The organism is Pseudomonas sp. FG43 (assembly GCF_057809175.1).
Window position 1 is genome coordinate 171,814 of record NZ_JBMDJL010000002.1, and the last position, 57,266, is coordinate 229,079.

53 protein-coding genes and 1 pseudogene (2 of these 54 only partly in view) are annotated in these 57,266 nt (G+C 58.8%); 25 read left to right on the forward strand and 29 right to left on the reverse strand.

What is annotated here, in order from left to right; genetic code table 11:
- The 15 genes from ACODS3_RS03585 to sctW form a co-directional block, all read right to left on the reverse strand.
- Window positions 1–19, reverse strand: partial view of a DegT/DnrJ/EryC1/StrS family aminotransferase gene (locus ACODS3_RS03585; protein WP_489033295.1) — the beginning only. Its footprint begins 1,070 nt before the window's first position; 19 of the gene's 1,089 nt are visible here — the first part of the coding sequence; the start codon lies at window positions 17–19; its stop codon lies off the left edge, out of view.
- Complete coding sequence (locus ACODS3_RS03590; protein ID WP_201003191.1) at window positions 16–528, reverse strand: NUDIX hydrolase; 513 nt, start codon at window positions 526–528, stop codon at window positions 16–18. The genes ACODS3_RS03585 and ACODS3_RS03590 overlap by 4 nt, the downstream gene beginning before the upstream one ends.
- A complete protein-coding gene (locus tag ACODS3_RS03595) occupies window positions 529–1,644 on the reverse strand; it encodes a DegT/DnrJ/EryC1/StrS family aminotransferase (protein ID WP_201017755.1) in 1,116 nt (371 codons plus the stop codon).
- 33 nt (window positions 1,645–1,677) lie between these two features.
- A complete protein-coding gene (locus ACODS3_RS03600; RefSeq protein ID WP_201017754.1) occupies window positions 1,678–2,688 on the reverse strand; it encodes a Gfo/Idh/MocA family protein in 1,011 nt (336 codons plus the stop codon).
- 641 nt (window positions 2,689–3,329) lie between these two features.
- Entirely contained in the window at window positions 3,330–4,415 is a 1,086-nt protein-coding gene (sctU, locus tag ACODS3_RS03605; RefSeq protein WP_201017753.1) for a type III secretion system export apparatus subunit SctU, read from the reverse strand.
- 24 nt (window positions 4,416–4,439) lie between these two features.
- On the reverse strand, window positions 4,440–5,237 hold the full coding sequence (gene sctT, locus ACODS3_RS03610) for a type III secretion system export apparatus subunit SctT (protein WP_201003183.1): 798 nt from the start codon (window positions 5,235–5,237) through the stop codon (window positions 4,440–4,442).
- 1 nt (window position 5,238) lies between these two features.
- A complete protein-coding gene (gene sctS / locus ACODS3_RS03615; RefSeq protein ID WP_025259563.1) occupies window positions 5,239–5,499 on the reverse strand; it encodes a type III secretion system export apparatus subunit SctS in 261 nt (86 codons plus the stop codon).
- A gap of 14 nt (window positions 5,500–5,513) precedes the next feature.
- Complete coding sequence (gene sctR, locus ACODS3_RS03620; protein ID WP_117165055.1) at window positions 5,514–6,167, reverse strand: type III secretion system export apparatus subunit SctR; 654 nt, start codon at window positions 6,165–6,167, stop codon at window positions 5,514–5,516.
- On the reverse strand, window positions 6,164–7,228 hold the full coding sequence (gene sctQ, locus ACODS3_RS03625; RefSeq protein ID WP_201017752.1) for a type III secretion system cytoplasmic ring protein SctQ: 1,065 nt from the start codon (window positions 7,226–7,228) through the stop codon (window positions 6,164–6,166). The genes sctR and sctQ overlap by 4 nt, the downstream gene beginning before the upstream one ends.
- Window position 7,229: 1 nt before the next feature.
- On the reverse strand, window positions 7,230–7,790 hold the full coding sequence (locus ACODS3_RS03630; RefSeq protein ID WP_201017751.1) for a type III secretion system HrpP C-terminal domain-containing protein: 561 nt from the start codon (window positions 7,788–7,790) through the stop codon (window positions 7,230–7,232).
- Entirely contained in the window at window positions 7,787–8,251 is a 465-nt protein-coding gene (locus ACODS3_RS03635; RefSeq protein ID WP_201017750.1) for a type III secretion protein, read from the reverse strand. The genes ACODS3_RS03630 and ACODS3_RS03635 overlap by 4 nt, the downstream gene beginning before the upstream one ends.
- The gene (locus ACODS3_RS03640; protein WP_304573863.1) at window positions 8,238–9,596 is read right to left on the reverse strand and encodes a FliI/YscN family ATPase; all 1,359 of its coding nucleotides are present in this window, start codon (window positions 9,594–9,596) and stop codon (window positions 8,238–8,240) included. The genes ACODS3_RS03635 and ACODS3_RS03640 overlap by 14 nt, the downstream gene beginning before the upstream one ends.
- Window positions 9,593–10,576, reverse strand: coding sequence for an FHA domain-containing protein (locus ACODS3_RS03645; RefSeq protein ID WP_201017749.1), 984 nt, complete (start codon window positions 10,574–10,576; stop codon window positions 9,593–9,595). The genes ACODS3_RS03640 and ACODS3_RS03645 overlap by 4 nt, the downstream gene beginning before the upstream one ends.
- A gap of 10 nt (window positions 10,577–10,586) precedes the next feature.
- A complete protein-coding gene (sctV, locus tag ACODS3_RS03650) occupies window positions 10,587–12,692 on the reverse strand; it encodes a type III secretion system export apparatus subunit SctV (RefSeq protein WP_201003173.1) in 2,106 nt (701 codons plus the stop codon).
- Entirely contained in the window at window positions 12,689–13,735 is a 1,047-nt protein-coding gene (gene sctW / locus ACODS3_RS03655; protein WP_489033296.1) for a type III secretion system gatekeeper subunit SctW, read from the reverse strand. Before sctW ends, sctV begins: the two co-directional genes overlap by 4 nt.
- A 336-nt stretch (window positions 13,736–14,071) precedes the next feature.
- Here sctW and ACODS3_RS03660 point away from each other — a divergent pair, with 336 nt between their 5' ends.
- Together ACODS3_RS03660 and ACODS3_RS03665 are read left to right on the forward strand one after the other, a co-directional pair.
- A complete protein-coding gene (locus ACODS3_RS03660) occupies window positions 14,072–14,626 on the forward strand; it encodes an RNA polymerase sigma factor (RefSeq protein ID WP_201017746.1) in 555 nt (184 codons plus the stop codon).
- Window positions 14,626–15,207, forward strand: coding sequence for a GNAT family N-acetyltransferase (locus tag ACODS3_RS03665; RefSeq protein ID WP_201003167.1), 582 nt, complete (start codon window positions 14,626–14,628; stop codon window positions 15,205–15,207). The genes ACODS3_RS03660 and ACODS3_RS03665 overlap by 1 nt, the downstream gene beginning before the upstream one ends.
- A 207-nt stretch (window positions 15,208–15,414) precedes the next feature.
- Here the strand turns inward: ACODS3_RS03665 and ACODS3_RS03670 are convergent, their stop codons facing one another.
- Together ACODS3_RS03670 and ACODS3_RS03675 are read right to left on the reverse strand one after the other, a co-directional pair.
- The gene (locus tag ACODS3_RS03670) at window positions 15,415–16,998 is read right to left on the reverse strand and encodes an aldehyde dehydrogenase (NADP(+)) (RefSeq protein ID WP_201017745.1); all 1,584 of its coding nucleotides are present in this window, start codon (window positions 16,996–16,998) and stop codon (window positions 15,415–15,417) included.
- Between the two features lie 157 nt (window positions 16,999–17,155).
- The gene (locus tag ACODS3_RS03675; protein ID WP_201017744.1) at window positions 17,156–18,034 is read right to left on the reverse strand and encodes a LysR family transcriptional regulator; all 879 of its coding nucleotides are present in this window, start codon (window positions 18,032–18,034) and stop codon (window positions 17,156–17,158) included.
- Between the two features lie 106 nt (window positions 18,035–18,140).
- On the opposite strand from ACODS3_RS03675, the gene ACODS3_RS03680 reads away from it, so the two are divergent.
- From ACODS3_RS03680 to ACODS3_RS03705, 6 genes and pseudogenes are all read left to right on the forward strand, one after another.
- Complete coding sequence (locus ACODS3_RS03680; protein ID WP_201017743.1) at window positions 18,141–18,680, forward strand: GNAT family N-acetyltransferase; 540 nt, start codon at window positions 18,141–18,143, stop codon at window positions 18,678–18,680.
- 6 nt (window positions 18,681–18,686) lie between these two features.
- Complete coding sequence (locus tag ACODS3_RS03685; protein WP_304573867.1) at window positions 18,687–19,853, forward strand: MFS transporter; 1,167 nt, start codon at window positions 18,687–18,689, stop codon at window positions 19,851–19,853.
- Between the two features lie 153 nt (window positions 19,854–20,006).
- Window positions 20,007–21,067, forward strand: a pseudogene (locus ACODS3_RS03690) (ABC transporter substrate-binding protein).
- On the forward strand, window positions 21,054–22,052 hold the full coding sequence (locus ACODS3_RS03695) for an ABC transporter permease (RefSeq protein ID WP_201017741.1): 999 nt from the start codon (window positions 21,054–21,056) through the stop codon (window positions 22,050–22,052). The pseudogene ACODS3_RS03690 and the gene ACODS3_RS03695 overlap by 14 nt, the downstream one beginning before the upstream one ends.
- On the forward strand, window positions 22,046–22,840 hold the full coding sequence (locus tag ACODS3_RS03700) for an ABC transporter ATP-binding protein (protein ID WP_201017740.1): 795 nt from the start codon (window positions 22,046–22,048) through the stop codon (window positions 22,838–22,840). Before ACODS3_RS03695 ends, ACODS3_RS03700 begins: the two co-directional genes overlap by 7 nt.
- Before the next feature lie 80 nt (window positions 22,841–22,920).
- Window positions 22,921–23,565 carry a TetR/AcrR family transcriptional regulator gene (locus ACODS3_RS03705; RefSeq protein WP_201017739.1) on the forward strand — a complete coding sequence of 215 codons (645 nt, stop codon included), beginning with the start codon at window positions 22,921–22,923 and terminating at the stop codon, window positions 23,563–23,565.
- Window positions 23,566–23,654: 89 nt separating this feature from the next.
- Here the strand turns inward: ACODS3_RS03705 and ACODS3_RS03710 are convergent, their stop codons facing one another.
- Window positions 23,655–26,396, reverse strand: a complete 2,742-nt coding sequence (locus ACODS3_RS03710; protein ID WP_489033300.1) for a beta-glucosidase — start codon at window positions 26,394–26,396, stop codon at window positions 23,655–23,657.
- A gap of 482 nt (window positions 26,397–26,878) precedes the next feature.
- On the opposite strand from ACODS3_RS03710, the gene ACODS3_RS03715 reads away from it, so the two are divergent.
- The 13 genes from ACODS3_RS03715 (at window position 26,879) to ACODS3_RS03775 (ending at window position 37,988) form a co-directional block, all read left to right on the forward strand.
- Window positions 26,879–27,097 (forward strand): hypothetical protein, encoded by a 219-nt coding sequence (locus ACODS3_RS03715; protein WP_489033302.1) that lies wholly within the window; start codon window positions 26,879–26,881, stop codon window positions 27,095–27,097.
- Window positions 27,098–27,184: 87 nt separating this feature from the next.
- Window positions 27,185–28,909: a type II secretion system ATPase GspE gene (gene gspE / locus ACODS3_RS03720; RefSeq protein WP_201003145.1), complete on the forward strand. Its 1,725-nt coding sequence runs from the start codon at window positions 27,185–27,187 to the stop codon at window positions 28,907–28,909.
- Window positions 28,906–30,108 carry a type II secretion system inner membrane protein GspF gene (gspF, locus tag ACODS3_RS03725; protein ID WP_201017736.1) on the forward strand — a complete coding sequence of 401 codons (1,203 nt, stop codon included), beginning with the start codon at window positions 28,906–28,908 and terminating at the stop codon, window positions 30,106–30,108. Before gspE ends, gspF begins: the two co-directional genes overlap by 4 nt.
- Before the next feature lie 24 nt (window positions 30,109–30,132).
- Window positions 30,133–30,564 (forward strand): type II secretion system major pseudopilin GspG, encoded by a 432-nt coding sequence (gspG, locus tag ACODS3_RS03730; protein ID WP_201003141.1) that lies wholly within the window; start codon window positions 30,133–30,135, stop codon window positions 30,562–30,564.
- Between the two features lie 9 nt (window positions 30,565–30,573).
- Window positions 30,574–31,008: a GspH/FimT family pseudopilin gene (locus ACODS3_RS03735; RefSeq protein WP_201003139.1), complete on the forward strand. Its 435-nt coding sequence runs from the start codon at window positions 30,574–30,576 to the stop codon at window positions 31,006–31,008.
- The gene (locus ACODS3_RS03740; RefSeq protein WP_201017735.1) at window positions 31,008–31,379 is read left to right on the forward strand and encodes a type II secretion system protein; all 372 of its coding nucleotides are present in this window, start codon (window positions 31,008–31,010) and stop codon (window positions 31,377–31,379) included. The genes ACODS3_RS03735 and ACODS3_RS03740 overlap by 1 nt, the downstream gene beginning before the upstream one ends.
- On the forward strand, window positions 31,376–32,008 hold the full coding sequence (locus ACODS3_RS03745) for a type II secretion system protein GspJ (protein ID WP_489033306.1): 633 nt from the start codon (window positions 31,376–31,378) through the stop codon (window positions 32,006–32,008). Before ACODS3_RS03740 ends, ACODS3_RS03745 begins: the two co-directional genes overlap by 4 nt.
- Window positions 32,005–32,739 (forward strand): type II secretion system minor pseudopilin GspK, encoded by a 735-nt coding sequence (locus ACODS3_RS03750; protein WP_489033308.1) that lies wholly within the window; start codon window positions 32,005–32,007, stop codon window positions 32,737–32,739. The genes ACODS3_RS03745 and ACODS3_RS03750 overlap by 4 nt, the downstream gene beginning before the upstream one ends.
- The gene (locus tag ACODS3_RS03755) at window positions 32,736–33,791 is read left to right on the forward strand and encodes a type II secretion system protein GspL (RefSeq protein ID WP_489033310.1); all 1,056 of its coding nucleotides are present in this window, start codon (window positions 32,736–32,738) and stop codon (window positions 33,789–33,791) included. Before ACODS3_RS03750 ends, ACODS3_RS03755 begins: the two co-directional genes overlap by 4 nt.
- Entirely contained in the window at window positions 33,766–34,377 is a 612-nt protein-coding gene (gene gspM, locus ACODS3_RS03760) for a type II secretion system protein GspM (protein WP_201003130.1), read from the forward strand. The genes ACODS3_RS03755 and gspM overlap by 26 nt, the downstream gene beginning before the upstream one ends.
- On the forward strand, window positions 34,374–34,904 hold the full coding sequence (locus tag ACODS3_RS03765) for a hypothetical protein (protein WP_489033312.1): 531 nt from the start codon (window positions 34,374–34,376) through the stop codon (window positions 34,902–34,904). The genes gspM and ACODS3_RS03765 overlap by 4 nt, the downstream gene beginning before the upstream one ends.
- A complete protein-coding gene (gene gspD, locus ACODS3_RS03770; RefSeq protein WP_304573876.1) occupies window positions 34,904–37,195 on the forward strand; it encodes a type II secretion system secretin GspD in 2,292 nt (763 codons plus the stop codon). The genes ACODS3_RS03765 and gspD overlap by 1 nt, the downstream gene beginning before the upstream one ends.
- Before the next feature lie 76 nt (window positions 37,196–37,271).
- Entirely contained in the window at window positions 37,272–37,988 is a 717-nt protein-coding gene (locus ACODS3_RS03775; protein WP_201003125.1) for an alpha/beta hydrolase, read from the forward strand.
- 160 nt (window positions 37,989–38,148) lie between these two features.
- Here the strand turns inward: ACODS3_RS03775 and ACODS3_RS03780 are convergent, their stop codons facing one another.
- Window positions 38,149–39,297: an MFS transporter gene (locus tag ACODS3_RS03780; protein WP_489033541.1), complete on the reverse strand. Its 1,149-nt coding sequence runs from the start codon at window positions 39,295–39,297 to the stop codon at window positions 38,149–38,151.
- A gap of 487 nt (window positions 39,298–39,784) precedes the next feature.
- Between ACODS3_RS03780 and ACODS3_RS03785 the strand changes: the two genes are divergently transcribed.
- Genes ACODS3_RS03785 through ACODS3_RS03795 form a run of 3 tightly spaced genes read left to right on the forward strand, consistent with a single transcriptional unit; the run spans window position 39,785 to window position 42,751 of the window.
- Entirely contained in the window at window positions 39,785–40,516 is a 732-nt protein-coding gene (locus ACODS3_RS03785) for a GntR family transcriptional regulator (RefSeq protein ID WP_201003123.1), read from the forward strand.
- Between the two features lie 7 nt (window positions 40,517–40,523).
- A complete protein-coding gene (locus tag ACODS3_RS03790; RefSeq protein WP_268939621.1) occupies window positions 40,524–41,849 on the forward strand; it encodes an MFS transporter in 1,326 nt (441 codons plus the stop codon).
- A gap of 56 nt (window positions 41,850–41,905) precedes the next feature.
- Window positions 41,906–42,751, forward strand: coding sequence for an amidohydrolase family protein (locus ACODS3_RS03795; RefSeq protein ID WP_489033315.1), 846 nt, complete (start codon window positions 41,906–41,908; stop codon window positions 42,749–42,751).
- 16 nt (window positions 42,752–42,767) lie between these two features.
- Here the strand turns inward: ACODS3_RS03795 and ACODS3_RS03800 are convergent, their stop codons facing one another.
- The 8 genes from ACODS3_RS03800 to pncA all read right to left on the reverse strand — a co-directional run bounded on the left by ACODS3_RS03800 (window position 42,768) and on the right by pncA (window position 53,359).
- Window positions 42,768–45,809 carry an efflux RND transporter permease subunit gene (locus ACODS3_RS03800; RefSeq protein WP_304573881.1) on the reverse strand — a complete coding sequence of 1,014 codons (3,042 nt, stop codon included), beginning with the start codon at window positions 45,807–45,809 and terminating at the stop codon, window positions 42,768–42,770.
- Window positions 45,806–46,897: an efflux RND transporter periplasmic adaptor subunit gene (locus ACODS3_RS03805; RefSeq protein WP_304573882.1), complete on the reverse strand. Its 1,092-nt coding sequence runs from the start codon at window positions 46,895–46,897 to the stop codon at window positions 45,806–45,808. The genes ACODS3_RS03800 and ACODS3_RS03805 overlap by 4 nt, the downstream gene beginning before the upstream one ends.
- Window positions 46,894–48,093 (reverse strand): efflux RND transporter periplasmic adaptor subunit, encoded by a 1,200-nt coding sequence (locus ACODS3_RS03810; RefSeq protein WP_201017720.1) that lies wholly within the window; start codon window positions 48,091–48,093, stop codon window positions 46,894–46,896. The genes ACODS3_RS03805 and ACODS3_RS03810 overlap by 4 nt, the downstream gene beginning before the upstream one ends.
- 64 nt (window positions 48,094–48,157) lie before the next feature.
- Complete coding sequence (locus ACODS3_RS03815; protein WP_201003112.1) at window positions 48,158–49,027, reverse strand: alpha/beta fold hydrolase; 870 nt, start codon at window positions 49,025–49,027, stop codon at window positions 48,158–48,160.
- 494 nt (window positions 49,028–49,521) lie between these two features.
- Window positions 49,522–50,919 carry a sensor histidine kinase gene (locus ACODS3_RS03820; protein WP_201017719.1) on the reverse strand — a complete coding sequence of 466 codons (1,398 nt, stop codon included), beginning with the start codon at window positions 50,917–50,919 and terminating at the stop codon, window positions 49,522–49,524.
- Window positions 50,897–51,580, reverse strand: a complete 684-nt coding sequence (locus ACODS3_RS03825) for a response regulator transcription factor (RefSeq protein ID WP_201017718.1) — start codon at window positions 51,578–51,580, stop codon at window positions 50,897–50,899. The genes ACODS3_RS03820 and ACODS3_RS03825 overlap by 23 nt, the downstream gene beginning before the upstream one ends.
- A 111-nt stretch (window positions 51,581–51,691) precedes the next feature.
- Window positions 51,692–52,606, reverse strand: a complete 915-nt coding sequence (locus tag ACODS3_RS03830) for a formate/nitrite transporter family protein (RefSeq protein WP_201017717.1) — start codon at window positions 52,604–52,606, stop codon at window positions 51,692–51,694.
- An 87-nt stretch (window positions 52,607–52,693) separates the two neighbouring features.
- Window positions 52,694–53,359: a bifunctional nicotinamidase/pyrazinamidase gene (gene pncA / locus ACODS3_RS03835; protein ID WP_201017716.1), complete on the reverse strand. Its 666-nt coding sequence runs from the start codon at window positions 53,357–53,359 to the stop codon at window positions 52,694–52,696.
- Window positions 53,360–53,554: 195 nt separating this feature from the next.
- Here pncA and ACODS3_RS03840 point away from each other — a divergent pair, with 195 nt between their 5' ends.
- On the forward strand, window positions 53,555–55,681 hold the full coding sequence (locus ACODS3_RS03840; protein WP_489033320.1) for a TonB-dependent siderophore receptor: 2,127 nt from the start codon (window positions 53,555–53,557) through the stop codon (window positions 55,679–55,681).
- A 45-nt stretch (window positions 55,682–55,726) separates the two neighbouring features.
- On the opposite strand, the gene ACODS3_RS03845 is transcribed toward ACODS3_RS03840, so the two are convergent.
- Together ACODS3_RS03845 and ACODS3_RS03850 are read right to left on the reverse strand one after the other, a co-directional pair.
- Window positions 55,727–56,683 carry a D-2-hydroxyacid dehydrogenase family protein gene (locus tag ACODS3_RS03845; protein ID WP_489033322.1) on the reverse strand — a complete coding sequence of 319 codons (957 nt, stop codon included), beginning with the start codon at window positions 56,681–56,683 and terminating at the stop codon, window positions 55,727–55,729.
- Window positions 56,684–56,716: 33 nt separating this feature from the next.
- Window positions 56,717–57,266, reverse strand: partial view of a DUF1345 domain-containing protein gene (locus tag ACODS3_RS03850; protein ID WP_201003097.1) — the 3' portion only. The gene runs 104 nt beyond the window's last position; 550 of the gene's 654 nt are visible here — the last part of the coding sequence; its start codon lies off the right edge, out of view; its stop codon occupies window positions 56,717–56,719.

Below are 57,266 nucleotides of genomic sequence, written 5' to 3' on the forward strand. Positions count from 1 at the left end.
TAATGGTTCGCAGGCTCATGACGACACCTTTATCCCCACCAGATCCCACAGCGCATCGTCTGCGAAGACTCGGTCTACCATTCGCCGGAAGTTGGGAAACATCTTCAACTCAGCCGTTTCCTTATGGCTGAAGAAGCGCGCGTGTTCGACCTCTCTGTCGTCCGGGCAGGCGAGCAGAGGAGTTGCCGTGACATAGATCAGGTCAAGGTGATAGTGCGGCCCGCGCTTGTCGTCGATGTATTCGCACAGTACCCGATACGGTTGATGCAGCACGGTAACATCGGTTTCGACATCGGCGAGTTCTTCGTCGCGCTCGCCGAGCAGTTGGGCGTGTATCCCCGTCTCCTCGAAAATTTCCCTCAGTACTGCGACGTCGGGGGTTTCTCCCTGTTCGATATGGCCACCGGGATACAGCCAGACACCGAGCTTGCGGTGATGCAACAGCAGCATCTTCCGGTCCGGGTTCAAGACGAACCCGGACGCGGTGAAATGCCGATCCAGTTGTGAGCGATCGAGTGGGGCCGTCATTTACGCGGCACCGTACTGATTGATGCGATCTGCCATGTAGTCCAGTTCCGTCTGGGTAATGTCCGGATGAACCGGAATTGTCGTCATGCCCGCCAGCAAGGCCTCAGCGTTTGGACATTCGTTACGGTATTGGGCGAGTGCCGGGAATTCATAGAGCGCCTTGCAACCATAGCGCTTGATGTCGGAAGGGATACCCGCGTCATCGAGATAATCGATAAAAGCACGGTTGTCGGCAAAGTGCAGTTCAAGATTGAGGAAGTAATAGTTCGGCAGACCGCCATCGATGATCTTCTTCTCGCGGACCTTGCTGTGATCCAGCTTGCTGAGGAAGTAGGCCGTGTTCGCACGGCGTTTCTCGATTTGACCGGCCAATGACGCCAGACGGCTACCGCCCAGGGCGGCCGGCAGTGCAGCAAGCTTGTAGTTGAGGCCGAAGTCCTTGCCATTGAGGTTGCCGAAGCGGCTGTAGTCACGGCAGCGCTGGGCCAGTGCATCGTCATCGGTGAGGATGAAACCGCCTTCTCCGGTGGCCAGTGGTTTGCGCTCATGGGTGCTGAAACAGGACAGGTCACCGAACTGCGACAACGGGCGCCCTTGCAGGGTCGTGCCGTGGGAGTGAGCCAGGTCCAGAATCAGCTTGATGCCCAGTTCATGGGTCAGCAGGCGCAGTTCGTCGACTTCAGTCGGATAACCCCACATCGGGATGTCGATGATGGCCTTGGTGTTCGGTGTGATGCGGGCCTTGATCGAGGCTGGATCTGCACCGAAGCCGTGGGCGCGGGTATCGACGAAGATGGGGTTGGCCCCGGCGGCAATGATCGGGTAGATGGTGCACAGCGGGCAGCTCGGTGTCAGCAGGACGTCATCGCCAGGGCCTACGCCGGATGCGTAAATGGCCACGCTGAGCGCCGCGCCGCCTGACGAAACGGCAATGGCGTGCTGCGCCTCGAACCACTCGGCGAGCTTGCTTTCGTATTCGCCGACCACATCGCTGGTGCCCGACAGCGGGCGCTCCAGGGTCAACTTCATGGTCAGCAGGTCGTCGGCATACACCGGGCGATATTTATCTGAAACAGGCTTGTGTGCAGTGGCGGTACTGGAAAGATTGGCTGACATGTTCATGGATTCCGTAACAGGCTATGGGTGGGCTCAAGCGCTAAGGGCAAGGTTTGGTTCGGCTGCGTAGCAGATGCTCTCGATTACCCTGTAAGTCGGGAGCAGGCTCTCGAAGCTCGCCTCATAGGCTGTGTTGGTACGTACGGCGTGGAAGAACTTTTCCAGCTCGCCGAAATAACCGCTGCGCTCATAGCCGGAATCCAGTGGCCCTGGCTGCCACGCCCCACGCCAGCGTTTGGCCGTACCGGTGGCACTGGTGCCGTGCTCCGGTTCGTGCATGGTGATGTTCCACAGGTTGTTGAGTTCCACCATCATCGAGTTCGAGCTGACAATCTTCATGTCGAATTCAAAGTAGGGGAACAGGGTGCCGCTGAGCAGGCTGACGCTGGCACCTGTGCTGAATTGCAGCTCAAGGCTGACCAGCAATGAGTCGCCGTGACGCTGCACCCGGGACTCGATATCACGCAGTTCGCCGCCACCGAAGGTCACGCCCAGGTCGATGGTGTGAATGGCCTGGGCCAGCAGGAAGGAACGCAGTGTCGAATCCAGGCCCCAAAGCGGCGACGTGGGTTTGCTTGCATAGTGGTTGAGCTGAACATGCACGATCTTGCCGAACTGTTCAGTGCTGGTCATCTGACGCAACTGCTGCATGGGCTTGGCGAACTTGAAGTTCATGCCGACGCCGGTAACCACTTTGGCATCGTGACTGGCAGCGATCAGTGCTTCCAGTTCGTCGAGGGTGAAGCAAGGTGGCTTCTCGACAAAGACATGCACGCCCCTGGCCATGGCCTTGAAGGCAAGATCACGATGCGCCTGAGGTGGGCAGGCCATGACGACTGCATCGAGCCCGGGGCAGGCAAGCATCTCGTCGAAGTTGTCAGTGATCATCACGTTGGATACGAAACGATTGATTTCTTCTGCACGTGTTCGGTCGCTGTCGCAGACCGCCACGATACGAATGTCCGGCATTTGTAAAAGTGTGGGCAACAGATTCTCTTTCATCTGTGCGCCGAGACCAACGATACCAACTTTGAGTCCAGTCATAATCATCTCCGTCTTGGAAGAGTTAATGTGTTCATTGGAATTGCGGACAAGCGCGTACACGAATTCCGTAACGGATTGTCTTGCGGACAAACCGAATGAGTTCAGTGTTCATTCAAGTCGTTAGTGCAGGGCGAATGCCCTGGAACATTGAAGTACTCTAAGAGTGAAAGTGACCATCGCTTATGTGCGGCCGCTGTTGCGCAGACTCGCTGGACGCTTGGTTTTTCAGGCCTTGAGAGCGGATCTTGAGGATGTTCAAGAGCCGGGGACGCAACGAAATCACGTTGTTCCGGCTGATATCGGGGAGGGTGAACATTCTTGCGAATTGTTCATGTGTTGCTTTGAACGAAGAACGGCAGTTGTTTTTATGATAAGTATTCATGATACGAATCTTCCGTGATTGCCTTATTCAAGCCTCAACATAATCCGTGTTGAAGCAACTGCGTCAGTGTGTCCTGCTGACTGAGTACGGGGCTGAATCTATATCAGCGCTTTGAGCATGGCAACACGGCATATAGATCGAAAAATCATAAAAAAGATTACGTGAGTTATGCCTTTCGTATTAAGCCTTTTTGGTGGTTTGGTAATGACGCTGATTTATAAGGAAATTTCCGGGCGCGTTTGAGTGTGTTTGCCAAAACTTAATAATGCGGCATTTCGATCACGTCCCCCTTTGCCTGTTCATCAATTTCACGCAACAGTCGATAAACCTGCGCCACAGCCTGCAAAGTGGCGCGTGGAATGAACTGGCCTACGTTTTCACGATACAGGGTTCGTGCCAGCCAGACGAAGCGCACCACCGGCACACCGGCCTTGCGGGCGCGCTCGATGAGTTCGCGGGCATCGGCGTCGCGGCCCTTGCAGATAATGCGCGGCAACGGGGTTTGTTCCGGGCGATAGAAGAGGGCCACGGCAAAGTGGGTCGGGTTGACCAGCAGCATGTCGGCGTCTTCGACCGGTGCCCTGGCAGGCGCGGCGGAGGCAGGCTGTTGAGAGATTTCGTGTGCCAGTGACTTGCGGTGCGACTTCATGTGCGGGTCGCCTTCGGACTCCTTGTACTCCTTGCGGATATCTTCATGGCTCATGCGCTGGCCCTTGATGAAGAAGTACTTCTGCAGGGCGAAGTCCACGATGGCCAGCACCAGCAGCAGACCCAGGCAGATGCGTGACAGGCGTCTGAACAGATCGACCAGTGCTTTCCAGTAGCTGTCCAGATCCGTCTGGGCAAGGCCGATCAGGTCGCCCAGTGACGGCGGCAGGAGCCAATACAGCACGAGGGTGATCATCACGGCCTTGCACAGGCTGTTGAACAGGTTGAACAACTGCCGTGAAGAGAACATCTGCTGGAACTGGTTGATGGGGTTCAGGCGCTCGAAGTCCAGCTTCAGGGCTTCGGTGGCGAACAGCGGGCCGAACTGGACCCAGCCGCCGGCCAGGCGCATGACTGCGGCAACACCCAGGACCGGGAGCATGAACAGCAGCAACTCCAGGCCTGCCTTGGTCATCACCTCTCCAAGGGCGGCGCCGAAGGGCCGATCCAGCTCCATCATGGGCAGCATGATCAGCTCTTTCAGGCGTTCCATGCCGGAATCCACCATGGCCAGGATCATCTCGATCAGGGCCGCGAAAATGAACAGTTTGGGAATATCCTGGCTTTGCCCGACCTGACCTTTCTTGCGTGCGTCGTCGAGCTTTTTCTGCGTGGGTTCTTCTGTTTTTTCGCTCATGGTCCGGCTTCCGGCAGAGGGCGGTCAGGGGATCTGCAACATCAGCGGTAGCAAGTGCGTCAAATCTTTCAGCTCATCCAGACGGCCTTCGCCCAGCCAGGTGAGCATGGGCATGTACAGCACCAGGAAGCCCAGGCCTACGAGGCTCTTGGCGGGCATCGCCAGGGTTGAAACCTGTAGTTGCGGGCTGTAAAGGCTGAGAATCGCCATGCCGAATTCGATCAGCAGCAACAGGCCTACCAGCGGTGCGGCGTACAGCACCATGAAGCGGAACGTGCTGGCGACCAGCTTGAGATAGACCTCGAATCCTTCGGGGCCGGTGACAGGTACCCATTGGGTGGCAGGCCATACCAGATAACTGTCCCACATGATCTGGGTCAGGCTGGCGTAACCGCCACCCAGGATCATCAGCAGGATCATGACCTGCTTGAGCATATGGCCCAGTTCCGAAGTGTTGTCGCCCAGTGCCGGGTTGATCTGGCCGCCCACCAGCGCACCACGCTGGTTGTCGAACAGGCAGCCGATGGACTCGAACAGCCAGAAGGGCATGGCCAGCAACAGGCCCAGCAGCAGGCCGATAATGCTTTCCTTGAGCAGCAGCGACGTCAGGTCCAGCCAATCGAGGCTCTGGCCCGCGAGGGATTCGCGAATGGCGGGCATGGGGAACAGCGCCAGGGCCAGGACGATGGTGTGGCGCAGCATGCCTTTGAGTTCGGTGAATGCGAACGCCGGAATCAGGAACAGGCACGGGTACAGCCGCGCCATGCCCACTGTGAGGGCAATGATCGATTCGCTGACTTCCTTGAACGGGAGCTCGAACATCTCAAGGCCTCGTCTGACCGATCATGTTGAAAGACAGGTAAGCCAGTTGCATGAGTTCGATACCGATCCAGCGTCCGGTCAGCGCCAGTGCCACGCCCACGGCAACCAGCTTGATGGCGAACGGCAGGGTCTGATCCTGCAACTGCATCACGGCCTGCAGCAGCGAGGTGATGACACCGACAATCACCGCCACGATCAGTGCCGGAGCGGAAAGCACTACCACCAGCAACATGGCCTGCTTGAAAAGCGTCAGGGTTTCCATAAAGCCTCGGCGGATCACATGTAGCTGTAGAAGAGCCCATCGAGCAGGCGGGTCCAGCCATCGACCAGCACGAACAGGAGGATTTTCAGCGGCAGCGAAATGGTCATCGGCGCAACCATCTGCATGCCCAGAGCCAGCAGAATGTTCGAGACAATCAGGTCGATGACGATGAACGGGATGTAGATCAGGAAGCCGATCTGAAAACCGGCCTGCAACTCGGACAATACGAAGGCCGGCACGACAAGCAGCAGGTCATCGCGGCTGGCCTGGGACGACATTTCCTTTGGCCACATGCGCTGGGTGTTTTCCAGCAGGTGGGTCTGAATATCCGGATCGATGTTGCGGGTCATGAACAGGCGCAACGGTTCGATCACATGTTTGCCGGCGCTTTCCATGGCGGCAAAGTTATCCAGGCGTTCGGGGAGTTTCTTGACCCGTTGCCCCATTTCATTGAACACCGGCGCCATGATGAACAGCGTGGCCGCCAGGGCAATGCCATACAACGCCATGTTTGGCGGGGCCTGCTGGACACCGATGGCGTTACGGGTAATCAAGAGCACCATGGCGATCTTCAGGAAGGCCGTGCAGATGATCATCAGCAATGGCACCAGTGACAGAGCCCCCAGAAACAGGGCAAGCGTCAGTGGGTTGGCATCCTGGAGATTCACCGCAAGGCTTCCATGCGGGTGATCTGCAGGCCCAGGCGTCCTTCGACATCCACCAGCTCGCCATGCGCCAGCGCACGCTCGCCATGGAACAGCATGGCATGGCCCGGCGCGCAACCGTTGAAGGTCAGCACGGAGCCGACCGACAGCGAACGCAACTGACCCAGGCTCAGTGAGAGATTGCCCGCACGCAGCGTCAGGGCCAGCGCCAGATCGTTGAAGCGCTCCATATCGTCGCTTCCGTCAGCCGTGTTTTCGGCGAAATCTTCGTGTTCCTGCATATGGATATCGTCGAGCAGAATCGGGTTATCGCTGTCGGAAGCCGCAAAGTGGTCGATAGTGGCATTCATGGTGTCTTGCTCCAGTTCGGTAAGGGTGAAGCACAATGCGTTGGCGGACTCCTGGACCAGGCTCAGGCGGCAGGAGCCCAGTTGCAGTATTCCGTGGCCATCGGGGGTAAACAGTGGATGGTCGGGCAGCAGCACATCGCCGGGGCGCAACCCCTTCAACTGCTTGTAGGTCAGGGCCAGATGGCCCAACAGCAGCGGGGTGTTGATGGGCCACGGCCAGGTCTGGCCGATATGAGTGTGCTGCCATTGGCCGCGATCCAGCAGATCGAGCAGGGTGGCGGGTGGCGCGCTCAGCCTGGAGCAGACCCGCAAACCGTTGATGCGCGCTTCCAGCAGGCAGTCCAGCCCTTGTTCATTGGGCTGATCCAGCGGCTGCAATGTGCCGAACAGGTGTTGCAGCTCGGGGCTCAGGTAATGGTTGTAAAGCTGCCAGTACCACTGATGGTCTTCGTTGTTGTCCGATTGCTGCAACAGGGCCGGGCAACTGGATAACAGGCCCAGCAGGGCTTCGGTATTGGTCAGCCGCAAAGGCCCGGACGCACATTCCAGATGACCTTCGTCGACGGTCTGGCCGGGTGTGGGCGCCAGGCGCAAGGCCAGTTGGCCTTTTTGCCGATTGAGCTGGAAAGGCAGGCTCAGACCGGTGCCTATCCGTTGTCGGATCGAAGCTTCGGTGGTGCTGACGGGTCTGAGGGCAAGTGCCTGTGCATTCATTTCAATGACCTGCCTGATCGAGAGTGAGCCTGACGCGACGTCCCAGCCGTTGGCTGAGCCATTCACGGCTGGCTTCGCGGTTTTCCTGACAACGCTGCAAGGCAGCATCACGGGCAAAGCGCAGGGCAATATCCAGCCCGTCGCTGCGCGGGATGACCTGTACCGTCACCTTGCCCAGTTCCGGCAGCTCGAAGATGGCTTCCATCGGTTCCATTTCGTTGCTGGCCAGGTGTTCTTCTATCGGGTTGAGCAGCGAGTCCCACAAGGCTTCAACCGGTGCCGGTGGCAGCGAGGCATTGCTGCCATGCTTTTCGCCATCGCGCCAGCCATCGCTCAGGCCTTGTGGCTGATCGTTGCCCAGCCAGAAGACGTTGTCGTTCGACGCGGTCATCATCTGCTCGAAGAGTTCGCCTTCTTCCAGAGTTTCGTGAGGCACATGTTCGCCGCGCTCGTGCTTGACCGGCGTGGCGGTGTTCTCGGTGTTGCTGGTGCTGTTGCGTGGCTTGGGCGGCTCCTGCGGGCGTGGAGGCGTGGGCTTGTGCGCCACAGGCTTGGTGTTCATGAGGCCTCCCGGGCGAGATCCATCAGGTAGTCGAGTTTTTCAACATCACGCTGGCGTTTGCGCAGTTCCTTGTGGCTGTCATCAGTCCACATTTGCTGCTGGCGGTGCTCGTGCTGAAGGTTGCTCAGATGCTTTTCGCTGCGCTCGATATGCCGGATGGCCTGACGTTCCTGGGCCAGCCAGTCATTCATTTCGCTCAAGGGCAACGGGCGGTTCGCATGCCGATCGCGTTGCTCGATGCGTGACTGGCGATAGGCCTGATGCAATGACTCGATGTCCCTGGTCATTTGATGCAGGCGGGTCTGCAAGTCGTTGAGCACCTGGTTTTGACGTCGCCATGCCTGTTCGGCCAGGGTCAGACGGTGCCGACGGATCGGCGCCAGGATATCGAGGGTCTGGCCAAGGCTGTTCATTTGCGGATCATTGGCCGAATCCAGCAGGTCAAGGTCATCGTGGGACATCAGCAGTTACCTGTATGAGGTGGTCCAGGGTGTCTTCCAGCGACACCGGGTCTCGTAGCGATTGCTGCAGAAAATCCATGATCTGATCGCGCGATTGCACAGCGAAGTCGGTCAGTGGATCGTTCCCCTGTTGGTACTCACCCAGCTTGATCAACATTTCAACTTGCTGATAAGCAGCCAACAGTCTGCGTATCTGTGTGGCACCCTTGACCTGTTCGGTTCCCACCACATTGCTCATCGTTCGACTCAGGCTCGTCAGAATGTCCACGGCCGGGTAATGGCCGCGCTCTGCCAGGCGCCGAGAGAGCACGATATGGCCGTCCAGCAGGGAGCGAACTTCGTCGGCCACCGGGTCGTTCATCGAGTCCTGTTCGATCAGTACCGAGTACAGGGCTGTGATTGCTCCGGTCCGGGTTCTTCCGGCGCGCTCCACCAGACGCGGCAGCAGGCTGTAGACCGAGGGCGGAAGCCCGCCGCGACCGGCCGGCTCGCCACTGGCCAGACCGATTTCCCGCTGGGCCCGTGCAAAACGGGTGAGGGAGTCGATGATCAGCAAGGTCGATTTGCCCTGCTGTCGAAAACCTTCGGCGATGGTCGTGGCAGTGAACGCTGCACGGGCACGCTCCATGCTGCTGCGGTCCGAAGTGGAGCAGACCAGCACGGTTCGCGAGCGCAGTTCTTCGTCCAGTTCGTGGTCGAGAAACTCACGCAATTCACGTCCGCGCTCACCGATCAGGCCAAACACGATTGCCTCGCAGGGCGTGTTGCGCGCCATTTCCGCGAGCAACGTCGTCTTGCCGCAACCGGCACCGGCGAACAGGCCGACCCGCTGGCCTTCGCCAAGGGTCAGGAGCCCGTCTATGGCGCGCAGGCCGGTGGACAACGGCGCTTCGATCCTGGGGCGCTCGGTGGCCGGTGGTGCATCGCGGATGACGGGCTGGGCTCCCGCCGCGCCGGAAAGCGCAAAGGCCGATGGCCCGTCACCGCTCAACGAGCGTCCGAAACCATCCAGGACCGAGCCCAGCAGATATTCACCCACCACCAGACTGTGGGGCTGGAACAGTGGCCGGACCGGCGCACCGATGGCGATGCCGTCCAGCGCTCCGAGTGCCGCGAGCAAGGTGTGCTTGCGGTCGAAGCCCACGATTTCGGCCATCACCTCAGTGCCATCTGCCCGACGGATTTCGCACAAGTCGCCGATGCGTGCCTGAGGCATATGGCTGTGCAAGAGGATGCCGCTGACACCGGCGATACGACCCATGACTTCCACTGGCGCACAACGTTGCAGTCGTTCGCTGTGTTCCTGGCGCCATGTGTTCAGAGGATTCAGGGCTGATTCGCTCACCAGCTCACCTCCACACGCCGTTCACCCTCGAATACCACTTTATGCTCGTTGATATCGACGAAGCGCACGCCATCGACTTCATCGCCCAGGAACAGGCGCCGGCCATCGCTGGTCAGGACACTGGCCAGGCGTGTATTGCTGATCTGAATGATGGTGAAAGGCAGTTCAGCCGTGGCGGCGGGCAGGGCGTTGAGCACTTGCAGCGGGCTTTTGTACTGACGATCGAAGTGCAACAGCATGCGCGAGGTGGACTGCAACAGGTCGTCCTCGTCGAAAGGCCCGTGCAGGAAAATCTTTCCTTCTTCTTCAGCAATGGTGATGCGCTTTTGCAGCTCGCGCTCTTCGAGCATTCTGGTGAGGACTTTCTTTACCTCGGTCGCATCCTTGAGCTCGACTTTGGACGGTTTCAGCGGCGCTGGCGGTGCAGGTTCCTGCTGGTTGACCAGCCAGAACAGCGCGCCCAGAAACACCACCAGTGAACCGGCCAGCAATAAAGGCCCGAGCAGTGAGCGTGGTGCTGCCTTAGGTGCCGGAGCTTCGCGCTCGGCGACCAACTGCACAGGTTCCGGTTCGTACTTCTGTTCGGGCTCTGGGTCGGCAAGAGCGTCTGCAAAAGCTTCGGCAGACGCTTGAGGCTGTTCTTCGTTTTCTTCGTCTTCTTCAGGTGGCCATTCGGTGTTGGCGCTGAGCACTGACAGCCATACGCCATTGAGGGCAAACGGCGTCCCCGGCTCAAGCTGGGTAATGCCTTCTATCTTGTGGCCTTCGCTGTCGGTGACTGGGCCTTCGCTGCTGGCCAGCGACCAGGTGCTGTCCACCAGCCGCAGCATGCAGTGGCTGTCCTTGATGCCGGGATCGTACAGTGAAAGGTCTGCGCCGCTGGATGAGCCGATGCTCCATTGATCGCCGTTCAAGGGCAGTGCCGCGCCCCGATGCAGGCCGGTCAGTACCCGTAGTTCGTAGTGTTTCTTGGTTTCCATAGGGACTCCGTCAGGCTAGCAGGGCTTGTGCTTCATCCAGGTCGATGCGACCCAGGACCTTGACTTGCACCGTGGACAACAACTCGGCGAAAGACAGCACGGGTACGTGGTTGAACTCATCTGCCAGCAGGCTGTGCAAGGGGCTGCGCAAATCCTGTGCAACCAGCAGGACGGCCTTGGGGCTCGATGGCGGGTTCGATTGCAGGGCGAAGGCTTCGCGCAACTGTTCGAGCAGCGCACTGCCCAGCTCGGGCTCAAGGGCAAAGTAGGATTCGTTCTGGGTCTGGCGCAGGGCATCGCGCAGCAATACTTCCGTTTCCGGCGTCACCAGCCAGGTGTGGAGGGTGTTTTCTTCACTGTGTTGATGACAGATCTGCGCCTTGAGGGCGATGCGCACATAGTCGGTCAGGGCATTTAGGTCGCGTTCATGCTGGCCTTGTTCGATCAGGGTTTCGGCAATCGGCCTGACCGAACGCAGGGAAACCAGTTCGGCGGAGAGGCGTTGCAGCACGGCGGCAAAGCGCGCCAGCGGCAAGGTGCGTTGCAGCTCCTGAGCCAGCTCCGGTTGTTCGGATTCCAGCCAACTGAGGATCGCCTTGCTTTCCTGAAGGCCGATGAACTGCGGGCCGGTGGCCTGGAAGGCGCGGCTCATGCGTTCAAGGACAAGTTCATGAGGCCGTATGCCGACGATGTCCTCGTCCTCGAACAGCGGATCGTTGGCATCGACCCAGATCCACTGGGCTTCGTCGCGATCAATCCGTCCGGGGGTGCCGGGCTGGTCTTCCTCGACATCACGAATATCGACGGCTACCTGGGTCAGGGAAATGGTGGCACGGATGAAAGGCACTTCATAAACGCAGAAGCGGAATTCATCGATTTCGCAATTCTCCGTGAACTCTATATCGAAGGAGGGCAGAGTCAGGCCAAAGTTATGAACCAGTGTGTTGCGGCGCTGGCGAATGCCTTGAATCAGCATGTCGAGCTCCATCAAACCCTGATGGCTTGGGTGAAACTGCAACAGGTAAGCCCGCGACGGGTTGAAGCGACGGATATCCTCGCGACCATTGAGTTCGGGCGCGCCATTGCGGGCGGCACCGGCCTGATCCTGATAAAGCTCCTTCTGACGAATCCGCCATAACTGAATCAGCCCGCTGAACAGGCACAGCAGGCTGATGCACGCAAACACCATGGTCGGCATGCCCGGAATCAGACCGAACCCCATCATGCCGATGGAGGCGAACACCCAGGCTTTTGGCTGGCTGGTGAGCTGCTCGGCAATTTCGTGACCGATGTTGGCATCGGCGGTCTGGCTGTCCGGGGCCACACGGGTGATGATCATGCCCGCTGTCAGCGAGATCAGCAGCGCGGGAATCTGTGCGATCAGGCCGTCACCGATGGTCAGTACCGAATACAGGTGCATGGCGTCACCGGCTTCCATGTCGTGTTGCATCACGCCGATGGAAAAACCACCGATCAGGTTGATGAACACGATCACCAGACCGGCGATGGCATCACCCTTCACGAACTTCATCGCGCCATCCATTGCGCCGAACAACTGGCTTTCCTTGGACAGTTGCTCGCGGCGGTGCCGGGCTTCGCGGACGTTGATCAGGTTGGCCCGCAGGTCGCTGTCGATGGACATCTGTTTGCCGGGCATCGCGTCCAGGGTGAAGCGCGCGGCGACTTCCGCAACCCGTTCCGACCCCTTGGTGATCACCAGAAAGTTGACGATGGTCAGAATCAGGAAGATCACCAGACCCACTGCCAGGTTGCCGCCGACCACGAAGCTGCCGAATGCCTCGACGATATGGCCGGCATCCTGTTGCAGCAGAATCAGGCGGGTGGTGGCAATCGACAGGGCCAGGCGAAACATGGTGGTCAGCAGCAACACTGCCGGGAAGGTCGAGAATGCCAGCGGGCGCGGCAGGTACATCGCCAACACGATAAGCAATGAAGAAATACAGATGTTCAGGGCGATCAGCACGTCCACCAGTGCGGTGGGCAAGGGCAGGATCATCATGAACACAATGGCCATGACCATGATCGCACCGACGATTTCCGTGCGCCTCATCACCGCCAGCGCGAGGTTGTTGAGTGCATGGATGATGCGAATCATTGGATGGTTCTCCCGGCGTCTTCAATGCCCATGGCCTTGCGTTCCTGGCGAGACAATTCATCCATGAGGCCCTGCAACAGGCGCAGGCCGTTCTGACGGGTTTTCAGGTCCTTCCACAACGGCAGAGGCAGGTTTTGCAGCAGCGGGTACAGGCCGTTGAAGAACAGTGGTTGCAGGTTGGGCGTGCGACCAATGGTTTCTTCGGCCAGCAGCGTCAGGTCGCGGGCGAAGAAGCCGTTGCCACAGAAACGCAATACCCGCTTGCTCATGCCCAGTGCGGTCATGCTGCTGCCCGGAGACTTCTTGGCCAGACGTTCAAGCAGCGCCAGGCAGGTTTTCAGCAGGTTGTTCAACTGACCGCTGGCACCCAGGCCACGCAGCATCGAGCGCAGCACACCGCCCGGCAGCGACGGGGCGAGGGCGGCGATGTCGTCGGCCAATGCCCGTTGCAAGGTGCGCAGGCCGCGGGCGAACTGGTCTTCGTTGAAGCGTTCGAGCAAGGCTTCCAGCAGGGTTGCCAGAGGCTGCTGACCGACGATTGCCTTGTAATAAAGCTGACGCATCAGGCTGCGCTGTTGGGGGTCGCTGCTGAACAGGGCAATGGCGCTGGCGGTGTTCAAGCCGGCGCGAATCTTGTCGCCGTGTGTCAGACGCAGCTCTTCAAGCATTGTCTGAGCCTGGTCGTGACTGGCTTCGTTGCTTTCGGCAACGGATATGCGCACCACCTGTTGCAACAGAATGTCGGCCCGCGCCGGGTCGTTGTCGGCCATTTTCAGCAGGTCAGGCATCGAGCTGCCTTGCTGCATCATCTGGATCTGCATTCGCCTGGCCTGTTGCTCAAGGCTGGGTTGCTCGCTGTTATCGAGCAGGCGGTACATCTCGGCCAGTTTCTCGATGCGTTCTATACGTTGCGAGCTGCCTGATTCACGAACATGCCGTTCGTCCAGTCCCTTGCTGTGGCGCTCCACGCTTTCGCTGAACTTCATCGCCACTTCTTCCATGGAATCGAGCAACGGATTCTTGGGAGCGAAGGACTTCGACATCTCCTGGACGGGGGGGCGAGGGAACGGCTCCAGTTCAGCGGGCCGCATATCTTGGAAGGAGTTGATTTTCATGGGCTGCGCTATCGCCTCGGAACATGTGTTTCCTGAGTGGCGTTTAAGCGCAACCGGTTCCTGCCATCTGATGCTTTGAAAGCTGTGCCAGTTCTTGCACGGGCTTTGTGTCGAGAATGCAACAAATGGCACAAAGCCACTACTTTTGAGAGTGCAAGTCCTTATAAATCAATGACTTGAAAATAATAAATAGTTGGTACATTCGCTGCTCTCCCTATCTGGCCACTACCGGCAAAAGTTACTTATGGATATGGAGATACAACCGTGGAAGTCAAAGGCATGCAGCGCGAAGGGAAAGTCATCGGTGTTATCGCACTGGACTTGGGTGGCCTTGCTAAAAGCAGCGAGAAAAAGCTGAGAGGTTTCATCGGTAAGCGCGTATTCAATCAGGCGGATGTCGATGACCTGATGCAGATGACGTATCTGGAAGCCTGGCGCAATCAACACAAGTATCTGGGCACCTCCCGCCCTGAAACCTGGTTGTTCGGGATTGCAGCCAATCTGGTGAGGAACCATTTCAAAACGTTTTACAACCAGCCTCAGTGCATGGAACTGACCGACTCCGAACTGGAAAACCTGGAGCAGGGCCATGACCCAAGCCTGATCAGCGATTTCCAGCGCACCCTGGGCCGTACCCTTGAAGCTATCGAAGAACTCTCGGTGGACATGCGCACCGTCATTCAACTGGTGGTCGATTCGGACATCAGTTATCAGGATGCCGCGCGTCATCTGGACATCCCGATTGGCACCATCCGCTCACGATTGGCCCGTGCTCGTGGACAGCTCAAAACCAGCGTTTATTCCAAGGAGATTCACTAATGAACAGTTTTGTCCCTAAACCCGAGCTGCCACGTCTGCCACGCGGTATTCGCGAGTTCACTGAAGACGATCTCGAAGCGATGATGAACATCTTCAACGAAACGGCTGGCAGCGGTGCCAACTCGCCGGTTACCCGGCCGATGACCTACGAAGAAGTGAAGTTCTACGTCAACCTCTACAAGCGTGACGGCTTGCCTGTCTACGTTTACGAGCGTCGTGGTGAAGTGCTGGGCTGGTTGTCGATTAACCGCTTCAGTTGGGGAACCCAGGCCTGCTACAGAACCGGGGAAACGGCCATCTACGTGCGCGGCGACCATTTCGGCAGTGGCATTGGCGTGTTGCTCTGTAAAGCGACGGTCATCCTGGGCCAGCAGGCCGGGCTTGAGAACCTGGTGGCCTGGATCATGGCGGCCAACACGCCCAGCCAGAAGATCGTTACAGCGGTTGGCGCGCATCTGTGGGCTCGCCTGCCCAACATCGCCCGCTTCGGTGAGCAGCGCTCCGACGTTCTGCTGTTTGGCCTGCCATTGGGGCAATCGCTGAACGTGCCGGTGCGGATCAATGTCTCGGAGGCTGTCTGATTCGCCAGCGTTGAAAAAAGGGTATGCACTGGTTAAAGGTGCATACCGTGTTCTCTACCGCACGACCGTTATAACGGTCGATGCGGTGCTGATTCTGGCCAGGACCGGTTTCCGGTCCCGGCAAGCTGACACAAGGTTATCGTTGTGGTTTTCAAAAAAAACGGCGCGGCCCTTTCAGGTCGCGCCGCTCTTTTTTGTGGACGCCGGTCAGACGATAGGCTGGTCGCTCCACTCACCGTTGACCAGACGCTTCAGGCCCAGCGGGTTAGCGTTCTGCAGGGCTGGAGGCAACAGGCTGTCAGCCTGGTTCTGATAGCAGATCGGGCGCAGGAAGCGATCGATGGCCAGGCTGCCCACCGAGGTGCCGCGTGCATCGGAAGTCGCCGGGTAAGGACCGCCGTGGACCATGGCATCGCAGACTTCGACGCCAGTCGGGTAGCCATTGATCAGAATGCGACCGACTTTCTCTTCCAGCAAAGGCAGCAGCCAGTTGTATTTGCTCAGGTCTGACTGTTCGCCGATCAGGGTCGCAGTGAGCTGCCCACGCAAGGCCAGCAGGGCTTTCTTCAGTTCGGCATCGTCAGCGACTTCGATCACCAGCGTGGTCGGGCCGAAAACTTCTTCCTGCAACAGTTCGTCACCGTTGAGCAGCAGGCTGACATCAGCCTTGAACAGTTGTGCTTGAGCCTGCTTGCCTTCTTGCGGCTTGCCTGCCAGGTGAGTGACGCCCGGGTGCTCCAGCAAGTGCTGGACACCTTTGCTGTAGCTGCGCAGACCGCCAGCGTTGAGCATGGTTTGCGGGGCCTGACCGCCCATGTGCTCGGTCAGTTGCTCAAGGAAGGCCGAGAAGGTCGCAGAGCGCAGACCGATTACCACGCCTGGGTTGGTGCAGAACTGGCCGGCACCCATTACCACGGAAGCGGCCAGGTCCTTGGCCACGGTTTCGCCGCGTGCTGTCAGGGCTTCCGGCAGCAGGACCACCGGATTGATGCTCGACATTTCAGCGAAGACCGGAATCGGTTGTGGACGCTCGGCGGCCATCTTGCTCAGCGCATTACCGCCGCCCAGAGAACCGGTGAAACCGACAGCCTGAATGGCAGGGTGCTTGACCAGTCCTTCACCGACGCCATTGCCGAAGATCATGTTGAACACACCTTTTGGCATATGGGTGCGTTCTGCTGCGCGAATAATTGCACTGCCCACCAGATCGGCGGTGGCCATGTGGCCGCTGTGAGCCTTGAAGACCACCGGGCAACCGGCTGCCAGCGCAGCAGCGGTATCACCACCGGCGGTGGAGAAGGCCAGCGGGAAGTTGCTGGCGCCGAACACTGCGACCGGGCCTACTCCGATGCGGTACTGGCGCAGGTCCACACGTGGCAGAGGCTTGCGGTCCGGCAGCGGCAGGTCGATACGGGCACCGAGGTAATCGCCACGACGCAGGACCTTGGCGAACAGACGCATCTGACCGCTGGTACGACCGCGCTCACCCTGGATACGCGCTTGAGGCAGAGCGGTTTCCTGGCAGACGATAGCGACGAAATCATCGCCCAGTTGATCGATCTCGTCAGCGATGGCTTCAAGAAACTCGGCGCGACGGGCCGGGCTCAGTTGACGGAATTCGGGGAAGGCCTCTTTGGCAGCCAGGGCAGCGGCATCGATTTCGCCGTCGGTGGCCTGGAAGAAGCTGTACGGCAGTTCTTCACCTGTCGTGGCGTCGAGGCTTTTCTGCTGGGTCTGACCAAGGGCGCTGCGGCCGCCAGCGATAAAGTTGTGGCCGAGAATGTTAGGCATCGGTATCTCCTGTTGTTTTGACGTTGGAGGCCGGTCCGGATAAATGTGGACCGGTGCTCCTTATGGGTTGCCGAATCTATGAGGTCAGCAGTCATCGTACAACTTGGTCGGCAGCATATGCAACTGCCAAAGCAGGATAGCGGCAGGAACGAATCGCTTACCCGCGAAGCGTATCCAGCACCTTGCGCAATGCCTTGCTTACCGGTTTGTCCTGACGCAACACGATGCCCAGTGTACGGCTCAGCCCCGGTGTCAGGGAATGAACCTGCAACCCGCGCCGATGATGGGTTGCCGCCACCGACATACGGGGCACGATGCTGTAACCCAGACCCGCCGCGACCATTTCCTTGATGGCCTCGATGCTGCCCAGCTCCATGACCGGTTTGATGCGGATTCCCGCTTGCAGGTACCACTCATTAATAAGCAGGCGGGTGCTGCTGCCGGCTTCAAACACCACCAGCGGGTAATCGCTGAGTGCCTGGGGTGTGAAGGCTTCGGGCAATAGCTCTTGCTGGCTGGCGAAAATCGCCACGAATTCATCTTCCAGCAGCGGTGTGACTTCCAGGCTACGGCCTGAAGCGGGCAGGGTGACCAGAGCGAGGTCCAGGCGGTTCTCTTCCACGGCCTTGAGGATACCGTCGGTATTGCCGGTGCTGACTCGCACGTCCAGATCCGGAAAGCGTTGTCGCAGGTTTTGCAGCATGGGCGGCAGCAGGTGAATGCAGGCGGTTGCCCCGGTGCCGATGGCGATTTGTCCGGCTATGCCATGGGCATGGCTGGAAAGCTCCAGCATGGCTTCTTCGACCACCGCATCGATTCGCGAGGCATGTTCCAGCAAGGTGCTGCCTGCCGAGGTAGGTTTGATGCGCTTGCCCACCCGCTCGATCAGGCGCAGGTTCAGATGTTCTTCCAGTTGCCGCACTTGCAGGCTGACCGCCGGTTGGGTCAGGTTCAGGCGTTCGGCTGCCGCCGAGAAGCTGCCGTGAGCAATAACCAGCGAGAAGGTATGCAGATGGTTGAGGTTCAGTCGGCGCATGGCAAAGTTTTACTTATGCTGAGGATGAATGATCATAGCTTTGTTTATGGGTTGCCGCGCTGCATCATTGCTCTCATTCAATAGCACCCGCCAAAGAGTCTTCAAGATGAACGATGCCCTGATCCTGCGTGACGCCCGCGACGATGATATGCCCATGGTCCAGGCGATCTATGCCGAGCATGTGCTGGAGGGGATTTCCAGCTTTGAGCTGGAGCCGCCGAGCCTGGAGGAAATGCTGCGTCGGCGCGCCGAAGTGCTCGCCAAGGGGTTGCCTTATCGGGTTGCCGAGCGCCTGGGTGAAGTAGTGGGGTATGGCTATGTCACGCCTTATCGGCCACGTCCGGGCTACCGGTTTACTGTGGAAGACTCGGTTTATGTGCGCAGTGGCATGGGTGGCCTGGGCATCGGCCAGGCGCTGCTCGCAGAACTGGTCGAGCACTGCGTACAAGGTGGCTGGCGGCAGATGATCGCCGTTATCGGTAACAGCGAGAATACCGCGTCGATCCGCCTGCATGAGCGGTTGGGGTTTCATCGGGTAGGCGTCTTCGAGTCGGTGGGCTTCAAGCACGGACGCTGGGTCGATACCGTGTTGATGCAGCGGGCCTTGGGCGACGGTTCGCTCAGTACGCCTGAACCTGTTGTGTGAAACCGGGTGAACGGCACGGGCTTGCCCCGGCATGCGGTGTTACGACTGGGCGTTGCACAGTTGATCAATTGGGGTGTGACCTTTTACCTGCCAGGGGCTTTTGGCAACGCCATTGCCCATGATCTGGGCTGGAGCGGGCAGCGGGTCTTTGCCGGACTATCAGTCGCGATGCTGGTCATGGGGCTGGTTTCTCCGCTGGTTGCCCGCCTGATCCAGCGTCTGGGCGCTCGGCAGGTGATGCAGGCGGGGGCGCTGCTCAACGCGATGGGGTGCTGTGGCCTGGCGTTGTGCCAGAGCCCGACGTTGTATTTCATGGCCTGGTGCATCCTTGGCGTCGGGATGCGTTTGTCCCTTTACGATGCGCTGTTTGCGGTTCTGGCCGGATTGCTGGCTGCCAGGGCCCGTCCGCTGATGATGCAGATCACTTTACTGGGCGGCCTGGCTTCAGCGGTGTTCTGGCCCTTGGGGCATTACTTGCAGGACGTTTTTGGCTGGCGCAGTGCGTTTGGGGTGTATGCCGCTCTGGCGCTGTTCAGCGGGCTGTTGGCGAGCGGGCTGCCGGACGCCCGTACAGGTTTTGTACAAGAGCGTGTCGAATCCGGCGAGCCGCCCATTGCCACGCCTTGTCTGCCGCAGATTGGTTATGCCTTGAGCATGATGTTGATCGGCTTCATGTCTGCCGGTCTGTCGGCGCACTTGCCAGCGATGCTGGCGGGGTTCGGTGTGCCGCTGGGGCTGGTGGCCTTGTGGGGAATCGGGCAGACCAGCGCCCGCTTGTTGCAGGTGCTGCTGGGGCAATCCATGTCGGCGTTGCGTTTGAATGTCTGGGTGGGTGCCGGTCTTGCGCTGTGCTTTGCCATGGCGCTCATGAGCCAGGGACGAGTCTGGCTGGCCTGTCTGTTCATCTTTGGCTATGGGGCCATGAACGGCCTGTGTACCTTGCTGCGTGCCAGCCTGCCGTTCGAGCTTTTTGCCCATGCCCGCTACACCCAGCTGCAGGGCAGGCTGCTGGCACCGGCTTTTCTGTGTGCGGCGGGCGCACCCTGGTTCTACGCTCTGGTGCGTGAAACTTCGGGGGATCGCGGGCTGGTATTGCTTTCGTTGGCCATCAGTCTGCTGGTGTGGGGCTTGGCGATGGTTCTGCGGCGCCACGCTCAAGTGCTTGTCGGTTGATAGACTATTTGCATATTTATATAGAAGTTAAATGAATTTATAGAATGTTTTGTCCGGTGATATGGTTTTAACCAATTGCTGGATCCATGAGAAAGGTTATTAAAACCTCTCGGTGAAGGCCATCACCGTTTTCATTCTCAAGGAACGACCCGCATGTCCGCTTTTGATTCTTTAACCCGTCGCCGCTTGCTGGGATGGGCCAGCGCCGTTCTGGCCAGTCCTTTGTTGCTGTCGTTGCCGCGTTCCGGCTGGGCAGTGGACGAGCATGCCGGGCATCTGAGTCATCCGGATATCGAGCCTGCCGGCACTGGAGACTTCATTCGTCTGGCCGAGCCGCGAGCACTCAAGCTGGCGGTCAACCTCAACGCGGTCTGCCTGGCGCCAGTGGTCATCGCCCATGGCCAGGGTTTCTTCAAGAAGCACAATCTGGATGTGGAACTGGTCAACTTCGGTAACTCCACCGAAGTGCTGCTCGAAGCCATTGCAACCGGCAAGGCTGATGCCGGTGTCGGCATGGCGCTGCGCTGGCTCAAGGCGCTGGAGCAGGGCTTCGACGTCAAGCTGACGGCTGGCACTCATGGAGGTTGTCTGCGTCTGCTCAGTGCCGCCAACAGCCCGATCAACAAGCTGGAGGACCTCAAGGGCAAGGCCATCGGTGTGACCGACATGGCCAGCCCTGACCGCAATTTCTTCTCGGTGCTGCTCAAGAAACATGGCGTCGACCCGGTGCGGGATGTGGACTGGCGGCTGTATCCGGCAGACCTGCTGGGCACGGCGCTGGAGCGGGGAGAGGTTCAGGCGACCCTTTCATGTATCGCCTGATCAATGCAGGCAAGGCCCGGGAGCTGTCCACCAACCTGGTTGAGGAGTATGCCAACCTGAGCTGCTGCGTGGTGGGTGTGACCGGCAAGCTGGTACGTGAGGACAAGCGCGTAGTGGCGGCCCTGACCCAGGCGATTCTTGAAGCTCATGATTACGCCGTGAAAAATCCCGAAGTGGTCGCCAAGGGGTTCCAGGCCCACGCCTTGAACACTTCGGTCGAAGAAGTTCAGGCGATCCTTCACGACCACACTCACGGGCATCACGCTGTCGGCGCAGCTTTAACCAAGGAAATCCAGACCTACGTCACGGACCTGAAAACCGTTGAAGTGATCCGTCAGAGCACCGATGCCGTTGAGTTCTCCAAGGAGATTACCGCCGATGTCTTCAGTTGAGGCTACCACGCTGGCGACTGACGAATCCCGTCAGGCTTTCGGGTTCTGGAAGCTGGGCGCAGTGGCTGTTTTTGCCTGGATCGTTGTCGCCGCATTGACCCTGTATCTGCCCAATGCCACCCGCAAATGGCCGATGACCGAAGGCTTGGCGAATCTGTGTCTGGTAATTGCACTGTTGGTCCTGCTGGTCGGTATTGCCGGGCGCTGGTCTGAAGGATTGGCTCGCCGGGCTCAGGCGGCCGGACCATGGCTGATTGCATTGCCGGTCCTGCTGGGTATCTGGGAAGTGCTCACTGCCAAGCTGGGTCTGCTGCCTGTGCCATTTTTTGCACCACCGCAGGCCTTGCTGGATGTGTACGTCGAAGACTGGCCGCGTCTGCTGGAAAGTCTGCTGCATTCGGCTCTGTTGCTGGGCACCGGCGTGGCGCTGGGAGCCGTGACAGGTTTTATCGCCGGGGTCGCCATCGGCTGGTCGAGCAGCATTGGCTACTGGCTGCATCCGGTCCTGCGCATTCTGGGTCCGGTGCCTTCCACAGCCCTGTTGCCACTGTGCTTCTTTCTGTTCCCCACCAGTTGGAGCGCCAGTGTGTTCCTGATTGCACTGGCCACCTGGTTTCCGGTGACTGTGTTGACCTGGTCGGGTGTTGCCAGTGTCGACAAGGCCTACTACGACGTGGCGCGCACGCTGGGTGCCAAACCGGGTTTCCTGATCTTCAACGTGGCGATCCCGGCTGCCTTGCCCCATGTGTTCGTCGGGCTGTTCATGGGCCTGGGCGCGTCTTTCTCGACTTTGGTGGTGGCCGAAATGATGGGCGTCAAATCCGGGATCGGCTGGTACCTGCAATGGGCGCAGGGCTGGGCGGCTTACGCGAATATGTATGCTGCGCTGCTGATCATGGCGCTGGCGTGTTCTGGCCTGATCACGGCGTTGTTTCTGATCCGTGACCGTCTGCTGGCCTGGCAACAAGGAACCATGAAATGGTAGCTACAGCTCAGGCTTCAAACCCTTCATCGCAAGCCGGGCTTGCGTTGCGTATCGATAACCTCAGCCATGGGTTTGCGCTGGATGGCCAGCGTTTGCCGGTGCTGGACAAGGTTTCGCTGGATGTCGCCCCTGGCGAATTCGTTGCATTGCTCGGGCCTTCCGGGTGCGGCAAGTCCACCCTGTTGCGATTGGTGGCCGGGCTTGAACCTGCCGATTCCGGTGCCTTGCTGGCCGATGGCGTCCCCATCGGCGGCCCGGATCCTTCCCGGGTCGTGGTATTTCAGGACCCGACCCTTTATCCCTGGCGTCGGGTATGGGACAACGTGGCGCTGGGGCTGCAAGCTCAGGGCTTGCTGAAAACCCATTCGTCCAAGGTCGATGCGGCGTTGGCCAAGGTCGGGCTCAGTCAGTTCGGGCGGGCTTATCCAAGGCAATTGTCCGGGGGTATGGCGCAACGGGTGGCACTCGCGCGGGCCCTGGTCAATGAGCCACGGTTGCTGATTCTCGACGAGCCGCTGGGCAAGCTTGATTCTCTGACCCGAATTGCCATGCAGCAGGAACTGATCGATCTCTGGCAACGCCAGGGCTATACCGCGCTGCTGGTGACTCACGATGTCGAAGAGGCGTTGCTGCTGGCCAATCGGGTGATCGTTTTCAGCGACCGGCCAGCCAGTATCAAGGCGCAGTTGACCATCGAACGCCCTTATCCACGTCATCGTGACGATCCTTACCTCGTTGACTTGCGTCGTCAGATCCTCGGCCTGCTCGGGCTGGGAGAACGGTGGTAGACGATAGTCGGTGGCGCCACGGGATTGCGGCCTGTGACCTGAGTGAGTAGGGTACGCGCCTGAACAAGAAGGAGCCTGCCATGACCCGGCACAACCCACAGGACACGGGGTCGCCAGCCATCCGGCAACGACGTGCGCCCAAAGGCGAAAAGCGCCGCGAAGAACTGCTCGATGCGGCCTTGCAGGTGTTTTCCCTGGAAGGCTACACCGGAGCGTCCATGGCTCAGGTGGCGGGGATTGTCGGCATATCCGTCGCTGGCCTGCTGCATCACTTCCCCAACAAGGTTTCCCTGTTGATGGGCGTGCTGGACCGGCGCGATGAGGTCAGCCGCAAGATCGCCGACGAAGTCCACGCAGAAAACAACCTCACCGGCCTGCTGGGCAGCCTGCGGGCGATCAACCGTTCCAATGCCACGGCGCCGGGCGTGATCCGGGCCTTCTCGATTCTCAATGCGGAAAGCCTGCTGGAAAACCATCCCGCCTGGGCCTGGTTTCAGACACGCTATCAGCGGATCTATGAGCGCTTGCTGGCCCAGTTCACGGAGTTGGTGGACAGCGGGGAAGTGCGCGCAGATGTGGATTTGCCAGCGCTGATCCAGCAGATTCTGGCGATGATGGACGGGCTGCAGATCCAGTGGCTGCGTTTCCCGGATCAGGTTGATCTGGTGAAAAGTTTCGATGCCTACATTGCGCAGGTCGATCAGGCGATAAGGCTTACCCGGTAGGAGCGAATTCATTCGCGAGAGGCCGATACATGCAAAGCAAATGCATCGTCTTCAATGCCATCTCGCGAATAAATCCGCTCCTGCGACGGTTATTCGGTTTCCTGCTCAAACACCCCACCGGTCTTCACCGCTGGTTTGCTGACATTCACCGAGTTCAGTGCCGAACGTGGCAGCGGGTTGCTGGTGGTGGTCGACAGTTCCTGGCGGAACGGGTTGACCACTTTGGCGTTCAGGCGGATGTCCTGAGACGAGCCACCCAGCGACAGGTTGAAGGTGTCGGCATCGACCACCCACTGCTTGGATTTGACGTCGTAGTAAGCCAGCGAGCGATCATTGAGCTCGATGGTCACACGCTTGCTTTCACCCGGCTGGAGGAACACCTTCTTGTAGCCTTTAAGCTCTTTGAGGGCGCGTTCGACTTTCGGGTTCTGCTGGCCTACATACAGCTGAGCCACTTCCGAACCACCGACCTTGCCGGTGTTGGTCAGGTCGAACGAGACCTTGATCGGCGTATTGCCCACCGCTACGCCTGGCGTAACGCTGATGTTGCTGTAGCCGAACGTGGTGTAGGACAGGCCATAGCCGAACGGGTAGAGCGGCTTGATGCCTTTCTTCTCGTAACCGCGATAACCCAGCAGCAGGTCATCCTTGTAGTCCATTTCCTTGAGCGCGCCTTCGTTGTCGAATTTCGGGAAGGACGCATAGACCGGGTTGTCTTCGATATTGCGTTCGATACTGATCGGCAGCTTGCCTGACGGGTTGACCTTGCCGAACAGGATCTCGGCCAGTGCCTGACCACCGTTCTGACCTGGATAGAACGCATGCAGCGCCACCGGAACCTGGTCGATCCAGTCGCTCATTTTCAGACCGGTACCGCCGAACATGGTCACCACGGTATTGGGGTTGACCTTGGCGATGCTCTGGATCAGTTCGTTCTGGTATTCAGGCAGATCGAAGCTGTGGTCGAAACCTTCACCTTCGTATTCGGCGCTGTTACCGACAGCAACCACTACCGCATCGTAACCGGACAGATCCTGAGGTGCGTTCAATGCCGCCCAGCTCATCTGCACGCCCACCAGGCCGCCCATGGTCGAGAGGTAACCGGCACGACGCGAGTATTCGAGTTTCACGTCATAGCTCTTGCCTGCTTCCAGGTTGATCTTGGCGTATTCCGGAATGGTTGGCGGGATGCTGTTGTCCGGCAGTGGGTTGCCATCGCCGTTGTCGATGATTTTCTTGCCATTGACGTACAGGCGGATGGCCCCGTCGGCGCGCACCTTGAATACCTGTTCGCCGCTCTGGGTCGGGGTGATCTTGCCGCTGTAGCGAATCGAGGTGGAGGAGGTGTCGCCATTGAGCGAGCCGGCAGTCGAGCCCTTGCTGGTATACGGATCGGAGGTCGAGGTATTGCTCTCGAACGGCAGGTCGGTGTCGTTGGCCCAGTCCAGGTCGACATGGGTTTCGGTGCGGGTCACCGCTGCATCGCCGGACCAGTTGGCGTTGCTGAAGTACTCGACCTTCATGCCTTTCACGTCATCGCCAGCGGTATTGGTGCTGGTCCATTGAGCGGCGGCCGGGTCCAGTGACAGACCATCGATGAACTCGACCTTGGCATTCGGAGCAATCTGTTGCAGGCCGCTCAACTCGCTGACGTAGCGGGTCGCCTGAACGTTGGCGCTGCCGAAACCGGTAGGCGGTGCGTATTTGGCCAGGTTGCCGACAACGGCGATTTTCTTGACCTTCTGCTTGTCCAGCGGCAGCAGATTGTCCTGGTTCTTGAGCAGCACGATACCTTCGCGGGCAGCGTTCAGGGCGACCTTGTTGCTGGTGGCGCTGTTCATGTTGTGGGTGGTCAAAGGCGCTTTGCTATCGAACTTGTACAGGTAGATCTGCTTGAGGATACGACGAACTTTTTCGTCGATGGTCGCTGCGCTCAACTCACCGCTGTTGAGGTAAGGCTTGAGGATGGTGCTGTTCATCTGATAGCCCATCATGTCCAGGTCGGTGCCTGCCTGGGCAGCATTCAGACCATGGACGACAGCGTTGTAGTCGCTCTGCACGAAGCCTTTGTAGCCCCATTCCTTTTTAAGAATATCGGTGATCAAGTGCTTGTTTTCACAGGCGAATTCACCGTTTATCTTCTGGAAGGCACACATCACCATCGAGACATTGCCGTTCTTGGAGGCGGACTCGAAGGCTGGCAGCGACATTTCACGAAGCACACGTTCGCTCATGATCTGGTTCAGCGTGAAGCGGCTGCTTTCCTGATCGTTGGCGGCGAAGTGCTTGGCGTTGGCCCAGACACCGCGCGACTGGATACCGTTGATGACGCCTGGCGCCAGGCTTGCACCCAGAAACGGATCTTCACCCGAGATGTACTCGAACGCACGGCCGCCGTAAGGCATGCGGTACAGGGTCACGCCAGGGCCGGTAATGAACTGGTAGCCGCCAGTGGCCGTGTCATAACCCAGGGCGCGGCCCAGGTCGATGGCGCGGCGCGGGTTCCAGGTGGCCGCCAGGTTGGGGCCGGACGGATAGACCACGCCCTGATCGTTGCCTTCGCTGGTGTAGCGCACACCGACGCCACCATCGGCACCGTGAATCTGCGGGATGCCGTATTGGGTCAGGGGTTTGACATCCCAACCACCTGTACCGCCGATATAGGCCAGTTTTTCTTCCTGGGTCATCTTGTCCAGGGTCTTTTGCGCGGCCTTTTCGGCGCGGGCTTCACGAGCTTCCTGCTGAGCGGCGTCGGTAGCATGTACCTGCGATACAGCCAATGCCAGCAAGGCCAGGGCCGACTGGGCGCCGATCATTTTCCGTTTGTTCATGCGTCTCTCCAACAACTGGGTCAATAAGGATTCATGCAGGGAGAAGCGACGACAGGGTCGCTTACTTCATGACTTTTCTTTGGGCAACAGTTTCCCGTCACCGCGATTCAAAGTGTTTTAACTTCAAGCGGGTGTTGCTGTTTTATGATGGTTTTATCAATTAAATATTATTTAAGTTCTTCTGCTTGTTTGATTCCAAAGAGCCACTACTTGATGGCGCTTTGAACTAACAAATCGCAACAATTAAGACGAAAGAGACGATAAAAAGTCAAACAAAAATGTGTTTTTGTTGGTTTTTGACTTTTTTCTTTACAAATTTTGAACTCTTGTTAAACCTACTGGTCGATGGGTTTAAGAATTTTCAGTGCCGTGTCTGTTGGGTGGTAGCCACCTGATGGTCAGCTGATTAGTTGCCAGGTCTGATTCGATTCCTTGGCCATTTTTTATTTAATCCTTGAATTTAGTTGTCTGGAGTATTTGCTATGAAGTTGTCGATTTTTGGTGCGGGTGTTGTTCTGGGTATGGCGCTTAGTGGCGCGGTAGTTGCGGCTGAAGCCACGGATGCAGATGCGACTTCCGGAGCGAGCGATTCCACTGTGATGACCCAGACTCAGGACACCAAGGCGACGAAGAAACAGACAGTCGAAACCGCCAGGGGCGGACGTCCTCAGAGTTCGACTACTCAGAAACCGGCTGATTGATCGTAAGACGTTTCTGAGCATGGCCTCCCTCGTCATGGGGGAGTGCTGTAGTCTATGCCCCTCCGATGTGTACAGATTTCCTCTCAAATGCAGTCAGAACCCGTCGATGCTACCCAGCTCCTGATTCCCGATGCCGCTCAGGTATGTGCCTGGCTGATGGGCAATGCCGGTCTGAAAACCCAGGATCTTGAACGCGCTCAGCGCTTGCAGCAGGAGTCCGAAGGCACTGAGCTGCTGGCTCTGCTGACCCGATTGGGGCTGGTTTCCGAATTCGAGCTGGCGCGTGCCTGGGCTGCTTTATTGAATGCTCCGCTGCTGATGGCCGATGCCGCGCCGCCCTTGCTGGACCCTTTGCCGCCGCTGACCGAGCGCTTCATGCGCCACTATCAAGTGGTGCCGGTGGGCTGGAGCGACAACCGCTTGCAAGTGCTGGCAGCGAACCCGGCTGTGTTGTACCCGTTTCAGGCCATTGCCTATGCCTGTGAAGTGCCGGTCGGGTTGTCCATCGGGCCGCGCAATGAAGTCGAAACCCTGATCGAGCGCTATTACGGCCAGGGACGTTCCGCCATGGGCACGCTGATTGAAAACCTCGATGAAGACGGCGGTTCGCTGGAAGACATCGAACACCTCAAGGACCTGGCCTCCGAAGCGCCGGTGATTCGTCTGGTCAACCTGATCCTGCAACGTGCAGTCGAGCAGCGCGCCTCGGACATTCATATCGAACCCTTCGAGAGCCAGCTCAAGGTGCGTTATCGCATCGATGGCGTATTGCACGAAGCCGAAGCGCCGCCGTCCAGTTCATCGGCGGCAGTGATTTCCCGGGTCAAGATCATGGCGCGGCTGGACATTGCCGAACGCCGTTTGCCCCAGGACGGGCGGATCATGTTGCGTATTCAGGGCAAGGAACTGGACTTGCGGGTTTCCACCGTGCCCACCAGCTTTGGCGAGTCGGTGGTCATGCGTCTGCTGGATCGCCAGACCATCGATTTCGATTTCCCCAGCCTGGGTTTCGATGGCGAACGTCTTGAGCATTTCCTTGATGTGCTGGAGCGTCCCCACGGCATTCTGCTGGTGACTGGCCCGACCGGTTCCGGCAAGACCACGACTCTTTATACTGCGCTGTCACGGCTCAACACCGCCGAGCGCAAGATCATCACCGTTGAAGACCCGGTGGAGTATCAGCTCGAAGGCATCAATCAGATTCAGGTCAAGCCCGCCATCGGCCTGGACTTTGCCGGAGCACTGCGCTCGATTGTGCGTCAGGACCCGGACGTCATCATGATCGGGGAAATGCGCGACCTGGAAACCTGTCGTATCGCCATTCAGTCCTCGTTGACCGGTCACCTGGTACTCTCGACCCTGCACACCAACAGTGCGGCGGCGAGTATCACCCGCTTGTTGGACATGGGCGTGGAAAGCTATCTGATCGCGTCCACGGTCAACGGTATTCTCGCTCAGCGGCTGGTCCGACGCCTGGACCCGGCCACCCGGGAGGCCTTCGATGCGCCGCCGGAGCTTATTGCCGAACACGGGCTTGAGCGCTTTACCGATGAACGCCCGATTCGTCTTTACCGGCCTCGTGCCGATGCGCCGGGCGGTGGTTATCGCGGGCGTAGCGCAATCACCGAACTGCTGGTGATGAATGAAGAGTTGCGCAGCCTGCTGATGCGCCATGCCGATGCTGCGACCCTGGAAGAGGCTGCCCGGCGCGGTGGTTTGCGAACCCTGCATGAAGAGGGCTTGCGTCAGGCCGTTGCAGGCGTGACGTCTCTGGAAGAGGTGCTGCGCGTTACTCGTGGTGAAAGCTCATGAGCCTGTTCAAGTTCCGCGCTCTGGATGCCTCGGGTGCCGTGCAGAACGGTGCGCTGGAGGCCAAGGATCAGGAGGCAGCCGTAGCCGCCTTGCAAAAGCGCGGCTTGATGGTGATGCATATAGAAAGTGCCGGTCTGGGCGGTTTGCGCCGGGCATTGGGGCGTGGGCAACTGAGTGGCGCGGCGCTGGTCAGCTTTACTCAGCAACTGGCGACGCTGCTGGGCGCTGGCCAGCCTCTGGAACGATCCTTGGGAATTCTGCTCAAACAGCCTGGCCAACCGCAGACCAGAGCCTTGATCGAGCGGATTCGCGAGCAGGTCAAGGCCGGTAAACCGTTGTCTGTTGCGCTGGAAGAAGAGGGCAGCCAGTTCTCGCCGCTGTATATCAGCATGGTGCGTGCCGGAGAGGCCGGTGGTGCGCTGGAAAGCACCCTGCGCCAGTTGAGCGATTACCTGGAGCGTAGCCAGTTGCTGCGTGGCGAAGTCATCAATGCGCTGATCTATCCGGCGTTTCTGGTGGTCGGCGTGCTGGGTTCCCTGGCTTTGCTGCTGGCCTATGTGGTGCCGCAGTTCGTGCCTATCTTCAAGGATCTGGGCGTGCCGATCCCGCTGATTACCGAGGTCATTCTCGACCTTGGTCAGTTTCTGGGGGACTACGGTCTGGCGCTGTTCGCCGGGCTGATTGTCCTGGCCTGGGGCATGGCTGTGCGTCTGCGCGACCCGCAGCGCCGCGAACGCCGTGACCGGCGCTTGCTGGGCATTCGGGTGATCGGCCCATTGTTGCAACGAGTCGAAGCCGCACGCCTGACCCGAACCCTCGGCACTTTGCTCAGCAATGGTGTGGCGTTGTTGCAGGCCTTGGTCATTGCCCGTCAGGTCTGCACCAACCGGGCCTTGCAGGCACAGGTGGAACAGGCCGCAGAGTCGGTCAAGGGCGGTGGCACATTGGCCAGCGCCTTTGGGGCGCAGCCGCTATTGCCTGATCTGGCGTTGCAGATGATCGAGGTTGGCGAACAGGCGGGCGAGCTGGACAGCATGCTGCTCAAGGTCGCCGATATCTTCGATGTCGAAGCCAAGCGCGGTATCGATCGCATGCTCGCGGCGCTGGTGCCGGCGCTGACGGTGGTCATGGCGGGCATGGTCGCTGTGATCATGCTGGCAATCATGCTGCCGCTGATGAGCCTGACCAGCAATATCTGAATTCATGAACGAGGAATCACCCCGATGAGTGTTAACCGTACGCGCTTCAAACCCGGACGCCGACAGGGCGGTTTTACCCTGCTGGAAATGCTTGCCGTGATTGTTCTGCTGGGCATCGTGGCAACCATCGTTGTGCGTCAGGTGGGCGGCAACGTCGACAAGGGCAAATACGGCGCGGGCAAGGCGCAACTGGCCAGTCTGGGCATGAAGATCGAAAGCTATGCACTGGACGTTGGCTCGCCGCCCAAGACCTTGCAGCAACTGGTGGAAAAACCCGGCAACTCCTCGGGCTGGAACGGCCCTTACGCCAAGCCGTCGGACCTCAAGGATCCGTTCGGCCATGCTTTCGGCTACCGCTTTCCGGGGCAGCACGGCAGTTTCGATCTGATTTTCTACGGTCAGGATGGCGAGCCCGGTGGTGAAGGCTATAGCGCCGATCTCGGCAACTGGGAGTAAGGAGGCGTCATGAATTCCCCTGTCGCGAACCGAGGTTTTACCCTGATGGAAATGCTGGTGGTGCTGGTGTTGATGAGCATCGCCGTGGGCCTGGTGGGTTTTGGTTTGCAACAGGGTCTGAACGCTGCCAGCGAGCGCCGTGCAGTGGGCGACATGGTTGAAGCGCTACGTGCCACGCGGGTCCGGGCGATTGTCACGGGGCAGCCTGCCCGGACAGTGTTCGATTTGCGTCGCATGACATTCAAGGCACCGGGCAAGCGCGTACAGCACTGGCCCGAGCACTTGCAAGTGACCATGCAAACGTCGGCCGATCTGGGGGCTTCGGTTGAGTTCTACCCCGATGGCGGTTCCAGTGGCGGTAACCTTACGCTGGTCAATGGTGATCGTCGCTGGCGGATCGATATCGGCTGGCTGACCGGCAGTGTCCAGGCTCGGGCGCTTTGATGAAAAACGTGCAGTCGGGTTTCACGCTGCTGGAAATGCTTGCGGCCCTGACGGTCATGGCGCTGTGCAGCAGTGTTTTGCTGGTGGCTTTTGGGCAGAGTGCCCGTTCACTGTTGCAGGTATCGCACAGTGACCGGCTGAGCCATGCTGCCCGCACGATTCTGGATCAGGAAAGCGCTGGCCCGCTGGAAAACAGCACGCGCCAGGGAGTATTGGCGGGCATCGACTGGACCTTGAACATTCGCCAGATGCCGGGACAAAGTACCCGGGCGCGTCTGTTTCGTCTTGATCTGACACTTCAGGAAGACCAGCGTCGTGCCCGGTTCAGCACCTTGAAACTGCGCGGCTCGTCACCTGGAGTCGGATTTTGAGATCCGCTCAGCGTGGCTTCACGCTGCTGGAAATCATGCTGGTGCTCAGTCTGTTGGGCATATTGCTGGTACTGATCGCAGGTGCATTGCTGGGCGCGAATCGTGCGGTACTCAAGGCTGAGCGCTACACGGCCAGCCTGGATGAAGTGAGGGCGACACAGGCGTTTTTACGCACCTCCATCGGTCAGGCATTGCCCCTGGATACTTCCGATGACGACAGCGTCAGCAATGGTTTTTTCGAGGGTTCGGCTCACCAGTTGCAATTCGTGGCGACCTTGCCTGGTGAACTGGGTGGCGGTATTCAGCGTCATACCCTGCAATTGAGCGGGCCTGAAGGGCAGCGCGATCTGCAAGTGACTTTTGAGCAGATCAAGACCGGTGTGGGTGGTACGGTCGTACAGCCATGGGGCGAGCCACAGGTCTTGCTAAATAACGTGGAGGGGCTGACGTTCAGTTATCGCGGCTTCTCTCCCAAGGGCAAGCCGACCGGCTGGCTGGCTGAGTGGCCGTGGCCAAGTCGTTTGCCCAGTGCCGTGCGCATCGATGTGAAGCTGAACGGGCCGGTGGCCTGGGTCAGTGAAGTGGTTGCCTTGCGCCTGGACCTGTCCGGCGGGGCGGGTGGCCAATGAAGCGTTTTTACCGGCATCAGCAAGGCGTTGCGCTATTGGTGGTGCTCTGGGTGCTGGCCTTGCTCAGTCTGTTGCTTGGCGGGCTGGCCGGCTGGGTGCAGCTTGAAAGTCGTCAGGCGCTTTGGTTGCGGCAGAATACCCAGGCGATTCTGGCGGCCGAAGCGGGCATGAACATGGCGATACAAGGTTTGCTCGATCCGGCGCAGCGCAAGTCATGGATAGCAGATGGACGTCCGGTTGCCTTGAAGTTCGATGACACGCAACTTCTCGTCAGCGTGCGCAGTGAACAAGGGAAGCTGGACCTCAACAGTGCGCCCGTTGCAGATATCTCCAGGGTCCTGCAGGCCTGTGGAGCGGCGAAAGACCAGGCAAGCGGTATCGCGCAGTTTCTTGAAGCGCAACGCAACGCGGGGCAGCCGCCGTTGCGGGTGATCGAAGAGGTTCGTCAACTGCCGGGCATGAACCAGGCGTTGTATGTCTGTCTGGTGCCGGAAGTCACGCTATGGAGCGGGCTGGAGCGGCCTGATCCCGCATTTGCAACGGCTTTGATACGCCGCAGTCTGAACCTGCCGAACCAGAGCGCCGTCGGGGTCGATCCTGGCGAAGTTCTGTTCATCGACAGTCAGGCACAACAACCGGGTGGTACGTCCGCCCATTTACAAACCACGATTCTATTGAGTCCAGCGGGGGAAAACGCACAGCCTTACAAGGTGTTGCGTTGGCAAGAATGAATTCATTATCAGCACGTCTGGCACCGGTATTCGCCTTGCGCGACCGGGTTGCCCAGCAGTGGCGTGGCAGTCTGGCCCAGCGTGGCTGGCAATTATGGCTGGCGGAGTTGAAGGCTTGCCTGCCGGTTCGTGTGCGCCAGTGGCTGGTGCATGAAACCGTCGAGCAACTGTACCCGTGGCCGCTGCAATCGTCCTTGCCGAAATCTTCTGTCGAGGCGCGCCGAATCCTGCTGCTGTCGCCGGCCGATGTGCTGGTACAGAGCCTGCAGTTGCCGTCGGCGGCGGCCCGTAATCTGTCGACTGTCGTGGGTTACGAACTGGACCGATTTACTCCGTTCGATGCGGGGCAACTGTACTTTGTCGCTCGGCAGGAAAGCCGCAGCGCCAGTTTCATTCAGGTCACGCTGGTGGCCATTCTTCGCGAGCGCCTGGACCACATTCTTGCCGAGTGCGCTGCACAGGGTTTGCAGCCCGATGCCGTGGATGTGGGGTCTGCCGAGCAGCGGATGGGCATCGACCTGCTGCCGACACCGTTGCGCTCGAATCAGGTTCGCTCCGGTCATCGAACGCAACGCTGGCTGTTGTGGACCTGCGGCGCCTTGTTGCTTGGCCTCATGCTGCTCTGGCTCAACGATCGTCAGCGTTTACTGGAAGAGATGCAGGCCAGCGTACAAGAGCAAAGGACACAGGTTGCTGAAATCCAGAAGCTGCGCCAGCAACTGACCAACACCCGTGGTGCGGCCAACTACCTGATACGTCGCAAGGCGGCTCAAACGCCCTTGTCGGCGTTGCTCAGCGAGCTGACCACTTGCCTGCCTTCGGACACCTGGATCGAACATCTGGAAATCAGCGATAACGCCGAAGTCGCATTCTCCGGCCAGAGCGCCAAGGCCAGTGCCCTGATTGCACGGGCCAAGAACTGTCACAGCCTGGATAACGCGCAGTTTCAGGGCGTGATCCAGCCCGATACCCGGACGGGCAAGGATCGGTATTCCCTGCGTGCCCATCTGCATCAGGAGAACGCCGATGCGCCGTCCACTGACAAGCCGTGAACGTCGGGGCGCGGCCCTGATCGTCCTGGCGCTGGTGCTTTATCTGGCCTACTGGCTGTTGATCGACAGCTGGTTCGCTGGCCCGCTGCGCGAGATCAACGAACAGACCGAACAACTGCGTGAACAGCAACAGCGCTATGCCGGCTTGCTGCAACAGGGCGATTCACTGCGCCAGCAACTGGCTCAGGCGCGTAACGACCCGGCCAGCAGCACCAGCCTGTTGCCGGGCGAGGATCCCAGTGCCGTGGCCGCCGACCTGATGCAGCGTATTGCCGACCTGATCAACAGCCACGCCACGACCGGGGGTGGCTGCGCCTTGACCCAGCGCATGCCGATCACCCCCGAGCAGGACAGCGCCGAGCCTTATCGGCAGGTCAAGGTCAGCCTGACGTTGAACTGTGCCATCGAGCCGCTCACGGCCATCCTGCATGCGCTGGAATATCAGCGACCGTTTCTGTTCGTCGACGAAATGAGCATGCGCCGTGATGCCAATGCTCCGGCAACCGGCGGTGCCGGCAAGCTGGTGGTGCATCTGCTGGTACGTGGCTACCTGCAACCGTCATCGGTCGGGGAGGGCGAGCAATGAAGACTCTATTGCGTCCTCTGGAGTGGGCATTGCTGGGGCTGGCAACGTTGCTGGCGGCGCTTGTTGCTCTGGTGCTCAGTGGCGCGGCCCACTCGCCGGGCTGGTTGCCCGAAGAGGCTCCGCGCAACCCGGCCAATCATGCGGCAAAGACCCAGCGCGCTCCCGAAGCGACTCTGGAAAGTTTGTCCAATACCTGGAAAACCCCGTTGTTCAGCCCCGACCGCAGCCCGGATCGCCAGGTGGAACAGGCCAATGTGCAGGCCGCCAGCCTGTCGGGCATGACCCTGAGTGGCGTCATCATCGACGGTTCCCTGAAGGTTGCACTGCTCAAGCAAAACGATGGTCCGCCCTTGAAAATCAAACAAGGCCAGCGTCTGGCCAATGGCTGGATGCTGGACAGTGTCGAGCCGATGCAAGCCACATTCAGTCTCGATGGCCGCACGCAAGCCTTGCGCTTGCCCGCACCGCGTCTGCCGCCTCCATCGAATACACCCCCTATTACCTTAACCAACGATTCAGCCCCGTGATGGGTACCTTTTCAGGAGTTCCTGCCATCGCTACCTTGCGCACACCCTTGCTTTGTCTGGCCACTGCCGTCGCTCTTGGCGGCTGCGCGACTGCGCCCGACACTCTTGACCCCGACAACGGCATGCTGCAGGAAGCGCTGCAAGGCACGGGTTCACAACGTCCACCGGTAGATCCTCGTACCGAACAGGCGCCTGTCGACACCCAGCCACAAACCTCGGCCATTTCACCGCAACGGCAGATCATCAAAGGCAATCAGCGCTTTGTCCGCACCCCTGCGGCTTCGCCTGCCGCTCAGGCCGAGACCGGCGATATCGTGTTCAACTTCACCAATCAGCCTATCCAGGCGGTGATCAACAGCATCATGGGTGACCTGCTGCATGAGAACTACAGCATTGCCCAGGGCGTGAAGGGCGATGTGAGCTTCTCCACCTCCAAACCGGTGAACAAGCAGCAAGCATTGTCGATTCTGGAAACGCTGCTGTCCTGGACGGACAACGCGATGATTCGCCAGGGCGACCGTTATGTGATCCTGCCGTCCAGCCAAGCGGTGGCGGGCAAGCTGGTGCCGGAAATGCCGGTGGCGCAACCCGCAGCGGGCATGTCGGCACGGCTGTTCCCGCTGCGCTACATCTCGGCCACGGAAATGCAGAAGCTGCTCAAGCCCTTTGCCCGTGAAAACGCCTTCCTGCTGGTCGATCCTGCGCGCAACGTCCTGAGCATGGCGGGCACGCCCGATGAGCTGGCCAACTATCAGGACACCATCGACACCTTCGACGTCGACTGGCTCAAAGGCATGTCGGTCGGTGTTTTCGGCTTGCAGCGTGCTTCGGTCAGCGAACTGATGCCCGAGTTGCAAAAGATATTCGGCCCCAAAAGCGGCATGCCACTGGCAGGCATGGTGCGCTTTTTGCCCATCGAGCGGACCAATTCGGTGGTGGCGATTTCATCCCAGCCCGAATACCTGAACGAAGTCGGCCAGTGGATTCACACCATCGACGAAGGTGGCGGCAACGAACCGCAGATGTACGTCTATGACGTGCGCAACATGAAGGCCACGGATCTGGCCAAATACCTGCGCCAGATCTACGGCACTGCCGCCATCAAGGATGATTCCCCGGCCAAGGTTGCGCCTGGGCTGCGCACGGCCACGCTGTCGTCGCCCAACTCCAGCGGTGGTTTCGGCTCTGGCTCCGGTTTCAACAGCAACTCCGGCGGCTTGGGCAACAGCGGCGGGTTCGGCAATAACCGTGGCATGAACAACAACGGTGGCATGAATAACCAGAATACCGACGACAGCGAGTCTCAAGAGGAAGATCAGGGTAGTGACTCCACGGGGGCTCAGGGCTCTAACGCCAGCAAGAGCCTGGATTCCGGCACCCGAATCACCGCGCAACGCAGCAGCAACCAGTTGCTGGTCCGTACGCGCCCGGCGCAGTGGAAGGAAATCGAATCGGCCATCAAACGCCTCGACAATCCGCCGCTGCAAGTTCAGATCGAAACCCGGATTCTGGAAGTCCAACTCACCGGCGAACTGGACATGGGCGTGCAGTGGTATCTGGGCCGTCTGGCGGGCAACTCCTCAAGCACCACGGTAGCCGACACCGCAGGCAGCCAGGGCGCACTGGGTTCCGGCGGTGCAGGGCTGGGCGCGACGGATTCGTTGTTCTACTCCTTTGTCAGCAGCAACCTGCAGGTCGCGTTGCGCGCACTGGAAACCAATGGCCGCACCCAGGTGCTGTCGGCTCCGTCGCTGGTGGTCATGAACAACCAGCAAGCGCAGATTCAAGTGGGCGACAACATCCCCATCAGCCAGACCACAGTCAATACCAACACATCCGACACAACCCTGAGCAGCGTCGAATACGTGCAGACCGGTGTGATTCTGGATGTGGTGCCACGCATCAATCCGGGGGGGCTGGTGTACATGGATATTCAGCAGCAGGTCAGCGATGCTGGCAATGTCACTGATGACAATGGCAACCCGCGTATTTCCACTCGCTCGGTGGCCACTCAAGTGGCGGCGCAAAGCGGCCAGACCGTGTTGTTGGGTGGTCTGATCAAGCAGGACAATGCTGAAACCGTGAGTTCGGTACCGTATCTGGGGCGTATTCCGGGCTTGCGCTGGCTGTTTGGCGCGACCAGCAAATCCAGGGACCGCACCGAGCTGATCGTACTGATTACGCCACGTGTCATTACCAGCAGCAGTCAGGCGCGTCAGGTGACCGATGACTACCGCCAGCAGATGCAATTGCTCAAACCACAAGTCTCACGAACCAGCATGCAGAACTAAGCAGCTATCATGAGGCTCGACGCCCACTCACGGCACTGCCCGCTTTCAGGCAGTGCCCCATAGAGGTCATGAATACATGCTTAAGTTTTTTGCTGTCTTGCTGTTTGCGTTCTCGGGTCTGGTTCAGGCAGAAAATACGTTGCACACCGATCTGCCCCTCAAATACCTGGCTCAGGCCAGTACCGATGTGCCGAACAAACCACTGGTGATCTTCATTCACGGCTCAGGCAGTAATGAAGCGGACCTGTTCGGCCTCAGGGATCTTTTGTCCCCGGACTACAACTATCTGTCCGTGCGGGCACCCATCGAGGTAAGGCCCGGTGGCTACAAATGGTTCAATCGCCGGATCGAGGCAGGCAACTACGATGGCGAAACTGAAGACCTGAAAAACAGCGGTGACTTGCTCAAGGCATTCATCAAGCAGGCCACACAGAAATACCGGACCCAGCCTGGCAAGGTGGTGCTGGTGGGCTTCAGTCAGGGCTCAGTCATGAGCTATGAAGTGGCGCTACGCGACCCGGATATGGTCGGCGGCATTGCGGCATTGAGCGGCCCGGTATTGTCAGTGTTGAAATCCAGTCTCAAGCCCGAAGAGCGTTTCAAGACATTCAACGTGTTTGCCGCCCATGGCACCGAAGACCCGGTATTGCCTTTCAGCGGAGCAACCCGCACCGAAGAAACCTTGAAGGGGTTAGGCATCAAACCGGAGTTTCATGCCTATAAAGGGATGGGGCATACCATCAATCAGGAAGAAGTCGCAGATTTGAAGCGGTGGCTAGAGCATTCGTTCTAGCGCTGTCGCTTGGCAAACAGGTAGGAGTGAATTCATTCGCGAGACGTCATTGAAGGCGATAGATTTTCTGGCGCCTCGCGAATGAATTCGCTCCTACGGAAATTCCATTTAATTCATGATGTTGCGTTTTTTGTAGAAGCGAATGCCTTCTCGAAAAAACCTACCGCTGCGAATCCTTCAAAAAAACCAGCAGTGCAATCAAGGGCAGAGCAGTGCCCACGACACTGATCCACACCCAGCCTCCATGATCGAACAGCACGCTGGCAACCGACGATCCAATCGCTCCGCCGATAAAGATACTGGCCATGTACAACGCATTGAGCCGGCTGCGGCTTGCGGCATCCAGTGCATAGACAGCGCGTTGTCCCACCACCATATTCATCTGCACGCAGAAATCCAGCACGACACCAGTCACGGCAAGGCCGATCAGGTTGTAGGGCGCAGGGATCAGACCCGGCAGGAAACTCAAGGCCCCAAACAACAAGGCACCCAGCGTGGCGATGCGGCTGTGGCCCGCATCCGCAAGGCGTCCGCTGATGGGCGCAGCAATCGCACCAATGGCACCGATCAGCGCGAACAAGGCAATCTGGCTTTGGGATAAACCATGGTTACGCGCCAAATCCAGCGGTACGGCCGTCCAGAACAGGCTGAAAGTGGCAAACATGCAGGCCTGATAAAACGCCCGTTGCCTCAGTACCGGCTGCTGGCGCAGCAGAACCCAAAGGGAAAACAACAGCTGGCCATACGACGCCCGATGATCCGGCACACGCCTCGGCATGGTGGTGGCCAGTACCAAACTGATGCCTGCCATCAACACCGCCGCCGAACCAAACACCGCACGCCAGCCAAAATGATCGGCCACCACACTCGATACCGGCCGGGCCAGCAGAATTCCCAATAGCAGCCCGCCCATGATCGAACCGACGACCCGCCCGCGCGTTTCCTCTGGCGCCAGATGCGCAGCCAGCGGAATCAGCATCTGCACCGAAACCGAACTGAACCCCACCAGCAGAGACACCACCAGAAACAGATTGGGCTGCTCGGCAAACGCCGCGCCCAACAGGCTGAGAATCGCAACCCCGGTGGTCAAGAGCATCAAACGCCGGTTCTCCAGCAGATCCCCCAACGGCACCAGAAAGAACAGCCCCAGCGCATAACCCACTTGAGTCAACGAAACGATCAGGCTGGCCATAGTGCTCGACAGACCAATGTCCGGCGCAATCAGCTCAATGATCGGCTGGGCGTAATAGATGTTGGCAACGATAGCGCCGCAGCAGAACGCAAACAGCATCACCAGACCCCTGGTCATGGTGACAGCGCCGTGCCGGGCGTGGATCGAAGTACTCATGAATATTCTCGCTTGTGCAAAAGACCGGAAAGCCGCGTAAAGCAAGCCTGCCAGAGCGGTCGGGACTGGATGCTGAGCAGGCTAACGGCTTTGGCGGAGATTAAGTAGGTGCGGCTGATTGATACAAGATATTTCTGAAAACGATAGATGTGAGGGGCTTGCTGATTTCAACCGGGAGCGAGTATTCGTTGAGCTAAATAAATACTAGCAAGCTAGGAGCGTTCGGCAATCACACACAGGTCAACGGATTGCGCCTTACTCAAGACAGTCAAGGGCGTCTAGCCCGATAGCCTCATTGCCATAAAGCGTCATCTCGCGCACCTGACTTCTTTTCTAATCAATAGCTGCCTTCACCCTATGCTGGCAATCTGACCATCAAATCCTTGACGTTCATTTGTAACAGATGAATACTGTGCATATTCATATATATGACTGGATGAATCAGGGAATGAATAAGCTTTCAAGTGATGAACGTCTGCCGCTTTACCAACGTCTGCGCGATTGTCTGGCTGAGCAGATCGCCAATAACCGCTGGCGTCCAGGTGAGGCGATTCCTACCGAGGCGGCTCTTTCCGCCGAGTATTGTCTGTCGACCGGTACGGTGCGCAAAGCCATCGACATGCTGGTCAATGACAACATCCTTGAGCGTCAGCAAGGTCGTGGCACCTTCATTCGACGTGCTCAGTTTCAGTCTTCGCTGTTTCGCTTCTTCCGTTTCCAGACCGAGTCCGGTGTGCGTCAGGTTCCGCAAAGCCGGATTCTGTCTGTCGAGCCGGTTACTGCGCCTTCGGCGGTCAGTCATGCGCTGGGGTTGATCCCGGATGCGCCGGTGATTCGCATGATTCGTCTGAGGCTGCTGGATGCTCAGCCGGTCCTCACCGAAGAAATCTGGCTGCCTCGGGTTCAGTTTCAGGCATTGCTGGAGGTCGATCTGAATGCTCAGGGGCCTTTGCTCTATCCGATCTATGAAGAGCTGTGCGGTCAGGTTGTGGCGTATGCCGAGGAAACCCTGACGGCCGAATCGGTCAGCGATGTGTATGCCCGCATGCTTCAGGTTCAGACCGGCAGCCCGGTCGTGGTGATCGAGCGCCTGGCACGCAATTACGCCGGTGAGCCGCTGGAGTGGCGCCGCTCGCGTGGGCATGCCAGCCATTTCCGTTACAGCGTAGAAATTCGCTGAGTCTTCAATCTCGTCATTCACTGCACGCTTCATAAGGATATTGCGCATGTTCAGTTGGTATCGCGAAGTCACACCACGGGAACGCAAGACGTTTTGGGCCTGCTTCGGCGGATGGTCGCTGGATGCATTGGAAGTTCAGATGTTCGGTCTGGCGATTCCGGCGCTGATCGCCGCTTTTGCCTTGAGCAAGGGCGATGCGGGCATGATCAGTGCCGTCACCCTGGTGACTTCGGCACTGGGCGGCTGGGTAGGCGGTACTTTGTCTGACCGTTATGGTCGGGTTCGTACCTTGCAGTTGATGATTCTGTGGTTCTCGTTTTTTACCTTCCTGTCGGCGTTCGTGACCGGCTTCAACCAGTTGCTGATCGTCAAGGCCATGCAAGGCTTCGGCATCGGTGGTGAGTGGGCGGCGGGCGCAGTGTTGATGGCCGAGACCATTCAGTCCAAGTACCGCGGCAAGGTGATGGGCACCGTACAAAGTGCCTGGGCCGTGGGTTGGGGCATGGCGGTGCTGCTGTTTACCCTGATCTATTCGTTCGTGCCGCAGGATATTGCCTGGCGGGTGATGTTCGGCATCGGTCTGCTGCCTGCCTTGTTGATCATCTGGGTGCGCCGCAACGTTGAAGAGCCGGACAGCTACCAGCGCATGCAAAAGGAAAAGACCCCATCGGGCAACTTTTTCAAATCCATGGCCGGGATCTTCCGTCCCGAATTGTTGCGTGTGACTCTGCTGGGCGGTCTGCTGGGGCTGGGTGCCCATGGTGGCTACCATGCGGTGATGACCTGGCTGCCGACTTTCCTCAAGACTGAGCGCAATCTCTCGGTGCTGAGTTCCGGTGGCTATCTGGCAGTGATCATTTTCGCTTTCTGGTGTGGCTGCATCACCAGCGGCATGCTGATCGACCGTATCGGCCGCCGCAAGAATATCGTGCTGTTCGCTCTGTGCTGCGTGATTACTGTGCAGTGCTACCTGATGTTGCCGCTGACCAATACGCAAATGCTGTTCCTGGGCTTCCCGCTGGGTTTCTTCGCGGCAGGCATTCCGGCCAGTCTCGGCTCGTTCTTCAATGAACTGTACCCGGCGGATGTGCGCGGGGCAGGGGTCGGTTTCTGCTACAACTTCGGCCGCGTGCTGTCGGCAGTCTTCCCGTTCCTGGTCGGGCACATGAGTGAGTCCATGTCGCTGGGCACCGCTATCGGTATCGATGCCGGGATTGCCTACGGCGTGGCAATGCTTGCCGCGCTGTGCTTGCCGGAAACCCGTGGACGCACTCTGGAGGGCGCGCCTGTGACGGCGGATGCCACCGACAAGGGCGCGCCACAGCAGGCTTGATCTGGCCATTATCTGCGCGGTGTCACGGCACCGCGCTCACTTCGTAGATGAGTTCCATGACTGACCCCTGTACTTCGCCGATTCTCGGTATCGACGGCCATGCCCATGTCTTCGGTAGCGGCTTGAGCCTGACTTCGGGTCGACGTTATACCCCCGATTACGAAGCCACTCTGCAGTCTTATCTGGCGCACTTGCGTGAGCATGGCCTGAGCCATGGTGTGCTGGTGCAGCCCAGCTTTCTGGGCACTGACAATCAATACCTGCTTGATGCCATTGCCCATGCGCCGGGACAACTGCGCGGTGTTGCGGTGGTGGACAACACAATCAGCCGTTCAGCGTTACAGCGCATGAGCGATCAGGGTGTTGTCGGTATTCGTCTGAACCTGATGGGCAAGCCTCTGCCGGATTTCAGCGAGCCTGGCTGGCGAGATCTGTTCAAGAATGTCTGGGCACTGGGATGGCATATTGAGTTGCATCGCCATGTAGCCGATCTTCCGGGGCTGATCCGCGATCTGCTGCCGTTTGGCTGCAAGATCGTGGTCGATCATTTCGGCCGGCCCGATGCGCGTCTGGGTGTCGATGATCCGGCCTTTCAGGCCTTGCTGGAGCTGGGCCTGAGCGGGCAGATCTGGATGAAGGTTTCTGCCATCTATCGTCTGGGCGGCAATGATGAGCAGAACATGGACTTCGCCAATGCCGCGTTGCCTTTGCTGATTCAGGCTTTCGGTGCGCGTCGTCTGGTGTGGGGCAGCGACTGGCCGCATACCCAGCATGAGCATCACGTCAGTTACGCAACAGTGGTCGAGCAGTTCCGCAGCCTCGACTGCCCGGCCCCGATCAAGCAGAGCATGCTGGTCGAGGCCGCGCAGGCGTTGTTCGATTTCTCCACGGTCGAGCTCTGAGCCGAGAGTTTTCCTATCAGCTTTTGGGTGCCTGGATCCGGTAGCAGACCATGTACAAGGCGGGCAGGAAGAACAGCGTCAACACGGTGGCTATCGCAATACCGCCGATCATGGCGTAGGCCATCGGTCCCCAGAAAACCTCACGGGCAATGGGGATCATCCCCAGGCTGGCCGCAGCGGCAGTCAACAGAATCGGTCGGCAGCGGTGCTCGGTGGCCTTGACCACCGCATTCCAGGCATCTTCACCCGCTGCCATGAACTCATCGATTTGCGTCACCAGAATCACCGAGTTGCGGATGATGATGCCGATCAGCGCCAATATCCCGAGAATGGCCACAAAGCCCAGCGGATACCCCGTCAACAGTAGCGCGGCGACCACGCCGATCAGGCCCAGCGGCACGACACTGACCACCAGCAGCAGTTTTTTCACGCTATGCAGCTGGATCATCAGAAAGGTTGCGACCAGTAACAGCATCAGCGGCACCACTTTGAGGATCGGCCCTTGTGAACGGGCGCTGGCTTCTACCGCGCCACCGGTGGCTACGGAGTAGCGTACCGGCAGCGCATCGGTGAATGCCTTGACCTGCGGCTGCAACTGCTTGACCAGCGCCGCCGGTTGCAGATGCCCGATGACGTTGGCCTTCAGCGTGATGGTCGGCAGGCGGTCACGACGCCAGACCAGTGGCTGCTCCTGTTCGTAACTCAGGGTGGCAAATGCCATCAGTGGCACTGTGGCGCCGTTGGGTGTCGGGATCTGCAGGCTGCTCAGGGTTTGCAGCGAACTGCGCTCCTGATCTTCGGCACGGCCGATCAGGTCGATCAGGTAAGTGTCATCCCGCACCTGAGTGATGCTGGTGCCCGTGACCAGGCTATTGAGGATCTGCGCGACGTCTTCGGATGACAGGCCGAACTGACGCACCTTGTCCTGGGCGATATGGATCTTGAGTACCTTGCCCGGTTCGTTCCAGTCATAGATGACCTGCCCGATATTGGGGTTGGCATCCAGAATGGCAGCCAGGGCCATGGCGTTGCTGCGAACCTGCTCGATGTCCGGGCCGCTGACCCGGTATTGCACCGGCCAGCCCACGGGCGGCCCCATGTTCAGGAGCTGGACGTAGCCGCCCACGCCGACAAAATCATCGCGAAAGCGTTGGCGCAGACGTTCGATCAGGCGGTCACGGCCTTCGCCGCCACGGCTGACAATCACCAGTTGCCCATAGAAAGGGTTGTTCAACTGCTGGTCCAGCGGCAGATAGAAACGCACGGCACCTTTACCCACATAAGAGCTCCAGCGCAGGATGTCCGGATCGTCCTTGAGCGTGGCCTCGAAGCGGTCCATGGTCTGGCGTGTGCCTTCGATCGAGCCGTTCTGCGGCATGTAGATATCCACCAGAATTTCCGGGCGATCGGAGTCGGGGAAAAACTGGTTTTGCAGCAGCTTGCCCGCAAACAGCGCCCCGACAAAGGCCACGGCCGTGATGCCGATCACCCACCAACGATGCTTGAGAGCCTGCAGCAGCACACGCTGGAAGGCTCGCATCCAGGCACTGTCATGTGCCTGATGGCCTTCGGGTTTCTTCAGGATATAGATGCCGATCAGCGGCGCGAACAACACCGCTACCAGCCATGACAGCAGCAGGGCAACGGCAATCACGGCAAACATGGTGAAGACGTATTCACCCGCCGAACTGGAGTTCAGGCCAATGGGTACGAAACCGGCGACGGTCACCAATGTGCCGGTCAACATCGGAAAGGCGGTCGAGGTGTAGGCAAAGGTTGCAGCCTGCTGCAAGGAGTCTCCGCCTTCAAGCCGGGTGACCATCATCTCCACGGTGATCATCGCGTCATCCACCAGCAGCCCCAGGGCAATGATCAAGGCGCCGAGGGAAATACGCTGCATGGTGATGCCGCTGTATTCCATGAAGACAAACACCAGCGCCAGTACCAGCGGAATCGAACAGGCCACCACCAGCCCGGCGCGGATACCCAGGCTGATGAAACTCACCACCAGCACGATCAGGATCGCCTCGAACAATGCGCGGGTGAAACCGCCGATGGCCTTGTCGACCACATCGGCCTGGCTGGACACCAGATGCACATCGATACCCAGCGGCAGTTCGCCGGTCAGTTCATCGATACGCTGCTGCAGGCGGTTGCCGAACTCCTGAATATTGCCGCCTTGCTTCATCGCCACTGCCAGCCCGATGGCAGGCTGGCCGTTGAAGCGGAAAAGCGAGGAGGGCGGGTCTGCATAGCGACGCTCCACCGTCGCCAGATCGCTCAGGCGAAAGAAGCGGTCGCCAAAGCGCAGGTTCACCGCCAGCAGGTCCTGCTCGTTGGTGAACTGGCCGCTGGTACGCACGGCGATACGTTCGGGGCCGGCTTCCATGACGCCGGCAGGTGTGACCGAGTTCTGCGCTTGCAGGCTCTGTAGTACCTGACGCTGGTCGATGCCCAGCGCGGCCAGCTTGCGTATCGAGAAGTTCAGATAGATGACTTCGCGCTGGGCGCCGAGCAGTTCGATCTTGCCCAGGTTCGGCACGCTGCGGATATCCGCTCGAACCTGCTCGACATAGTCGCGCAACTGACGGAACGACAGGCCATCGGCAGTAAAGGCATAAATGCTGCCGAACACGTCGCCGAATTCGTCGTTGAAGGCCGGCCCTTGGATACCGCTGGGCAGCTCGCCGCGCACGTCCATGATTTTCTTGCGCACCTGATACCAGGCGGCAGGAATGTCGGCGCTGCGGGTTTCACTCTTGAGGAATACGAAGATCGTCGATTCGCCTGCCAGCGTGTAGCTGCGCACGTAGTCCAGTGCATCGATTTCTTCGAGTTTCTTTTCCAGGCGGTCGGTCACCTGCTGCAAAGTGTCGGGCAGGGTCGCGCCTGGCCAGCGGGCCTGGATTACCATGGTCTTGATGGCGAAAGACGGATCTTCCTCACGGCCCAGATTGAAGAACGACATGCTTCCCATCAAGAGGGAAACGAACATCATGTACCAGACCAGTGTGCGATGCTTGAGGCCCCAGGCAGACAGATTGAAGCGCTCTCTCACAAACTGACCTCTCGTTCGACACGGATTTTCTGCCCAGGCCTCAGGCTGTTCACACCAGCGATCACCACTTTGTCGCCGTCATGCAATTCGCCGCTGACACGCACAGAAGAGCCATGACGTGTCAGTACCTGCACGGTGCGCGGGTTCAGGGTTGCAGTCTGCGGGTCAATGACCCATACCTGCGCCTGACCGTTGTGTTCTTGCAGTGCGGTATCGGGCAGTTCGCGGAAGGCGGGCACGTTGCTGCTGATTTCTACGCTGACTGTCGAGCCCAGACGGAAACTGTCCGGAATCTGCTGCAAGGTCAGGCGCACACGCTGGGTGCGGGTGGCGGTATCGATCTGCGGGGATAACTGGCGAACCTGAGCGCTGACGAACACCTGTTCGTTCAGCTGGGAAACCACCTTGATCTGCATGTCCTGATCCAGATTCGTTGCCAGATCCACTGGCAGGTCCACCACGGCTTCGCGGCTTTCCGGACGCGCCAGGCTGACGACGGAATGACCGGTGACCATCACCTGGCCGACTTCGGCATGCCAGCCGGTGACGACGCCGTCGAACTCGGCCAGCAGGCGCGTGTAGGAAAGTTGGTCGCTGGCCTGCTCTGAGGCAATCCGTGCCTGATGCAGGATGGCTTCCTGGCTGCGCAAATCGCTGCTCAGCCGGTCCAGACGCGCTTGCGAGCCCACGCCCCGCTCGAACAGTTGCTGGTAGCGCAACTGTTCATCGCGGATCTGTTGCCACGAGGCCTGGGCCTTGCTCAGCTCTGCCTGTTGCGCACGTAAACGGTTCTGCTGATCGCTGGGCTCAAGCGTGGCCAGCAGGTCACCCTTGCGCACCAACTGGCCGGTTTCGGCGTGTCTGCTGGCGATGCGCCCGGCGACACGAAACCCCAGAGCCACTTCGTATTGCGGCTGGATGCTGCCTGCGAAACGTCCATGCAAGTCGTTACGCTGATCGACGATCTCGGTGAACAGCACAGGCCGCTCGATGAACTCGCGAACCGGCTTGTCACGACAACCCGCCAGAAACATGATCAGCACGCAAAACAGCCACAGCTGTATGCAGGTCTTTACGGTCAGACTCATAGCGTGTTTTCCGATGACACGGCGGCGGTCGATGCGCTGTCGGTTGTGTGTTCAACGACATCGACTTTTTGCCCGGGATAGAGGAACTGAGCGCCTCTGGAAACCACCCTGTCGCCATCCGATAAACCGGAGGCGATGACAACCTGCCCTTGTTCGTAACGCATCACCTGCACCCTGGCCAGCCTGACCTGTGACTTGTCGTCCAGCAGCCAGACGGCAGGCTGCCCGTGGATACGACTCAAGGCGGACCATGGAAGGGCGAAGGCCCGTTGCGAATGGGTAAGAAGTCGGGCACTGACGACGGTTCCCAGCGCCAGCGTTGGAGAGGTGTCCGGCAGGGAAACCCGCACCCTCAACGTACCGCTGGACGCGGATACGATGGGGGTGATTTCACGGATCTTGCCAGGCACTTCGATATCGGGCAGGCCTAGAGTCCTGACCAGCACGGCACCGCCAGGCTGGTCGGAACTCAGTAAAGACTCATAAGCGGCAAATACCGCTTCACGTTCGCCATCATGGGCAAGGCTGAAAATGGGCGTAGCGGCCTGTACCACCTGGCCTTCTTCTGCATGGCGAGCGGTGATGACCCCATCGGCCACCGCAACCAGTTCGGTATAACCTACCTGATCACGGGCATTGGCCTGACGGGCTTTCAACGAAGCCAGGTCCCCGCGGGCACTCTCCAGAGCGGAGAGTGCCTGCTGGTATTCACTGAGATTGGTATAACCTTTGGGCAGTAATGTCTGCTGACGCTGATAGTTGTTTTGTGCAAGGCGCAACCGTGATTCCCGGGCTGCCACTTCGGCATTTGCCGACTCAAGGTCGGTCTTTTGTTCACGCGGGTCCAGTCTGGCTAATACCTGATTGGCCCGCACCCGATCCCCCACATCCACAAACCGCTGTACAAGCTTGCCCGACACGCGAAAGGACTGATCGGTCACTTTGCGTGCCTGGATGTCGCCTGTGAGCACGACACTGGTCACGACATCACTGGATGCCACTTGCTGGACCGCCACCCGGACCCGTGCTTTTTCCGCAGGTTTCCCGGCAGAACAAGCACTGATCGAGAGCGCCAGAACACAGTGAAGCCCCAGGGTCAGCCAGGGCCGGCTCAGAAACGGTCTGTGGTGCGAAGGTCGGATTTTTCCGGTAACACGGCAAAACGAACGTAAAAGAGTTTCAGGGTTAATAGTCATCAACAACACAGCCACTGCCTTGTGGAATAAGCCAACACCGGTGAATCACCGTTTCACGGGTGTTTCAGGCAATAGCGGTTGCGTCAGGCCATACGTGCTGGCTGCTGGTTTCCTCGGTGCCGAAAAACTCCAGCACGTTCTTTTGCGATGCCAGCCAGGCTGCCTTGCTCTCCAGGTCCAGGAAGTGCCCGGTATCGGGGACTACCTTGAAGCTGCTCTGGGCGATGTAGTTTGAAAAACTACGGGCATCTTCGACCGTGGTGTATTCATCTTTGTCGCCGTTGATGAACAGCACCGGGATCTTGATCGAGGAAAAGCGCTCGACATAGTTGCTGGCGCTCAGTTTGCGGATCTGGCTGATATGGAAGTCGATCTGCTTGTATTCGTGCTCGGCAAGGCTGATCAGGTGCTTGTAGTTATAAAGCTTGAAAAGGCGCGGCAGGTACTTGCCAACGGTATCGTTGAGCAGGGAGCCGATTTTCCGTTTTTCGCGGGCAGCCAGATAGATCTGTGCCTTGTCGATGTAGTCGAGCATTGGCTCGTTCAGCACCGGGGAGAAGGAGGAAATGAGCGCCTTTTCTACAGTCGGTGGCGATTCGGCCAGTGCCAGCAGCGCCGATACACCGCCCCAGGAAACCGAAAGCAGGTAATTGACCTGGAAACGATCGATGAGCTGAAGAAGGATCTTGACCTCATCTTCCTTGGTCACGATCAGGTCGTCGCGGTTGTGCTCACGGGACTGCCCTGCAAACGGCAGGTCGAATAAAACGAGGTTGTAGTGCGGTTGTAGATACTTGACCGTCTGGCCAAAAGAACCGGTGGTGGACAGTGCACCATTAATCAGCAGAATGGTCTTTGCAGCACTGCTTTTCCAATAGGTTTCGGTGTAGAGCTTGAACTCTCCAACGCTTACGATCTTTGATTGCGCGCCCATAAATAGAAGCCTCCCAGGCTAAGTCGATCCTACTAATTGATACGGTTTTCTCTGCTCTAGCGGCCATGCCAAAGCCTCGCCTGGTTAGTGGCGAAATCCATTGAGTTTTTATTGTTATGTAGTGCGGTGTGGTAAGAACGTGAATCACGGTGGCTATTGATAACGCACAGCACACCAGAACGACAAGTGGATGACGCCATAAAAATGTCAATGCGCTGTGGTCCCCCTTTTCAGGGACGAAGCACGGGGAGTGATGTCAAAGGGATATTATTCGGTGAAAAGCAGCTTATCGAGCGTGAAAAACTCATCTATGGGGTGGAACTTGTGCTTGCTGAATCGGTCCAACAAAGTCACTTTTTGAAATTATTTGTTACAAATTAGCGCTTGCCAGCGTGCGCCAGATTTACAGCGAAGTGTCTTTAGCCGCGGGTTAGAGCCTTTATCTTCGTCAAAATGCAGGCACGGTACGGCTTTTATAGAGGGAAGGCCCTGCTTTATACCAGGGTATTAACGTGTTGGCACTCCAGTACGATGCTGGCTCCTCCGTACTGGCTTGTGCCGATCTGCAAGTTGAAGCCGTGCAGGTTGACGATGGCGGCAACCACCGACAGGCCAAGGCCGAAGCCGCCTTGCTGGTTGTTGTCTTCGCAACGATAGAAGCGCTGGAAGACCGCTTCACGTTCAGAGGGCGGGATACCCGGGCCGGAGTCCTGAACCTCGATACAAGGGCTGTTGCCGACGCCTTTGCTGTAGGCGCTGATCAGGACAGTGCCGCCGGGCGGTGTGAACTTGATTGCATTGCTCAGCAAGTTGGCCAGAGCTTCAAACAGCAAGGCCCGATCACCGACCAGCGTCGGTAATGGCTCATTGAGTTGCAGAATCAGTAACACCTCGTCTTCTTCGGCAAGTGGCAGGTAAAAGTCGTGAAGTTCCTGCAAGAGCGGACGCAGATCCAGCTCAACGAATGCCGAACGTCTTTGGTGATCCTCTATTTCCGAAATACGTAAAAGTCCGCGAAAACGCGCCATCAGCGTATCGGCTTCGGCAATTACCTGCGCCATCTGAGCCGCTTGCGGTGAATCGTCCGCCGATTGCTGCTGGATGCGGTAAAGCTGGGCGCGCATGCGGGTCAGCGGGGTGCGCAAGTCATGGGCGATGTTGTCGCAGACGCCCTTGACCTCGTTCATCAGTTTTTCGATGCGGTCGAGCATGGCGTTGACGATTACTGCCAGCATGTCCAGTTCGTCACGTTTGTTGGACACCGGCAGGCGTCCCGACATGTCGCCGGCAATGATCGACTCCGCGCTGGCCTGTATGGCGCGGATGCGGCGCAAAGGGCGGCGGCGCAGTAAATGCCAGCCGGCCACGCCGGGGATGATGGTCAGGGAAATGCCCCACAGCAGGGCCTTGAGGATCAGGGTCGAGACGGCGAACAAGGAACCGTTGTCACGTACCAGTACCAGCCAGCGGCCATCGGGAGTTTCCGTCGCGATGGCATCGCAACTGTCGCTAGGCAGTTCCGGGTCATTGGATTCGACGCAATTGCTCAGTTGATGGATGCTGCCATCGAGCGGCAGGCTCGGGGGGATTTGCCGGATCGGCCCGGCCAGCGGTTGCAGATTTGCATCGAACAGGCCGTAGGCATCCACGGAGCGCATGTCGAAGGTCATGCTGGTGGCCAGCGCATCCACCAGTTCATGGCCTTCAAAGCGGGCAAACAACTGCTGGCGCTGCATCAGCGAATGGCGGGCGAGGTTGCCCAGATAGGACGTGACCTCCCAATACAGCACGCCCAGCAGAATGCCGCTCCAGGTCACGAACAGAAAACTGTACAGCGCCAGCAGGCGGCTGCTTGAAGAACGCCAGCCCTTAGACGGGTTCGGCAATGACATAGCCGGAGCCCCGAACAGTCTGGATCAGCGGTATGTTGCCGGGCGGGTCGATCTTCTTGCGCAGGCGGCCGATATGCACATCGATCAGGTTGGTGCCCGGATCGAAGTGATAACCCCAGACTTCCTGGAAAATCATCATGCGGGTGATGATCTGCCCGCTGTTGCGCATGAGAAATTCCAGCAGTTTGTATTCGGTAGGCAGCAGGGTGAGCGGCTTGCCGCCCCGGCAGGCTTCACGGCTGATCAGGTTCAATTCAAGGTCTGCGACCTGCAACACGGTCTTGGCCGCCGCCACAGGATTGCTGCGGCGCAGTAATACTTCGACCCGCGCTGCCATTTCATCGGAGGCGAAAGGTTTTGGCAGGTAGTCATCGCCCCCGGCCCGCAGGCCGCGGACGCGCTCGTCCACATCCGACAGCGCGCTGATCATCAGGATCGGGGTGGCAATCCCCTGGGCGCGCAGGTTGGTGACGATACTCAGACCGTCCATTTCCGGCAGCATGCGATCCAGCGTGATGAGGTCATAGTCGCCGCTCGCGGCCCGCGCGAATCCGTCACGACCGTTATCCACCCAGTCCACTTCAAGGCCATGGCTGCTGAGTTCCGCAACGATTTCCCTTGCGGTGACAGCATCGTCTTCGATTGCCAGGATTCTGGTCATGATCTTTGCCTGAATAAATACGGGAAAACCGTAGTTTGCCTATTAATGCCCGGATGTTTGCTGAATAAAAGTTTAAGAAGCTTTCAATTGTCGTTATCTGCTGTTGCCGGGCTACGTACTTTCAGTACGCTTTTGTTCTTTGCGGGCCAGGGCTTCGGCCTGGCGTTTCTTGCGATCACGTTCCCATTTGGCCGTCGTGTCCTTTTCACTGCGGATCTGCGCATGGCTGAGCAGTCCGAAAATGAAACTGCCGCCGATGATATTGCCGGCCAGGGTAGGGCCGGCGAAGACCAGCCAGAAATCTTTCCAGGCAATTTCGCCTGCAAATACCAGATAGGAGACTTCTGCGGAGCCGACGACGATATGGGTGAAATCACCCAGGGCCATCAGGTAAGTGATCATCACAATGATGGCTATCTTAGCGTTCTCCATGGAGGCGATCATCCAGACCATGGTCGCAATCATCCAGCCGGAGACGATGCCTTTGGAGAACATCTGATTGACGTCGTTTTCCATGATCTTGCGGCCGATCTCCAGAAACGCCTGATCGGTTTTGCCATCGAAAATCGGCAAGTGCAGCATCACGTAGGCCACCAGCAACGTACCGGCCAGATTACCCGCCAGGACGATGGTCCATAGCCGCAGCAGTCTGGCGACATTGCCAAGGGTCAGCTTGCTCATGACCGGCAGTACGGCGGTAAGGGTGTTTTCCGTGAACAGTTGCTGGCGAGCGAGGATCACCGCCAGAAAGCCTGCCGAATAACCGAGGCTGGCGATGACATGGCTGGCTTCCACATCCGCCAGCCGCGACTTGAAAAGCCCCATGGCCATCAGCGACAGCCCCATGGTCAGGCCTGCCGCAAACGCCGACCACCACAGGGCCGCAGCACTGCGCTCAAGTTCATGGTCGCCCTGGATGCGAATGGTTTCATGCAGGACCGCCGCACGAGGCGGCTGGTTTTCATCGATTTCGCGTTGTTCTTCGGCTGACAAGCCTGGGGTCTTGCCGTCTGGGGACTGGTCCATGGAACTCAACTTCCTGCGCATGAGGGGCTGTTGGTTCAGACACGGACCAGCGGTCGTTCGTTCGCCTGTTTCCAGGTAGGGGCGAATTCATTCGCGAAGGCCGCTTGCACGCTCCAGAAACACATTGCTCTGCACCCGATTTACCCCGCTCGCCAGCATCGCCTGCCAGGCATTTTCCAGCGACCCGTTCATATCGATGGCGCGGCAGGCGTCCTCGATCACATAGGTGGTGAAGCCTGCCTTGCGGGCGTCCTGCGCCGACCACGAAACGCAGAAATCCAGCGCCAGGCCGACCACGAACAGCGTGTCGATGCCGCGCTCCTTCAGGTAACCGGCCAGCCCGGTCGTGGTGCTGCGATCCGCTTCCATGAATGCGGAGTAACTGTCGATGTGCGCATTGAAGCCCTTGCGCACGATCAACTGCGCATGCGGCAGGTTCAGGTCGGCATGCAATTGCGATCCCTGGCTGCCTTGCACGCAATGATCCGGCCATAACGTCTGAGGGCCGTAGGGCAGGGTGATGCTCTCGAAAGGCGTGCAGCCCGGATGGCTGGAGGCAAAGGAAATATGACCGGCCGGGTGCCAGTCCTGCGTGAGGATCACCCGTGTGAAGCGTTCGCCCAGTCGGTTGATCAAGGGCAGAACTGCCTCGCCGTCGGGTACTGCCAGTCGGCCGCCGGGCATGAAGTCATATTGCATGTCGATGACCAGCAGGGCGCAGTTGGGAGCAGCGGGCAGTTGGGAAAGTGGCATTTGGGGTGGCTCCTGATCGGACGTGTGCAGGCCGACAGTTTGCCTCTTTCCCGCTGCCTTTGCGAAAGGTGCGCTGCTGTCCATTTTTATTTATTAGCAATTTGTATCAAGTACTAATGAGAATCTGTACTATTCGCGCAAAAAAACCTGCCGGGTCCTATGAAGGCCTGGTTTTCATCGGGGATATACACGTTCATGCGTCGTACTTTAGTTTCTCTCTGCGTCATTCAAGCCATCAGCCAGGCTGCCTGGGCTGATCCGGTTACTGCCGATAAAGCGTCGATCGAGTTGCAGAATATCGACATCCAGGGCGCTGCCGACACCGAGCAAGCGACAGGCCCGGTCCAGGGCTATCGTGCGACCCGTTCTGCCAGTGCCACTCGTACTGACACCTCTTTGCACGAAACGCCGCAGTCGGTCAGCGTTGTCACCCGCGAAGCGGTGGAAGACATCGGCGCGATACGCCTGCAGGATGCGCTCGACTACGCCGGTGGCGTGGGCCGTGCCAACAACTTCGGCGCGCAGGGACTGACGACCTTCACCGTACGTGGTTTTACCACTGGCGAGTTCTACCGCAATGGCTTCCCGATCAACCGCGGCTATCCGAGCATGCCCGATGCCAACACCATCGAGCGTCTTGAAGTTCTGCGCGGCCCGGCGACCACACTGTATGGCCGTGGCGATCCCGGCGGTACTTTCAACGTGGTGTCCAAGCAGCCGCTGGCGGAAAGAGCCGTTACCCTGGGCACCCAGATCAACGATCAGGGCATGAAGCGCGGCACTCTCGATGCTACCGGCCCGCTGGATGACGAAGGTCGTTTTGCCTATCGTCTGAACGTGGTGGGCGAGGGTGGCGATACCTTTCGCGATCACGTTGAAACCGAGCGTTACGGTATTGCGCCGGTCTTGAGCTGGCAGGTCAACGATGCGACCCGCATCATCTTCGAGGGTGATTTCATGCGCAACAATGCGCCCCTCGACCGTGGCCTGACACGCTATACCAACCAGACGCGCACGGCTTCGCGTGACTCGTTCTTCGGCGAAAAGGACGCGGGCAAGCTGCACACCGACACCAGCATGGCGCAGGTGCGTTTCGAGCATGACCTCAACGACAACTGGAAGCTGGGCGGTGGTTTCCAGCTGCTTGATGGCACCATGCAGGGCGATGCAGTCGAGGCCAATGGCATGGGGGCCGATGGTCGTACCCTGGGGCGTAACTACAACTATCGCAAGCTGGAGTGGACCGACCGCGACCTGCAGTTCAACGTGACGGGCAACTTCACTGCCGGTGGCTTCGACCACACACTGCTGGCTGGCGTGGAATACGAGGATTATGACTACAAGTCAATCATCCAGCGCTCCGCGGCAGGTGCGAACGTCTACACCATCGATATCTATGATCCGGTCTACGGTCAGGCGCGTCCGGCGCTGACTCGCACCACGACCCATGACAAGGAAAACCTCAAGACCTACGCCGCGTTCCTGCAGGATCAGGTTGCGCTGACCGAGCGTTTGAAATTGCTGGCCGGTGCCCGCTTCGAGCGTTTCGAGCACGACTATGATTCTTATGTCTCCGATGCCGAAGACTTCACCAAGGCCGACAACGCGGTCACTCCTCGTCTGGGTCTGGTCTACGACCTGACCGACACGGTCGCGGTCTATGCCAACACGGCGCGCTCCTTCAAGCCAAACACCGGTGCGAGTCGCCTGGGCGGTGGTTTCAAGGCTGAAGAAGGCAAGTCCTATGAAGTTGGTGTGAAGTGGCAGGCGCTTGATCGTCAGTTGAACGTCGATGCCGCTGTCTATCAGATTGACAAGAAAAACGTCCTGACCAGCGATCCGGTTGATCCGAACTTCAGTGTTGCAGCGGGTGAGGTGCGTAGCCGAGGTTTTGACCTGAACGTGGTCGGCAACCTGACTCCCGAGTGGCGTCTGATGGGTAACTATGCCTACGTGGATGCCGAAGTCACCAAGGACAACTCGCTCAGAAAAGGCACTCGCCAGGCGAATATCCCGGAGCAGAGCTTCAGCCTGTTGAACGTCTATGAGTTCCAGGACGGCTTCTTCAAAGGTCTGGGTGTCGGGGCCGGTGGCCGTTATGTGGCCCAGCGTGAAGGGCGGACGGTCAACGAGTCGTTTGATATGGACAGCTACACGGTTTTCGACCTGCTCAGCTACTACAAGGTCAACGATCGTGTGAAGCTGAATCTTGATGTGAAAAACCTCTTCAACAAGGAGTTTGAAGAAGGGGCGTGGGGCAATGCCTTTGCTTACCCAGGCGCACCGCGCACTGTGCAGGCCGGTATTTCCTACAGCTTGTAAGGCATGAAGTCTTCGCGAGCCTGCTCGCGAAGGCTTCCCTTTACGTCAGGCAAACACTCGAATTGGCGAGCCCGCATGCCAGGCCTGGATATCTTCAATCATCTGACTGAAGAAGGTCCGGTAGTTGTTTTCGGTGACATAACCGATATGCGGGGTCGCCAATACGTTGTCCAGCGTGCGGAACGGATGCTCGGCTGGCAATGGTTCGATATCGAAGACGTCCAGCGCCGCACCGGCAATCCTGCGTTGTTGCAGGGTCGCAATCAGCGCCGCTTCATCGATGATGGGGCCACGCGACGAGTTGACGATATAGGCACTCGGCTTCATACAGGCCAAGGCTTGTGCATCCACCAGCCCGCGACTGCGGTCGCTGAGCACCAGATGCACCGACAGCACGTCGGCCTGCTCGAACAATTCCTGCTTGCTCACATAAGTGACACCCGACTCGGCGGCTGCCTCGGCTGTCAGGTTCTGGCTCCAGGCTATGACGTTCATGCCGAACGCCTGCCCATAACGGGCAATCCATTTGCCGATGCTGCCCAGCCCCAGAATGCCCAATGTCTTGCCATGCAGATCGCTGCCCAGGCCGACTTGCCATTTGCCTTCGCGCAATGAATTGGCTTCCGCGACCAGATTGCGGGTGATGCCCATGATCAGCGCCCAGGTCAGCTCCGGTGCGGCATGCTTGTAGCTTTCGGTGCCGCAGACTTCGATCCCCAGCCGTTTCGCAGCCTTGATATCAATGGCGGCGTTGCGCATGCCGCCGGTCACCAGCAGCTTGAGGCGTGGCAACTGGCTGAGCAGGGCTTCATCGAACAAGGTGCGTTCGCGCATTACGCAAATGATCTCGAAACCCTGCAGGCGCTGCACCATGGTTGCGGTGTCGGCCGGGAAGTCATGAAGAAAACTCACTTCGCCGATGGGCGCCAGCACTGACCAGTCCACAACGTCGCGAGCAACGTCTTGCCAGTCATCGAGCACTGCAATGGTTGTTTTTGTCATTCGGGGGCTCCAGTGGCCTGGTTTTTCAGTTTGTCAGCCAAACAGGCTGGCAGCGATGTTGATGGAAAACCCAAGGATCGCGGTATTGAACACAAAGCCGATCAGGCTCTGGGCCAGGACGATCCTGCGCATGTTCCGGCTGGCTACGCCTACATCCGAGGTTTGCACGGCGACGCTCAGGGTGAAGGAAAAATACAGGAAGTCCCAGTAATCGGGCCTGGTTTCGCCATCGGCAAAGCGCAGGGCTGGCTCCTTGCCTTTCCATGTATAGAACAGGCGGGCGTAATGCAGGCTGAAGACCACCCCGATCATCAGCCAGGAACCCACGATGGTCATGCCGGTAAAGGCGTAATGCAGCAGGCGCTGGTTGCTGGTCATGTCCTTGCTGCCAGCCAGTTCGAGGAAAATGGCCGCCAGACTGGCCAGGGCTGCAATGCTCACGGTCATCAGGATCACGCCGGCATTCTCGTCCTCGATCATGGCGATTCTTTGGACGTCTTCGGCGTTGCTGCGCAGGGTGTGAGTGAAGATCAGGATCAGGTAAAGCCACACGCCGAGGTTCCAGCCGGTCAGGCAATTGCTG

Bases quoted from the DNA above. Each gene is read 5' to 3' on its own strand.
- ACODS3_RS03590 (WP_201003191.1), bottom strand. From the start codon at position 528: ATGACGGCCCCACTCGATCGCTCACAACTGGATCGGCATTTCACCGCG.
- ACODS3_RS03595 (WP_201017755.1), bottom strand. From the start codon at position 1,644: ATGTCAGCCAATCTTTCCAGTACCGCCACTGCACACAAGCCTGTTTCA.
- ACODS3_RS03600 (WP_201017754.1), bottom strand. From the start codon at position 2,688: ATGACTGGACTCAAAGTTGGTATCGTTGGTCTCGGCGCACAGATGAAA.
- sctU (WP_201017753.1), bottom strand. From the start codon at position 4,415: ATGAGCGAAAAAACAGAAGAACCCACGCAGAAAAAGCTCGACGACGCA.
- sctT (WP_201003183.1), bottom strand. From the start codon at position 5,237: ATGTTCGAGCTCCCGTTCAAGGAAGTCAGCGAATCGATCATTGCCCTC.
- sctS (WP_025259563.1), bottom strand. From the start codon at position 5,499: ATGGAAACCCTGACGCTTTTCAAGCAGGCCATGTTGCTGGTGGTAGTG.
- sctQ (WP_201017752.1), bottom strand. From the start codon at position 7,228: ATGAATGCACAGGCACTTGCCCTCAGACCCGTCAGCACCACCGAAGCT.
- ACODS3_RS03630 (WP_201017751.1), bottom strand. From the start codon at position 7,790: ATGAACACCAAGCCTGTGGCGCACAAGCCCACGCCTCCACGCCCGCAG.
- ACODS3_RS03635 (WP_201017750.1), bottom strand. From the start codon at position 8,251: ATGTCCCACGATGACCTTGACCTGCTGGATTCGGCCAATGATCCGCAA.
- ACODS3_RS03645 (WP_201017749.1), bottom strand. From the start codon at position 10,576: ATGGAAACCAAGAAACACTACGAACTACGGGTACTGACCGGCCTGCAT.
- sctV (WP_201003173.1), bottom strand. From the start codon at position 12,692: ATGATTCGCATCATCCATGCACTCAACAACCTCGCGCTGGCGGTGATG.
- sctW (WP_489033296.1), bottom strand. From the start codon at position 13,735: ATGTCGAAGTCCTTCGCTCCCAAGAATCCGTTGCTCGATTCCATGGAA.
- ACODS3_RS03665 (WP_201003167.1), top strand. From the start codon at position 14,626: ATGAACAGTTTTGTCCCTAAACCCGAGCTGCCACGTCTGCCACGCGGT.
- ACODS3_RS03670 (WP_201017745.1), bottom strand. From the start codon at position 16,998: ATGCCTAACATTCTCGGCCACAACTTTATCGCTGGCGGCCGCAGCGCC.
- ACODS3_RS03675 (WP_201017744.1), bottom strand. From the start codon at position 18,034: ATGCGCCGACTGAACCTCAACCATCTGCATACCTTCTCGCTGGTTATT.
- ACODS3_RS03680 (WP_201017743.1), top strand. From the start codon at position 18,141: ATGAACGATGCCCTGATCCTGCGTGACGCCCGCGACGATGATATGCCC.
- ACODS3_RS03695 (WP_201017741.1), top strand. From the start codon at position 21,054: ATGTCTTCAGTTGAGGCTACCACGCTGGCGACTGACGAATCCCGTCAG.
- ACODS3_RS03700 (WP_201017740.1), top strand. From the start codon at position 22,046: ATGGTAGCTACAGCTCAGGCTTCAAACCCTTCATCGCAAGCCGGGCTT.
- ACODS3_RS03705 (WP_201017739.1), top strand. From the start codon at position 22,921: ATGACCCGGCACAACCCACAGGACACGGGGTCGCCAGCCATCCGGCAA.
- ACODS3_RS03710 (WP_489033300.1), bottom strand. From the start codon at position 26,396: ATGAACAAACGGAAAATGATCGGCGCCCAGTCGGCCCTGGCCTTGCTG.
- ACODS3_RS03715 (WP_489033302.1), top strand. From the start codon at position 26,879: ATGAAGTTGTCGATTTTTGGTGCGGGTGTTGTTCTGGGTATGGCGCTT.
- gspE (WP_201003145.1), top strand. From the start codon at position 27,185: ATGCAGTCAGAACCCGTCGATGCTACCCAGCTCCTGATTCCCGATGCC.
- gspF (WP_201017736.1), top strand. From the start codon at position 28,906: ATGAGCCTGTTCAAGTTCCGCGCTCTGGATGCCTCGGGTGCCGTGCAG.
- gspG (WP_201003141.1), top strand. From the start codon at position 30,133: ATGAGTGTTAACCGTACGCGCTTCAAACCCGGACGCCGACAGGGCGGT.
- ACODS3_RS03735 (WP_201003139.1), top strand. From the start codon at position 30,574: ATGAATTCCCCTGTCGCGAACCGAGGTTTTACCCTGATGGAAATGCTG.
- ACODS3_RS03740 (WP_201017735.1), top strand. From the start codon at position 31,008: ATGAAAAACGTGCAGTCGGGTTTCACGCTGCTGGAAATGCTTGCGGCC.
- ACODS3_RS03750 (WP_489033308.1), top strand. From the start codon at position 32,005: ATGAAGCGTTTTTACCGGCATCAGCAAGGCGTTGCGCTATTGGTGGTG.
- ACODS3_RS03755 (WP_489033310.1), top strand. From the start codon at position 32,736: ATGAATTCATTATCAGCACGTCTGGCACCGGTATTCGCCTTGCGCGAC.
- gspM (WP_201003130.1), top strand. From the start codon at position 33,766: ATGCGCCGTCCACTGACAAGCCGTGAACGTCGGGGCGCGGCCCTGATC.
- ACODS3_RS03765 (WP_489033312.1), top strand. From the start codon at position 34,374: ATGAAGACTCTATTGCGTCCTCTGGAGTGGGCATTGCTGGGGCTGGCA.
- gspD (WP_304573876.1), top strand. From the start codon at position 34,904: ATGGGTACCTTTTCAGGAGTTCCTGCCATCGCTACCTTGCGCACACCC.
- ACODS3_RS03775 (WP_201003125.1), top strand. From the start codon at position 37,272: ATGCTTAAGTTTTTTGCTGTCTTGCTGTTTGCGTTCTCGGGTCTGGTT.
- ACODS3_RS03780 (WP_489033541.1), bottom strand. From the start codon at position 39,297: ATGACCAGGGGTCTGGTGATGCTGTTTGCGTTCTGCTGCGGCGCTATC.
- ACODS3_RS03785 (WP_201003123.1), top strand. From the start codon at position 39,785: ATGAATAAGCTTTCAAGTGATGAACGTCTGCCGCTTTACCAACGTCTG.
- ACODS3_RS03795 (WP_489033315.1), top strand. From the start codon at position 41,906: ATGACTGACCCCTGTACTTCGCCGATTCTCGGTATCGACGGCCATGCC.
- ACODS3_RS03805 (WP_304573882.1), bottom strand. From the start codon at position 46,897: ATGAGTCTGACCGTAAAGACCTGCATACAGCTGTGGCTGTTTTGCGTG.
- ACODS3_RS03810 (WP_201017720.1), bottom strand. From the start codon at position 48,093: ATGACTATTAACCCTGAAACTCTTTTACGTTCGTTTTGCCGTGTTACC.
- ACODS3_RS03815 (WP_201003112.1), bottom strand. From the start codon at position 49,027: ATGGGCGCGCAATCAAAGATCGTAAGCGTTGGAGAGTTCAAGCTCTAC.
- ACODS3_RS03820 (WP_201017719.1), bottom strand. From the start codon at position 50,919: ATGTCATTGCCGAACCCGTCTAAGGGCTGGCGTTCTTCAAGCAGCCGC.
- ACODS3_RS03825 (WP_201017718.1), bottom strand. From the start codon at position 51,580: ATGACCAGAATCCTGGCAATCGAAGACGATGCTGTCACCGCAAGGGAA.
- ACODS3_RS03830 (WP_201017717.1), bottom strand. From the start codon at position 52,606: ATGGACCAGTCCCCAGACGGCAAGACCCCAGGCTTGTCAGCCGAAGAA.
- pncA (WP_201017716.1), bottom strand. From the start codon at position 53,359: ATGCCACTTTCCCAACTGCCCGCTGCTCCCAACTGCGCCCTGCTGGTC.
- ACODS3_RS03840 (WP_489033320.1), top strand. From the start codon at position 53,555: ATGCGTCGTACTTTAGTTTCTCTCTGCGTCATTCAAGCCATCAGCCAG.
- ACODS3_RS03845 (WP_489033322.1), bottom strand. From the start codon at position 56,683: ATGACAAAAACAACCATTGCAGTGCTCGATGACTGGCAAGACGTTGCT.